Raw genomic sequence first — 57671 nt, 5'->3', positions numbered from 1 at the left:
GTTCAATCATGCCGTGTTTTTCGCTCATTTCGCGAATCCAGCGATCAGACTTAATTGCCATTGATATAATCCAAAAATCTTAAAAATAAGTAATTGCGACGTACTTTAACTGAAATTGACACTAATGAAAATAAGCGAAATTCTGACAGCTAAATTTCAGGAAATTTAGCTGCTTTTTCAGGTTTAAAGACTGAGGAGTGCTGAATAGGATAAAGGTACAGAAAAGCTCATTAAAATAATCGAAGCGGTCTTTTGTAAGTTCTTTTGATTCAGCCAGCGATTGTTTTTTCTGGCCAGTAAACTACCTAAAAAGGTCCAGAAAAATGCGATAGGAATAAGTAATGCCAAGAATGCCAGCATATAAGTCACATAATATTGACTGCTTTTCCACACAATGACCGGGAAAATGGCCGAAGCAAATAATAATGCTTTAGGATTCAACAAAGTCGCAAAAAATAGTTCCCGTGCCCGAATCGAAATACATTGAAAATTTTCACCAAGTTCTGCAGTACGCCATAATTTTAAAGCTAAAAATAGAATATAAGCAGCACTACAGAGTTTGAGAATATGAGGTAATTCCGGCAAATAGGCCGAGATTTTACCAATCAAAAAGCCCCAGCATGTAATTGCGATGAGATAGCCGAAAGCTTCTGCAGGGATGAGGCGAAAAGTTTTTCTAAATCCAACTTGAATACCTGACGATGCCAATAAAGTATTGGTTGGGCCCGGTGTTAATAGAATGGCTGCCACTAAACCAATAAATAACCATGAAATCATAGTTTGACCTCGCTCTTAGGTATTAAGCATAAAATAATCCGGTCAAATCTGCAAAAAAATAATTGTAAGAGAACATATTAAAAATTTTATATTTTATTATTTTTAATTAATTTCATATAATTACGTAAAAATATAAGAGAATTACCTTTCAGTCAATTTTGACAATTTATAAAGCTATAAACTCATAATAAAATTACTATAAAAGTAGAAGTTTCAATAGAGTATTCGGACTTAAAGTTCCTGAAATATTAGTCTCTAGAACATGAAAGAAAAATCATCCAAAACTTTGAAATCATTATTTCTGGTAACTTTTGATTGAATTTTAATTCACTAAAATCCCTGCTCTTGCCTATGAACTTTGGGCACTTCAGAAAGATTTGATGATGGGAGCAACTTTTACCTAACTCCTAATGATTAAATTTCCACTCTCCATTTAAGATGTCTATCTTGCTCAATTTGTTCAACATATTGATAAAGTAAATTTTTGAAAAAAATGCTATTAAAGGTATTCAGATAAAATAATTGCTGTTAAATTGTACAAGGACAACAATTGATAATTCACATTTTTTTAACATCCAGACGGTTTAGTATATTGTTGTTTTAATTATATTTTAAGAACTACAGAATAATATCAGGAGTCATATATGAATAAATGGATCAAACTTTCAGTCATGAGTTTAGCGCTATCAGGCGTAGTTGCTTGCTCGAATGATAATGCACAAAATAAATCAGATAATCAGGCTGCATCTGGTGAGAGCGTAGCTGCAGATAAACTGCAAACCCGATTTGTAAATATTGCGACAGGCGGTGCTTCAGGTCCTTATAATGTCATCGGAACAGGATTGGCTGAAATCTATAACAAGACCTACGGCGTGAGTTCCAAAACCCAGACCACAGGGGCTTCTGTCGAAAATCTAAATTTATTAAAACAGAACAAAGTTGAAATGGCCTTTGTCATGAGCGACAGCTTAACCGAAGCAATTAATGGTCAAGGCAGTTTTAGCACCAAGATTGACAACGTGCAGCAGATCGCTGCTCTTTATCCGAACTATGTGCAAATCGTAACCTCAAAGCGCTCTGGTATCAAAAATATTGAAGATCTCAAGGGCAAACGTATTGCGGTGGGCGCCCAGAATTCAGGTGTAGAAGTGAATGCCCGTACTCTATTGAACGGTTTTGGTATCACTTATAAGGATGTCAAAGTAGATTACTTAGGTTATGCCGAAGCAGCGGATGCCTTGAAAGGCGGAAAATTGGACGCAGCCTTCCTGACCAGTGGTCTTCCAAACTCCTCCCTAATGGAACTGCAACAGGGTTTTGACCTTCAATTGGTCAGCATCAATCCAGATAAAGTGAAAGCGATTGCCAAAGATCAGGCGTATTTCCTGCCAATGACCATTCCTAAAGGGACCTATGGCAATGCTGAGGATATTCCAACAGCAGCGATCATGAATGCATTGGTGGTTCGCTCAGATTTGTCTACCGATGATGTATATAAGCTAACCAAGACGTTCTTCTCCAGTCTGGATCAGCTGGCAAATTCGCATCAGGCTGCTAAAGAAATCACTTTAGAAGGTGCACAAAAAGGTCTGGTTGCTCCACTGCATCCGGGCGCGAAAAAATTCTATGATGAGAATAAAGCGAACTGATGAAATGGATACAAGGTGCAGCGATTGCTGCACTTTTTAGTTTGGCTACTTTTTTTATTACCTGTGTTTGGATGACATTTTCGTATATTTTTGTGGAAGTGAAAGAGCAAAATTTCCAGTGCAAAATTGACCAGAAATCTTTTCAGCTGAGCTGGATGCATTCGGTAGAAAGAACACAGTGGAAAGAACGTTATCTTCTAGACAAGGATCATTTCATTCTGACAGATACTCAGTTCGTTTCATTTGGTGCGGGTACACCTGATCAAGGTACTATTACTCGACAGGATGATGGCAATATCCATATGCAAATCAACCGGAAGATGAAAGAAATCAATTGGGTGATTTCACGCAGAATGCAGGGAAAAATTGAGAGTATTGAGAGTGCTGATCGGATCTGGAATATTTATCAGGATTTTCCTGACTATAGCACGGTACAGATCTCTATAAAAAAAGACAGCCTATGGAAAAAAAGAGGTTTAAATGATTGCCTATGAATCCACAAGAAACAAGAAATGTGACCGAAGCACTGGATGATCAACAGCAACAAGAATTATTAGAAAAATTTGACCGTGAATCTGTCACTCGCAATCCGATCAACAAATCGGTTCGCTGGTTTATTGCTGCCTTGGCAATATCCTATTCGTTATTTCATCTTTATATTACTTTTAATCCTTTGCCAGAACTGATTCAACGTGCAGCCCATGTATCCATTGGTCTGGCGCTGATTTTCTTGTTGTATCCAGCACGTCAGGCCAGTAGCCGGCAAAAGGTCGCATGGACGGACTGGATTTGGGTCAGTGCCTCTTTTGCTTCTTTCTTTTATTTGTTTAAAGAATACCAAGCCATTATGACTACCCGGGGAGGCATTCCCAATACACTGGACATTGTCTTCTCAATTATGACGGTAGTATTGGTGGTTGAGGCTGCTCGAAGGGTAATGGGCTGGATGTTGCCGATCTTGGGACTGATTTTCTTAAGCTATCCATTTGTCAGTCATTTTGACTGGATGCCGGATCGCTTGCTCACTCGCCCCTATACATTCAGTGATATTTTCGGGCAAATGTATCTGAAGACTGAAGGTTTATATTCTTCAGCCATTGGTGCTTCAGTCACCTTCATTTTCTTGTTTATCCTGTTTGGTGCATTTTTGGCGAAATCGGGAATGGGAAAATTATTCAATGATCTGGCCATGGCACTTGCCGGTCATAAGCAAGGTGGGCCAGCCAAAGTTGCGGTGATTTCCAGCGGTTTTATGGGTAGTATTAATGGTACGGCGGTTGCCAATGTGGTAGGAACCGGTTCATTTACCATTCCCTTGATGAAAAAAATTGGCTACCACAAAAACTTTGCCGGTGCAGTGGAAGCCAGTGCTTCTGTAGGCGGACAGATCTTACCTCCAGTCATGGGGGCTAGTGCATTCATCATGGCCGAAACAACTGGTGTCAGTTATGGCACGATTGCCTTAGCCGCGGTATTGCCTGCCCTACTGTATTATCTCGGTGTAATGGCACAAGTCCATTTCAGGGCAGGTCGGGATAATCTTAAAGGCGTTCCCAAAGCAGACTTGCCACGAGTCAAAGAAGTTCTGAAAGAGCGCGGACATTTATTACTTCCAATTATTGCGCTTGTGGTGTTCTTATTCCAGTCAATTCCGGTCAGCTATGCAGCGGTTTATACTATTTTATTAACCATCGTTGTTGCTGCATTTAGAAAATCTACGCGGATGGGACCGAAGGAAATCCTGGAAGCACTGGCAGATGGTGCTAAACAGTCACTCTCTGTGATGTCTGCCTGTGCAGTGGTGGGTATTATTATCGGTGTGGTCAGCTTGACCAGTTTTGGCTCGGTAATGACCTCTTCAATTATGAGTATTGGTGCAGGCAGTCTGTTTCTAACACTGTTTTTTACCATGATTGCATCGATGATTTTGGGTATGGGCCTACCATCCATTCCTGCCTATATTATTACCGCAACCATGGCAGCTCCGGCTTTAGCCAACTTTGATATTCCAATCCTAGTTGCGCATATGTTCGTGTTCTATTTTGGCCTGTTTGCCAATATTACCCCACCCGTCGCCTTGGCCGCCTTCGCCGGTGCCGGGATTGCGGGTGGTGATCCAATGCGGACTGGCTTCCTGGCACTACGCCTATCTCTGGCTGGCTTTATTGTGCCCTTCCTATTTGTCTATAACCCGGCGATGCTGATGATTGATACAACAGATATTGCCGTGAATGCCAAAGAATTTGCCTTACCGGCATGGAATGTCATTTTAAGCATTACCGTGACGTCGATTGTCGGCATTCTGGCACTGGGGGCCGCAGTAGAAGGCTACTTTAAAACCGCGATGAATTGGTTCTGGCGTATCTTCCTGGGGGTTGGTGCACTCATGATGATTGTGCCTGAGACCATGACCGATATTATCGGCACCATCATGGTGATTATTGCAATTGGCTTTAATATCATTCAGGCAAGAAAAGAAAATACAGTCACGACTAAAACCTCATAAAAAAAGAGAGTCTCGGCTCTCTTTTTTTCACTATAGAATCTTAGAAAATACGAGTTTTATCTTTTTCTGCTTTTGGCAATTTCGCTGCAATTTTCTTGGCAATGGTCATGTAACTTTCAGCAGCATCATCTCCAGCAATCACTGAAGGCTTACCGGCATCGGCATTTTCACGAATTACTGCATTCAAAGGCAGACGACCGAGCAATGGAATATTGTATTGCTCTGACAGTTTATCACCGCCGCCTTTACCAAAGATCTGTTCTTCATGACCGCAGTTCGAACAGATATGGGTCGACATATTTTCGACTACACCCATCACTGGAATCTGCACACGGTTAAACAGTTCAATACCTTTAGTTGCATCCAGCAATGCCACATTTTGCGGTGTGGTGACGATCACAGCACCTGTGACTGGAATACGCTGAGCAAGCGTTAACTGGATATCACCTGTACCTGGCGGCATGTCAATCATCAATACATCCAGATCTGGCCATAGGGTTTGATTGAATAGCTGCATCAAGGCACCTGTTGCTTTCGGACCGCGCCAAGCAACCGGCGTATTATTATCACCTGTTAAGTGACCAATCGACAGCACTGCCATACCATACGCATCAAGTGGGACAAACTGCTCGGCTTCGATCATCGGGGTTTTGCCGGCATTGCCGAGCATCGTCGGAATACTTGGACCATAAATATCCGCATCCAGTACACCCACTTTCAAACCTAATTTTTGCAAAGCCAAAGCCAGATTCACAGTTGTGGTTGATTTACCTACACCGCCCTTACCTGAAGAGACCAGAATGACATTCTGAATGCGTGGATGCTTCGGCACATCACGTTGCTGTGGAGCAGCTTTCTGGATCGGCGGATTATTTGGGTCAGCTTCTGCTTGAGCTGCATGACCTGAAGCATCAACCACAGGTGGCAGATTCGATTTTGAAGCAGCAGTTTGCGGCTGGCTGGAACAGCTCTCGCCTTCTGCATGATGATGTCCACAACCGCCTTCTTTTTTATGACTCGTCTTTTGCTGAATCACATGCAGGTTTAGTTCTTTAATACCGCATTTCTCTAGCGCATCCGCCAGTTCATCATGAATCTGCTGTAACTGCTCTTTTTCTTCCGGATAGGTATTAATGGTGATTTGCAGAATCTCACCTTGCACATTGACCTGAGTAATCCGGTCTTTCAGTGCATTGCTAGAATTTGGCAAGACATAATTTTGCAGTACGTTCTGCACAGCTTCTTCGTTCACCTCCTTGGAAGGCGAAAAAACCGATTTAAGCGAAGAAAGCCAGGACATAGGTTACTCCAAAAATATAGATAGACATCTGAATAGCTTAGTTTAACGAGGTTTTTGGCTCAGGTTAAGCAATCTGTATTCACAAGCCTGAAAGACAAATATGATTTCCAACTATTTTACTTGGTTTTAAAGGGTTACAGGGAAGAAAATTTATAAAGTCAGCATCACATCTTATTTATTGTTTTATATTATCGATATTTAAAATTTTAAATTAAATTAATTAGATAGTAGTCATTAAAAAACCACTTCATTCAAAAACTGAATGAAGTGATTTTCGATATGAAATGATTATTTATGATTTTTATCTTGATCGGTCTTGTTTTGCCCAGATTGATCAGCCTTATCCTGATCCTTTTTAGCATCATCTTTGTTATTGGTCTGAGCTGATTTTTGGTCCTTATCCTTAGCCTCTTTAGATGAAGAATCCTGATCCTGCTTTTTTAAATCATCTGACTGAGACTGGTCATCGCCTTTCATTTTGGTCATGGTTTCAGCCGCCATCTGTTTCAACTCATTTAGTTTCGTAGCAGCTTCATTTACCAAATCACTAATTTTGACCTTGGTATCTTCAAACTTGTGTAGCGCTTCATCTTTTAAATTTGCCATACGATCCTGGTCAGCCTGATTTGCTGATTTATCTCCAGAACTTTGATCTGCTTGTGCCTTTTTCGAATCATCTGAACCTTGTTCACCATTTTTTTGGCTGTCTGATTTGCCATTTTTCAGCTCATTCAGAATCTTTTCGCCTTTTTGCAATAGCTCTTCGCCAATTGCGATGGCTTTTGCTTTTAAGTCATCCATTTTGGTGCTTTCGGTCTTTTTATCTGATTGATCAACATTATCAAAATCAGATTGGTCATTTTTAGACGCATCTTTTTGCTCTGATTGCTGATTACCAGATGCTTTAGAGTCTCGCTGATTATCAGACTTTTCATCAGCACCATTTTTTTGGGCTTCTAGGACTTCTTCATGTTTCTGCTTATGCTGTTTATCAATCTCGTTCTGCTTCTGCTCTTGTTCAATTTTGTCATGCAGCTCTCGTGCATGTTGTTCTTTATCTTGATTCTGTTTTGAAGTACTTGTCTGGTTATTCTGAGTCATGAGTACCCTCCTAAGGCGTCATAATAAAAATGATCAGCTAAATTTTTAGCACAAAGCATGCAATGACGTGGATGAATTAAGCAAACTGCAACAAAGCCTGTACATGTTGTTGCTATTGATTGCAGGAAGTAGCATCAACTTATCTCAATCGAATTTTTACGGGCCAATTATCCGCCTATAGCCAGTTTTTGTATTCTGAATATTCAGCCTGATTTATTCCTGAGGCTTCTGTAAAAGCATTTCTTTGTAATCCCTTCTGCATCATGTAAAATTATGGCCCATTGCATAATGAATACGAATGAGAGAGTGAATCCGTGCGTAAAATCCTAGTCACCAATGCCCTTCCTTACGCCAATGGCCCGATTCATATGGGTCACTTACTCGGCTATATCCAGGCTGATATATGGGTACGTGCAATGCGTGCAATGGGTCATGACGTGACGTATGTCTGTGCGGATGATGCTCATGGTACAGCGATCATGCTGCGTGCTGAGGCAAATGGCATTTCACCTGAAGCACAGATCGCCAATGTGCAAAAAGAACACATTCGTGACTTTGACGGTTTCGGTGTGCATTTCGATCATTATGACTCTACCCACAGTGATACTAACCGCGCCCGCGCTTCAGAAATCTATATCAAAAACCGTGAAGCCGGCAATATTGCAGTTCGCCCTGTAACCCAGTTATTTGACCCTGAAAAAGGCATGTTCCTGTCAGACCGTTTCATTAAGGGTACATGCCCAAAATGTAAGGCGGAAGACCAATACGGCGATTCATGTGAAGTTTGCGGTACAACTTACAACGCGACTGAATTATTAAATCCAAAATCGACTTTAAGCGGTGCGACTCCTGTTGAGAAATCATCAGATCACTACTTCTTTAAACTACCAAATTTTGGTGAATACCTGCAAAAATGGACCCGTGACGAAGGTCGTCTACCCGTATCTATCGCCAACAAATTGGATGAATGGTTTGATAATGGCTTAAACGACTGGGACATCTCACGTGATGCACCTTATTTCGGTTTTGAAATTCCAGATGCACCCAACAAATATTTCTATGTTTGGGTGGATGCGCCAATCGGCTATATGTCGAGCTTCGAAAATTACATCAAAACCAAACGTCCTGACTTAAGCTTTGATGATTTCTGGCAAAAAGATTCTAAAAATGAAGTCTATCACTTCATTGGTAAAGACATCGTTTACTTCCATGCCCTGTTCTGGCCTGCAATGCTGGAAGGTGCAGACTACCGTACTCCAACCGGTTTATTCGTGAACGGTTTCCTGACTGTAAATGGTCAGAAGATGTCTAAATCTCGTGGTACCTTCATTAAAGCTGAAACTTATTTACAGCATTTGAATCCTGAATACCTGCGTTATTACTTTGCTTCTAAACTTTCTGACAAGGTTGAAGATTCTGACTTGAATCTGGATGATTTCGTCCAGAAAGTGAACTCTGACTTGGTTGGTAAAGTCGTCAACATTGCCAGCCGTTGTGCAAAATTCATCAATACCAAGTTTGATAACAAGTTAAGTGCAACTTGTGCTGAGCCTGAACTGGTTCAAAGCTTTATTGAAGCTGGTGACTCAATTGCTAAAGCTTATGAAACCCGTGAATTCTCGGCAGCGATCCGTGAAATCATGGCACTTGCAGATAAAGCCAACCAGTACATCGATGAGAAAAAACCTTGGGCTTTAGCGAAAATTGAAGGTGCAGAACAGCAAGTTCATAACGTGTGTTCTGTCGGTATTAATCTATTCCGTCAATTGGCTGTGTATTTAGCTCCAGTGTTACCAACATTGGCTGCTCAGGTTCAGGCCTTCCTGAAACTAGCTTCTTTCGACTTTGCTTCACGTACAGAAATCTTAACAGGTCATGAAATTGCATTGTTCCAGCCATTGATGCAACGTGTTGATCCGAAAGCTGTGGCTGCAATGGTCGATGCGTCTAAAGATTCCTTAACTGCACCTGTTGCTGAAGCACCAAAAGCTGAGAAGAAAAAAGAGAAAGCCAAAGAGAAGAAAGCTGAGCCTAAAGTCGGTGAAGCTGAAATCATCACCATTGATGACTTCATCAGAGTTGACCTGCGTGTAGCGGAAGTTCTGGATGCTGCAACCGTTGAAGGTTCTGACAAGCTTTTACAACTCACGTTAAATGTCGGTGAAGCTGAACCACGTAATGTCTTCAGCGGTATCCGTGAGTTTTATCAACCGGAAGACCTGAAAGGTAAACTGGTGGTGATGGTTGCGAACCTTGCTCCACGTAAGATGCGTTTTGGTATTTCAAACGGTATGGTACTTGCGGCTGGTAATGGCGAAGGCGTTTGGGTGATTTCACCTGAATCTGGTGCTAAACCGGGTGATAAAGTTTCTTAAGATTTAGGTCTTAGATAGAAGAAAAGCCTCTACTGATGTAGGGGCTTTTTATTTAATCTAATAAAATAATACTTAGCCAATAGAAGTTTTTCACCTTTAGATTTTTTATCATTTATACAATTTATTTTCTTGTTTTTAAAAAATATATCTATAGAATCTAAACGCTTTTTTTATTTTTAGAATTATTCGGGGTAAACATGAAAAAATTACTAGTTTCAGCTTTAGCAGCATCAACAATTCTATTCACAGGATGTTCAGTTCGTATGGCTGATATGACTGTAGCTTCAACGAAAAACTTCAACCTAAACTCAACTCAGTTCGTTAAAGGCGAACGTGTTAAAGGCGAAGATAAAGTTCCAGTAATTTTATTCCCTTTAGGTATTCCTAATTTCAAAACAGCAGTAGATCGTGCAATTGAAAAAGATCGTTGTGCAGTAGCACTTTCTGATGTAGTCATCACTCAACTAAATCAAGCGTTTCTGGTAGGCCAAATTGGCTATCGCGTAGAAGGCACTCAAATTATTGACCGTTCTCAGCCTGAATGCAGTAAATAATTGCTTATTAAAAAAGCCTCTATCTTTAGAGGCTTTTTTACGTCGATCTATAAATCAGATAGCACTTATTTATCAAGGAAAAATTCCCAGATGACATAGCCAATGCCGAAGCCTAGCAATGAATATAAGGTAATAATGAAAAATACAAATGCTGCATTATTTTTCTTTTTCCAAAAACTCATAGCGATACCCACGGCTGTTTGCAATACCCCATGTTAACGGGCTTTTTTATAAAAGTGAAATTTATCTAAGTATTTTATTTATAAAAATATTTTTAGATAAAAAAATCTTTTATTTCCTTACAAAATCAATATACAGATTCAAACTGAATGCCTAGTACAGATATTCAATTTCTCTTCTCTCTTTAAAAAAGGTAAATATTTTTATATTCTATTTTCATGCTTTACATGCTAATACATAGCATAAACTTCACAACCATAAGAATTGCCATGAATATTTTAAGGACATCCCTTCTCACTTCTTTACTTTCATTTTCTGTTTTGAGTGTAAGTGTGAGTCAGGCTGCTGAAACTGCAACGATTGCTTCACCAAAACAAGTCGCCGGCTACTACCATCACCAAATTGGTAATACTCAGATTACTGCCCTACTCGATGGTACAAACTACTTAAATCCATCGATGTTTAGAGGCCTAAGTGATGCAGAAAAAACTGAGATTTTGAAGAAATATCATGCCGATCAAGCCAAAGGTATACAGACTTCAGTCAATGCTTTCCTGATTAATACAGGTAATCAACTACTTATGGTGGATAGCGGAGCTGCAAGCTGCTTTGGTGCACACTTAGGGTCAATTTATAACAATCTCAAAGCATCGGGTTATCAACCTGCACAAGTGAGTGGCATTTTCCTGACTCATCTCCACCCTGACCATGTTTGTGGCATTTCAAATAATGGCGCAGCAAATTATCCAAATGCCACCTTACATATTTCTAAAACCGAATATGACTACTGGCTAAGTCCAAATACCGTTAAAAAACTACCGAAAGACCAGCAGGAGGGTTTCTTAGGCACCGTAAAGAAAATTAAAGTCGCCCTTGCACCCTATGAAAAAGCTAAAAAAGTGAAAGTCTTTTCTGATAAATCTTTAGCCTTTGGTGGGATCGAGTTTAAGCCATCCTTTGGTCATACCCCAGGGCATTACAGCTTTAAACTCAAATCAGATGGTCAAGAAATCGTATTTGTCGGTGACATCGTCCATTCACATACCTTGCAATTCGACAAACCTGAAACAGCCATAGAATTCGATGTTGATCCTAAAACTGCGGTGCAAACCCGTTTAAAGCATTTTGCTGAATATGCCAAGCAAGGCCAGACCATTGCAGCACCACATTTACCATTCCCAGGGATCGGTCATATTTACTCTAAGGATGGAGAGAGCTATCAGTGGATTCCTGTGCATTTCAAAGATTAATTGAATACTTCAGAGATTTTAGCTCCGGATCAAACCCTAATTTTTTAGGGTTTTCTTTATTGAAGATATAGCTAAGTTATAGTCTTCATGACTTCTAAAATTTAAAACCATGATGTACTTTTGCAATTCAAAAGAATCTATCACTTAATTTTTTTAAATTTTTTCTTAAAAATCCTTTTACTTTTCATGTGCACCTTTAGCACACATTTTTAACACGCCATTTTCTGTGATAAAGCTAAATATCTAAAAAACAAAATATAAATTCAAATTTTATCTTTTCTTATGATGTCTTAGTTTGGTGCATAAAATTCTATTGTGCTTCATATCGAGTCTTGTCAGTTTCAAGAAATTCTTTATCAAAATTTCCCTTGTTAGTAACTCTTTTCGAATCAGTTTGCCTCTATATACTGGATTTCTTTTGTGATTCTATGCACTAAATTGGAACGCACAATGCAAAATATAGACTTATTATTTCTCCTTCTCGGTGCAGTTCTAGTGCTTGCCATGCATGCAGGATTTGCATTTTTAGAACTAGGGACAGTTCGCCATAAAAATCAGGTCAATGCCTTAAGTAAAATTCTCACTGACTTTTCCCTATCCGCCATCGCTTACTTTCTGGTGGGCTACTATATTGCCTATGGTCAGCATTTTTTCCACGATGCCTCTACTTTAGCAGCCGATCATGGTTATAACCTGATGCGCTGTTTCTTCCTGCTGACCTTTGCCGCAGCTATTCCTGCGATTATCTCTGGAGGTATTGCTGAACGGGCTAAAATGCGTTCGCAGGCTTTAGCGACTTTATTTTTAGTTGCTCTGATTTATCCATTTTTTGAAGGGATGATCTGGAATGGCAACTTTGGTTTTCAAGACTGGTTGGCAAATACCTTCGGTGCCAACTTCCACGACTTTGCCGGCTCTGTGGTCGTGCATGGCATGGGAGGCTGGATTGCTCTGGCTGCAGTCGTTTTACTTGGTGCACGTAATGGTCGATATAAAAATGATGGCCGGATTACTGCACATCCACCATCATCTATCCCTTTCCTTGCTCTAGGCTCATGGATTCTGATTGTTGGCTGGTTTGGCTTTAATGTGATGAGTGCACAACGCCTGGATGCTATTTCCGGACTGGTTGCGATTAACTCTTTAATGGCGATGGTCGGTGGAACTATTGCAGCAAAAGTAGCGGGTAAAGATGATCCTGGTTTCTTGCACAACGGCCCATTAGCCGGACTGGTGGCCATCTGTGCAGGTTCTGATGTGGTACATCCATTGGGTGCATTATTTATCGGGATCAGCGCAGGCGTGATTTTTGTGAAACTCTTCACCTATACCCAAAATAAACTCAAAGTTGATGATGTATTAGGGGTCTGGCCTTTGCATGGTGTATGCGGTGCTTTTGGTGGAATTGCTGTCGGTGTATTCGGTCAGCAATGGCTCGGAGGCATGGGTGGTGTTTCTATCATTTCACAGCTATTCGGTACCGTACTGGCAATTGTAGTGGCTCTGGCAGGTGGATTCCTGATTTATGGTCTGCTGAAAATGTTGATCGGTATTCGTCTGAGTCAGGAAGAGGAATTTACTGGTGCAGACTTATCTATTCACCGGATCTCGGCTAATTCGGAAGAAAATATTTTTTAAGCACCAAATAAAAAAAGCTCCGAATCATCGGGGCTTTTTATAGTCTGCGATAATTGGAAAATTACTTCATCCCAAAAATCAGCTTTAAGCCAAGCACGGTCATGACCGCCCCTGCTGCACGGTCAAAACCGGCTTTAAATTTTAAATACACACGACGTGGTTTTTCAGCAGAAAGTGCAACAGCCACCAGCGAGCACCAGCCTGCATCAATAAAGAAACATAAAACCGGCAATACAAAGTAAAAGTAAGTTGGAATTTCTTTTGGCAAAAGCGCAGTAAAAATACTGGCCAATACAATGGCAATTTTTGGGTTAGATAATTGGGTAATCAAACCTGTCATATAGGCACGACGCAAGGACATCTGAGTTTGACTGTCATCGCCTGCCTCGATCGGTTCTTTGGCATGCTTGATAATTTTAAAAGCCAACCAGAGTAGATATAAACCACCACAAATTTTTAGAGCCAGATAGGCAGATGGCACAGCCAGCAAAAATGCCTGCAAACCTAAAACTGCAAGCAGACCAAAAATAGCCGCCCCAGTACCCGTACCTAAAGCTGTAAATAGGCCATGCTTACGTGAGATCGCAATTGAATTTTTCGCTACATAAATAGAAGTCGGTCCTGGGCTCATTGCACCTAACATGAGGGCAAAGGCAATTGAACCTAAAATCCAAAATGATTCCACGTGACCATCCAAACTTAAAATGAATGGCTTATTTTAAGTAAAAATAATTTATTTTGCTTTAATATTTCTACACAAATGATGCAATATTTGTGCAAAATCCGGCTATTTCTTCAATTGGTCTTGAGCGGTGAGGGATGAATCAAGCATCTTATAATCATGGTCATGCACCGGCACTCCGCCAATAATCATGCTTCGTGTATCAGTTTTAGGTTTATTCAGCGGATCATCACAGCCAGATAAGCCTAAGAGCAATACGCTTAAAATCGTACAGGATAGTATTTTCATTATTCTATCCTCCTCTAAGTTCCCTATAAGATTCAGATTAGCAAATTTGTTTAAATTTTCAGCATATGAATTGTGACAATCTACAAAAATTTATTCTTAGTTTAAGGAGCTCATGATTCTGCCATCCTGCTGATTCTATTTCGCTATAATTTGCTCATTCTTAGCTTATGAAAATACCATGTTTGAAAAAATCGCCCAGCATATTCCAGACCAGCGCATCTGGCTGAAAGATAGGCTTGTAACCATACGCCGTCTGGATCTGGTGCATCCGCAAATATCCGGCAACAAGTTTTTTAAACTAAAATACAATTTTCTGGAAGCACAGCAACTTGGCTTTAAAAAGCTGCTAACTTTTGGTGGTGCTTATTCCAATCATATTGCCGCAACGGCGTTTGCATCCCAGCAGTTTGGCTTTGAGAGTGCCGGTATTATTCGGGGTGAAGAACTGGCTCATCAGCCTTTAAACCCCACTTTAGCGTTGGCACAACAATTCGGCATGCAGTTACATTTTGTGAGTCGTGAAGAATATCAATGTAAACAGGACACTGATTATCTAGAAAGGTTAGCACAAAATTTTCCCGCACATTACATCATTCCTGAAGGCGGTACTAATGCATTGGCGATTCGGGGATGTCAGGAGATTCTAAAGGACGGCGATGCACAATTTGACGTGATCTGCTGTGCTGTAGGCACGGGTGGCACGATCACAGGTTTGATTGAAGCCAGCCAGCCTCAGCAACAGGTATTAGGATTTTCTGCCTTAAAAGGCGATTTCCTGAATGAGGATGTGGCTAAGCTGACCACGAAAAGAAACTGGTCCATTCTCGATGATTATTGTTGCGGTGGCTATGCCAAAATCACTCCTGAACTGATCCAGTTTATACAGCACTTTGAAGCTGAATATGATATTCCCTTAGAGCATATTTATACGGGAAAAATGCTGTTGGGAATTTCCGACCTAATTGAAACAGGCTATTTTCCAGCAGAAGCAAAGCTACTAATCCTGCATACTGGTGGACTACAAGGTCGAAATATTTAACTCGCTTAAAGTGCTGATCGAAACTTAAGTTCCTATCGGATTATTTTCGTTTAATGCAATTAACCCTTTTACCAATCGATAGACGTGCCAAACAAAGACCAGAAAAATAATCACAAAACCGATCAGAATTACGGTGAGCAGCCCACCCAGAATATAACCCAGCAAGCTGAACCAGAAGGTTTTAATCTGCCAGTCCACATGACTTTCCAGCCAGGTGCCCCGCATTTCATCACGTTTAATATAATTCATGATAATAGCGATTAATGGGGTTATTCCCAGGAAAAAACCCAGTAGATGAAAAATATAGCTGATCAGATTATATTGTTTGTATGCTGCCGTATCCGTCATAAATTATTCCTTTTCATTGTGATTATTTTTTAGGCATGACAAAACTATGCATGAATCCGCCAGCTGCTTCAAATTATTTATGATAAATATTCGCTAACACGCTGTAATTCGGGTAGCCCCTTCCAAGAATAGAGAAAGCTGAAATAAAATTGTCTATAATGCTCCCCTTTCTTCTCCCTTGAGTGTGTCATGTCTGTTCAGCAATACGATGTTTTGGTCATAGGTGCAGGTGCATCCGGTTTAATGACAGCCTATATGGCAGCACAACGTGGTCGAAAAGTCGTAGTCGTTGAAAAAGCCAATAAGGTGGGTAAAAAAATTCTGATGTCTGGTGGCGGCAAATGTAATTTCACCAACCTCTATGTCGAACCTGAAAATTTCATCTCGCATAATCCGCATTTCGTGATTTCAGCACTGACCCGCTATACCAATTGGGATTTTATTGGTATGGTCTGCGAATATGGCATCGAGTATGAAGAACGTAAACATGGACAGTTATTTACCTTAAATGGTGCTAAAGAAATTCTGGCGATGCTGCTGTCTGAATGTGACAAGACTGGTCTGGTCGAGATCAAAACCAACTGCGAAGTGAAAGTCGTCAACACTGTAGACGATCAAGGATTTCAGGTAGTCACTTCTTTAGGATATTTTGGAGTGGAATCGGTTGTGGTTGCTTCAGGTGGCTTGTCGATTCCAACTCTAGGCGGTTCAGGCATCGGCTATGAGATTGCCAAGCAGTTTGGACATCATGTCTATCCAACCCGTGCCGGTCTGGTACCGTTTACTTTCTCGGATAATTTCAAGGAAGTCACCACTCGTCTGAGCGGTAATGCAGTCGAAGCCACGCTGTCTAATAATTTAAATAGTTTTACTGAAGCTTTACTGTTTACCCATCGTGGTCTGAGCGGCCCTAGCTCCCTACAACTGTCAAATTACTGGGATGTTGGCCAAAGTTTTAAGGTCGACTTTCTGCCAAGTATCGACCTGTTTGATTTCTTTAAATCTAAAAAACAGAGTCAGCCTAAAGTTCTGCTACGTACACTATTGACCGAACATTTACCGAAGAGCGTAGTACTAGAATTACAGAATCTGATCTGGCCTGAAGTCGCTGAAACATCTATTGGCAATATTAGTGATGACAAGTTGGAACAGATTGCCAAACGTTTAAGTGGCTTTGAATTGAAGCCTTCTGGAACTGAGGGTTACCGGACAGCCGAGGTGACTTTGGGCGGTGTGGATACAACCGAAGTTTCATCTAAAACCATGGAAAGCAAAAAGCAGAAAGGCTTGTATTTTGTGGGTGAGATACTGGATGTGACTGGTCATTTGGGAGGTTTTAACTTCCAATGGGCATGGTCATCAGCGCATGCCGCATCGGAATATGTTTAATACAGAGATGATCTAGGAAAAAGAAAATACTTCGCTTATTCCAGATAATCCGTTTTAAACAGGTTGAGATTGTCTATATTTTCTAAACGGTCAATCGTCAGTTGCATTTTCTGAGCCGCTTCCTGCAGATGTAATGGTACTTGGTCTGCCATCGATGCCATAAATTTATGCTGCAATGTTTTCCACATATTATTGATCTCCTTTTTCTTTATATTTTTAATGCAAGAAAAATACCAAAATTATTTTAGTATTCACTTGAATATTCTATATTTTTAAAAAAAGAAATTCTATGTGTAGTGACTGAGCAGTATTCTGGCTTAGTTAAATTCGTCTGGATCAGGTATTTTCTTATCCAGCTCTCGTTCAGCCTGCTCATCCTGTTTACTTTTCACAAAGACAAATCGATAAGCAGCCGTGAAAAAGCCAATGGTAATGCCTGCTATCACTAAGGGTGCTAATAGATTATTCGGTTTCTTGGCATTCATTCAGATTTCCTCATCATTAAAAAAATCGACCACTCAAGCGTGGCCGATTTTGTTTGGATAGAACAGGTTAATTCGGGTCATCTTTTTTTGGATGACTATCGACATTCGGTTCTTCTTCACCTGTAGAACCAAATGGATTATTTGCTGGTGGATGAATTGGATCAACTTGAAGCGAATCCGGTACAGCCTGATCTACATCTGGTGTCACCTGATCTATACCTGAAGCTTCATCATCCTGTGGTGCAGTGGTCAAGGTCGCTGGTGTACTATTGGATAAATTGGTACGCATTGGCGTATTGTCATCTTGTGATTGATCTTGCTTCGGCACAATATTTTCTCCTGTAGTTGAACTGCCTGCACCTGTAGTACCACTGACATCAGCACCTAAGCCTGAAGTCATGATATTGGTTTCATTTTTCAAAGGATTCGGATCTTTAGCTTCTCGTTTAGCTTTATCGATCAAATCAGTCAGTACACGTTCTGCTGGTTGACGGCCACCGAGACCAAAGGCCAAGGCAAAGGCCACTGCAACAGCACCCAGAGTTAAACCGAAGGCCAGATTCACGATCGAGTCAGCAATGCCCATGGCACGTAGACCCATTGCAATGACCAGACCCATGATCAGTACACGAACCAAGTTTGCTAACCAGCGTGAACTGTTGTATTCACCGCGTTGCACAATGTTGGCAACTACGTTGGCCAGCCAGAAGCCGATCACCAGAATTACAGCACCTAGTAGGATGTTTGCACCGAAGTAGATGAACATCGCAATCAGGCCACTTACCTGTTCAAAGCCTAAACGGTCCGCTGCTTCAGAAACCGCAAATAGCATAGTGAACAGTACAATCAGATAACCCACCAAGCTTGATAGTTTGGTTTTGCCTAGGAAGCGTTGTAGATCCAGTTTAGCTGGAACCTCATCTACGCCTGTTCCGGCAACGACTTCAGTTACTAGACGTGCTACCAGTCTAGAAACTACATAAGCCAGAATTAGAATCAGTGCAGCTGCAATGATATTTGGAATGGCATTCATGATCTCATACAGCATTGCAGTTGCTGGTTGAGAAATTGCTTCGATACCCAGTGCTTCAAATGCAATGATTAATGACGTAATAATTACGACTGCAAAGATGAATGAACCAATCAGTTGAGCGACATTCGAGTTTTTGAAAATGCCGACTTTTTCAGCTTGATGTTGAATATTCAAGCTGTTGAGCAAACCTTCGACAATACCGCGAACGATTTTTGCCAGAATGTATCCGACAAATACAATAACTGCAGCAATGAAGATATTAGGCAGATAACTTACGACATCCGTCAGCATGTTCTGCACAGGCAGTAATAAACCGTGTAGACCTAGAATCGACAAGACAATTGGTAAGAACAGCAGTAAAATCAGCCAGTAAACAATTTCACTGATATTTTGGCTAATTGGACTGACACCGACTTCGGCACTCAGCTTTTCATCCAGCTGAGTGCGATCAAGCATTTTTTGCAAGCCGACTTTGACCAGATTCGCCACAATCCATCCAACAAAGGCCACAGCAATAGCCGCCAGCAATTGTGGAATAAAGAGCAGGAACTGCTGGATCATATTACTGAATGGTCCGCTCACTGCTGTCAGATTCAGTACGTTAAGCGCACCGATGACCGCAATAATCAGAATAATCCAGAACACAACACGAGCGATAATACTCTCGACATTAGAGCGATGTCCTGTCGCTGCATTTAAGTGTGTATTGGTCCCTAGTTTTTGCAAGATTTTTTTAACACCTGCCGAGACGAGTAATGCAATAATCCAACCTAGGACTAATATGGCAATTGCACTAAGAATTGGATGAAACTGATCCCAATAGTACATGGCATCATAGCCACCACGTGGGCCTCTCATATAATCATTCATGTTTTCTGCCCTCTTTGTTATTACGCTATTTATCTGAATTCACGAGCTTATTTTTGATAATCTTCAGCTCTTTCCGATTGCTTATAAAGCTTGAACTTCCTGTGCTTAGCTTGCCTGAAGATACAGAACTTTGAAAAACATCACCACCTATTGCAAAAAAGCCCTGTCATTAACCAGAGCTTTTTTAACAATTCCAATTATTGGGTGGCCTGTTGAGCATCAGTTGCAGTGGCTTCTGCTGTATCTTGTGACATTTCGCCTACAGTCGCTGTTGCTTCTGTCATCGCATCATCTGCGGTAGCCATTGCTTCATTGCTTTCGCCGCCTGGAGTAGTCGCCGGACTACCATTATTGGCAGGGGCTTCAGTTGCTGGCACTGGTGTATTGGGCTGGGTCGCAGGCGCATCTGGTTTCACATCTGCAAACATATAGAACAGGACTGCCAGTAAAAAGATACCGACCAAAATCAGGATATAGACAGGAATGCGCTTCTTCTGCGTAATTGCTGCCTGATCATGCAAAGGTGGTTTTTTATTAAAATCATCAACCATGACCATTCTCACTCTTTCTTATTCATAAGTAGATTTTTATCATAACAAGCAGTTATCACAGCTTCTGTGACAAAAGATGGTGAGATAGTGAATGGATGTAAGTTATATGTATGAGTCTGATGAACTTGGTATTAGTTTCAAAAAGAGGCATTTTCTAGCCTGAACATATTATGGTCTTATAGTTAGAAATTCTCTTCCCAGACAGTTGATGCTGGCGGTTTTTAGCTGATTTATCAGGAATTGAATTATCTATAAAATAGACAATATACTATTATGATTTTATTAAATTTTAAGTGGGCTAAAACATGCTGTAAAAATACCGTTTTTCAATATACCTGCTACTTTGCGCAAAATGCGTTATAATTATCCACCTTATTTTTCATGCACCCGAGTTTTATGGCGTATCGTCAACAGAGTGTATCGCTTGATCTTGACACTGACGTCACACATCAATGTGCTTTGCACTACACTCGTGATCAGCATCTGATTGGAATCATTGAATTTAGCAAACCGAGCTTTATGCTACGCTGGCAAGATCTGGAATATTTCCGCCGCCGTACTGAAGAAATGTCGGTGATGCCTTTTCCGGACTGCATTAATGCCATGGTCATTGATGTACGAAATGTCGCGGCTTGGCTAGATAATGACGTTCCGATTATTCCATGGCGCCTGCTGGAAGAAGATTGTCCGGTACGTTTAGTTGTGCCCGCGGATCGAATCGAACATTATGCCGGTTTCTTTGAGCCGACCTGGTTAACCACCGATACAGATACTGCCATCCAGGAAATCCGTGACTTTATGGATATGTTTGTACATTAATTCCTGAATAGCAAAAAACCTCCGTATGGAGGTTTTTTTTGTGCCTAAAGAAAATAAAAGTCCCCCCTTTAACAAATGGGGATTTAGGGGGGGATTCTTTTTTAACTTGAAAATATTTTTTCAATTTTAATCCATTTCTAACTTTTAGAAGGCTGTAACTCCCTTTCCTTTTAGGCGATGAGCAGCACTGCTACGCAAGAGAGAGGTAAAAGCCCCTTCTTTGCAAAGGAGGGGTTGGGGAGGATTCAAGAACTGGAAATAATCTAACTTTAATCCCTCCTAACCTCCCTTTTAGAAAGGGAGGAACCCTGAAGGAATTACCAATAATTCTCGACTGCAATATTTCCTTCACCACGACGGTTCATGGTCAAGCCACGTGCTTTTAATGCTTCTTTGGTATCTTCAACCATATCCGGATTACCGCAGAGCATGACATGGCTGGTTTCAGGATTAAGCTGCATAGCTGCGGCTTTTTCCAGTTCACCATTTGCAATCAGAACCGGTAAACGGTCATGCAATGCTGCTTCAGGATCACGGGTAATAATTGGAATAAATTTAAAACCGCTATGTCCTTCACCAAAGCTTTCTGCAATTTCCTGAATACGCTCTACATAAGCCAGTTCAGCTTGCGTACGCACGCTATAGACCAGATTAATTTGCTTATAGTTATTCCAGGTTTCAAAGTCTTGCAGCATGGATAAAAATGGCGCCAAACCTGTACCTGTTCCCAGTAACCATAAATCTTGTGGTAATGGCAGCTGGTAACGTGCCAGGATCAGATAGCCATAAGGAATCTTTTCCAGGTAAAGTTCATCACCCACTTTAAGATGTTGTAAATTTGAAGTAAATTTACCTTCAGGCACCACGATTGAGAAAAATTCCAGGGTTTCATCGAAAGGTGAAGACACCACTGAATATGCCCGGACAACGAGTTCATCTCCTATCTTCAAGCCAATACGCGCAAACTGCCCTGCAGTAAACTTGAAATGTGCAGGTCTGGTCATGGTGAAACTAAACAGCGTATCGGTCCAACGGTGTACAGATAAAACCTTTTCTAAGCTAAATTTTTCAATAGACATGATTCAAACGTGGCATCAAAGACTATGCTCATGGTAGCATGACAGCATAATTTATTAATATTTTTTAAATGTTAAGGCTCTATTCATGCGCATGACTCTACGCCAGTTGGCTGTTTTTGTAGCAGTTGCTCAAGAAGGTACCGTCACCAAAGCCAGTGATGCAGTCAAACTCACCCAAAGTGCGGCGAGTATGGCTTTAGCAGATTTAGAAGATGGTCTTGGCGCACCTTTATTCGACCGTCTAGGCAAGCGTTTACAGCTGAATGATTTAGGTCGTTTTCTTCTCCCGCAAGCACTTGAAATTCTTGGTCGCTGTGAAGCTTTTGAACAAGCTGCTAAAGGTGAACTGCAAAGCATTGACCTGCGTCTCGGTGCGACCCTGACCATTTCCGACTATCTGATGCCAGACCTAATGGCGGATTTTTTAAAAATCCAGCCACAGGCACACTTGCAACTTCAGGTGGGTAATACTCGCCAGATGATTGAAGCCGTCAACCAGTTCCAGCTGGATCTTGCGCTGATTGAAGGTTCCTGTCACTTGCCACAGCTGCAATGCATCCATTGGCGTGATGATGAACTCGCAGTGTGCTGTGCTCCGGATCATCCACTTGCTCAGTTAAACCGTCCACTGACTGCTGAAGACTTTAAATCTGTAGAATGGATTTTGCGTGAAGAAGGTTCAGGTACGCGCGAAGTCTTTGACAATGCCATTCTGCAAGATGTTCCAGATGCTAATATCCGTTTGACACTCGGTCATAACGAGGCAATTCTGAAGATAGTTGCAGGTGGCATAGGTATGTCCTGTATTTCTAAACTGGCAATTGAACCATTGCGTGAAAAAGGTCAGTTGGTGATTCTTGATACACCCTTCTGGTCTCTGACCCGTCCATTATTTATGCTGGTACACCGCCAGAAATATCAAGGTCCAGGCCTCAAAGCCTTTATGAAATTCTGTGAAGCATAAATTTCACTTTAAATAAAAAAAGCGCCTTTTGGCGCTTTTTTTATTTAGCGATGTCTAAATTGGCTTTCACATGGAATACCATCGCCGTCACCATCCATTTTGGTATTCGGACAATTTTTTAAAAAGTATAAAGCTTCTTCATATGAACCCATTTGACTACAATGCTGTCGTCCATCACAGCTAAAATTCTGTTGTACTTGTGGTTCTTCAACTATACGTTGCACTTCTACTGGCTGTATTTTGCTGCTTTGCCAATCCTGATATTTATTATAGACCGCATAGGCTAAGCCAATCATAATCAAAAGCCCAATATAAGTGCTAAAGCTACTTTTCTTCTCTTGAGATTGTTTTCGTTGAGTAGTACGAGGCTTATTTTCTAATGCTCGTGACTGAGGCGTATGTCGAGGGGTTTCCGTTTTGAGATCCAAACGCACAATATTATCTGCTTTAAACTTGCCTGCATCCTGTACTTTACGGAATTTTAAGCTTTCTCCAACCTTAGGTGGTACGTTCTTATTTGGGAAATCTTTTATGTGAAAGAATAAGTCTTTCACTTCCCCTTCAATTTCGATAAAACCAAAACCACGTTCCTCGTTATAAGTTTTGATTTTCCCCTCTTGAAACATAGCTCGCTCTTGTCTTTAATATTTTTAGTAATTGTATTCAAAAATAGATAAAAATTCTAAAAATAAAAAAGCACCGTAAGATGCTTTTTTATTTGAATGATGAGACAAATATCTTAGTAAATGAGAACCTAACTTAAATTTCTCCAAAAATCATAAATCCAATTGCTGTTACCAGAATCAACCAAAGTGTAGGACTAAAGAAAATGGTATTGCGTGCCGGATTAACTATCGTAGTAGAAGCTAGAGATGGCAATGCGACTACTTCAGAAACGAACTCTTCCTGACGCTTGATATCCAAACGTACCATATTGTCCAGTTGAATCGCATTTTGCTCTTCAATTATTCTAAATTTAAGTCGTTCTCCGACTTGAGGTACTATTTCAGGTGAAGGTAATTGATCTAACTGAAAATTAAGTTCCTGCGCATTATTTGCCGGTTCAATACTTCCCATCCCTCGTACAGCATCATAGGTTTTAATTCTTCCATCTGTAAACATGATATGTGTCTCTAGACCATTCAACTGATGCGTAGTTTATATGGAAGGGATTAAAGGATATTGTTAAGCTTTGGTGGGTATTTTATTGTTTTCGCAACATTCTATAAGCTTTAGATTACACAAGATTCCTACAACTTACATAAACTTATAATTCGAATAAAAAGGAGGCTTTAAAGCCTCCTTTTGAATGTATTTTCCAAGCAAAAATTAACGCTTTAAATTCGACAATAGTGCTGACGTAATCGAAGTATTGACTGCTACCGCTTTGGCTTTTTTGGCTTTCTTCGATCTATCTTCTACACGCTCAATCTTGATGGCTTTATAGCGATCACCATTTTGAATTACATTGAATTTTACCCGGTCATTACGCTTCGGTTCACCTGAATCGGCGGGGAAATCCGAGATATGAAAAAATACCTCACCCTCAGGTGAAGAAATAAAACCAAATCCTTTTTCTGGATTGTACTGTTTAACTTTTCCTTGGTATTGCTCGGAAGTCATAAACGTCCCCTGCTCTGTATCTGTCAGTATTCAGTATATAAAAAAGAGGCTGTAAAAGCCCCTTTTCTGTTCATTTTCAAAAATATTAGTCTTTTTGAACTGAACCAAAAATCTTGTCACCCGCATCGCCCAGACCTGGAACGATGTAACCATTTTCATTCAAGCCATGATCAATCGCCGCAGTGAAAATCACCACATCTGGATGAGCTTCTTCAACACGTTTAATGCCTTCAGGTGCAGCGACCAATACCATCACACGAATATCTTTACAGCCGCTGGCTTTCAATACGTCAATCGCAGCTACCAGAGAAGAACCAGTCGCCAGCATTGGATCAATGATCATCGCAAGACGGTTTTGTACGTCTGGAACCAGTTTTTTATAGTAAGTACGTGCCTGTAGGGTTTCTTCATCACGTTCCAGACCCAGTACAGAGACTTTGGCACTTGGAATCAGATTCAGGAAACCGTCCAGCATACCAATACCTGCACGTAGAATTGGCACAACAGTAATTTTCTTACCTGCAATACGGTCTACAGTCACCGGTCCGTTCCAGCCATCAATCTCATGTTCAACGACAGGAAGATCCTTGGTCGCTTCATAAGTCAAAAGCATAGTCACTTCCTGAGCAAGCTCACGGAAGTTCTTGGTACTAATGTCAGCACGACGCAGTAAACCGAGTTTATGTCGAATTAAAGGATGACGGATTTCATGGATTGCCACGGGAGAACACCTAGAAGGTTAAAGATAAATTTCCGCTATTATAAAGACTTTTCCGGATTTGTTTAACTAAAAAAGCCCCCAATCGTGGAGGCTTTTTTGTAATAACTTCAAACTTGCGCTGAATTAGTTAAAACCACTTTGAACCAAAGTAAAAATAAACTGTTGTAATTCAGGCGACATTGCGAAGAACGCATAGCGAGACAGCGCAATGATTGGATCCGGATAAACACCGATCACCAGTACCAGTAATGCAACGAGCAATACCATGATACCGCCGACTTTTTGACCCCAGTGATTTACAGCGTCAAGACGTGGTGTTTCTGGTGGAGTCATGTACATGACAACCATCACACGCAGGTAATAGTACAGACCAATACCTGAACCCAGGATGACCATCGCAGCAAGGAACCAAGACTCGCCTGCTACTGCAGTTTTCACCACCAGGAACTTACCGATGAAGCCCGCTGTTAATGGAATACCTGCTAGAGACAGCATCATCACAGTTAATACAGCAGTCAATACTGGACGGCGCCAGAATAGACCGCGGTACTCTGCCAGACTACCTGCTTCATCTGTATTGTTATACGGACTAGACATCAGCGTTACCACGCCGAAAGCACCAATCGTAGTCAATACATACGTGATGATATAGACGTTTACACTTTCGAAAGTCGCGAAACCTTGAACTTGTAAAAAATCTGTATTACGTGCAGATACGATCGCAACCAGTACATAACCGAAGTGAGCAATTGAAGAGTATGCCAAGATACGTTTCAGGTTCACCTGTTTCACTGCAAGCAAGTTACCTACAATGATGGAAAGTACTGCAATCACGCTGATGATAGTTACGAAGCTATCTGACAGGATTAAGCCAGAAGACAATACATAACGTACGAACAGACCTAACATTGCCACTTTAGACACAGTTGCAAGGAAAGTTGCAACTGGCGCTGGAGCACCTGCATATACGTCTGGTGTCCATTTGTGGAATGGAGCCAGTGACAATTTAAAGCCAACAGCGAATACAATCAGCGCCAGACCGATCACCACAGCAGGTTGACTAAACGCAGTCAACAGTTTGCCTGGTTCAGCGACAAAGCTTAGAGAACCTGTATATGCATAAACATATGCCATACCCATCAACAACATTGCAGATGCCGTTGCTGAAAGCACCAGATATTTCACACCTGCTTCTAGCGATTGAGAGCGTTGATGTGTATACGCCAATAAGCCGTATACAGGGATCGACATGAGCTCAAGGCTAATGAAGAAAGATGCATAGTGAGAACTTGCCACCATCAGCATCGCACCCGCAACGGAGGTTAGCATCAGGATGTATAGTTCTTCACGGTTATCTTTATAGGTTTCAATATAAGCATGTGACAAAGTACTGCACGCCAGTGCAGCCACAATAATCACAAACTGATACAGCATCGTAAACGGATCTACGAGGAACAGGTTCATTACATTAGCAGGTGCAAATTGACCCGCTAACAGAACGAACAGAATGTACAACGCCGCCAGGTTTAAACCAATGACTGTCGTAGTCGCAACTAAGTTATGGTTACGCTTAATTGCAGTAAGCAACATCACGACGATCGCAGTCAATGACACGATCATCACAGGTGCTAGAGGCATAAGCTCAGAAAAAGACATTGTGAAGTTCATGGCTTATTGGATCTCCACATTTTCAGCTGAAACGGCAGCTTGCTGCACAGCATCAGCTGCTTCAGACACAGGAATGTAGCTATTCGCTAACCACGCCATGCTTGAGTTAGAAACGTCAAGGAAGCTTTGTGGGTATAGACCAAGCCATGCTAGACCAAATGCACAGATCAGCAAAATTACCACTTCACGTGCATTTAAATCTTTTAACGGATTTGTGTAGTGCTGTTTTTGCTCTTCGTTTGGAACACCAAACAACGCTTTATGGATCAGAATCAAACCGTACAGACCCGCAAATACCAAGCTGATTGCAGCGAGGATTGTGAATGCAGGGAATTTACCGAATGAACCCATCAGGATCAGGAACTCACCAATGAAGTTACCTAGACCTGGAATACCGACAAGCGCCGCGATGAAGAACATCAGGAAGAATGCAAGGTATGGGAACTGACCACGAATACCACCCATCAAACGCATATCACGTGTATGAACACGTTCGTACACCTGACCACACATAATGAACAGCGCCGCAGATGACAGACCGTGAGCCAGCATCATGATCATCAGACCTTGGAAGGTCAGGATGTTACCTGCATAAATTGCAAGTAAAACGAAGCCCATGTGTGAAATAGACGTATACGCCAATAAACGTTTCATATCGGTTTGCTGGAAAGCACACCAAGCACCGTAGAAAATACCGATTAAACCGAAAATGATCGCGATGTCTGCAAACTGTGCAGAAGCCGCCGGGAAGAATGGAATCACGAAACGGATCAGACCGTAGGCAGCTGTCTTAATCAAGATACCTGCAAGGTCAACAGAACCCGCTGTCGGTGCTTGCGCATGCGCATCTGGTAACCAGCCGTGTAATGGGAAAACTGGAAGTTTTACCGCAAAACCGATGAATAGACAGATCATGAATGCATAAGCAACTGCTGGCGCTTGTGTATCCAGCATGTTCGCTACACCCATCAGGTAGTTATAGTCGAAACGGATTTGACCAGTCATGGTGTAGCCTACAGTCACCAGACCGAGGATACCAATCAGCATGACTAAACCTGCCACCTGTGTGTAGATGAAGAACTTGGTTGCAGCATATACACGTGACTTGCCTTCTGCCCCTTTATGACCCCAAAGTGCGATCAGGAAGTAGATCGGCACCAGCATCATCTCCCAGAAGAAGAAGAACAGGAACAGGTCAATCGCCAGGAATACACCGATTACACCACCCAGAGACCATAAAAGGTTCAGGTGGAAGAAACCCACGTTTTTCTGAATCTCACCCCATGAACAGCCTACTGCCAGCACACCAAGGAGTGCAGTCAAGCCAACCATCAGTAAAGACAAACCATCCACTGCAAGGTGAATGTTAATACCCAGGGTTTGAATCCAAGGCAATTTGAACTCGGCTGCCCACGTAGGAGCCGCACCGCCAAGTTCATAGTTATAAGTGCCCGACTGCCAAAGGACGATGGTCAAAACCAGCGTCACTAACATACCAATCAGCGCGATATAACGCGGAAGGTGTTGGTCGAGTTTATCGACCAACCAGCAAATAAAACCTGCAATGAACGGAATGAGGATCAGAGCCGGCAAAATAATATTGTTTGGAGCTTCCATTTTATTTCCCCACTACCTGAATCACGAGCAAGATCATCAGTAGGACAACGACACCGAGCCCCATACTAGATGCATATTCACGCAGTGAACCTGTTTGACGTGAACTGGTAAAGCTATGACCACCTTTAACCAGTGCAGGCAGCACTAGCCAGAAGCCATCAATCGGATCACGGCCGAACAGTTTCGCGAAGAACAAATAAGGCTTCACAAAAACGATGTCATACAGCTTGTCGAAACCAAGTGCATTACGGCAGATGTTGGTAAGACCCGCACCCAGAGAAGTTTTCGCAAAAGATTTCACAGCGTTGTAAGCAAAAGCAAACAGCACTACGCCAATTGCAAGACCTACCAGTGCAATACCTACTGCTGTGTACTCTGCAGTATGCATGCCATGTTCAAGTGCTTCCGGAATTTCAAATGCAGGAAGTTTAGCCGCATTCAAAATGCTTTCCACAGGCGCTTTTAATGCCGCACCCACGAAAGTTGAAAGTACTGCAAGAATTGCCAATGGCCCCCAGTAAGTTACACCCTTGATTACATGGTAAGGTGTGTTTTCTTTACCGAAGAATACAACCCAGATTAGACGGAATGTATAGATCGAAGTCAGGAACGCACCGATTACACCCACCCAGTAAAGTGTGCTGTAAACTGCAATTGATTGGCCTTGTACCCATACCGCACCCAGGATTGCATCTTTTGAGAAGAAGCCCACAGTGATGAATGGAATTGCAGCCAATGCACCGCCACCAATGGCGAAACATGCAAACAGGAACTTGTTCTTGTAGAACAGACCGCCCATTTTGAAGATGTTTTGTTCGTGGTGGTAAGCCAGAATCACTGCACCAGAAGACAAGAATAATAATGCTTTGAAGAATGCGTGAGTCAGCATGTGGAACAGACCCGCTTGGTATGCTTCAGCACCTACAGCCATAAACATGTAGCCCAACTGACTCATAGTTGAGTAAGCCAGAATACGTTTGATGTCTGTTTGTACTAATGCAGCAAAACCAGCTACCAGTAATGTCACTGCACCAGTAATCGAGATGAACATCATCACTTCAGGCGCAAGCTCAAATACTGTGAATAGACGACAGCACAGGTAAACACCTGCTGTTACCATTGTCGCAGCGTGGATCAATGCAGAAACAGGAGTCGGACCTGCCATCGCATCTGCCAACCATGTTTGTAACGGGATCTGCGCAGATTTACCAGCAGCACCTAGGAACAACATTAGTGCAGTCCAGATGGTCAATGATGAGCTTTGAGTCATCACAGTCGCAGCATTTTCTACGATGTACTGAGTATTCAATGTACCGAATTGCTGGAACAGCAAGAACATGGCGATCAACAGGAATACGTCACCAATACGGGTAACGGTAAATGCCTTGATCGCTGCCACACCGTTTGCAGGGTTTTGGTAGTAATAACCAATCAGCAGATAAGAACACAGACCTACACCTTCCCAACCCAGGAATAACAACGCCAGGTTGTCACCCAGTACCAGCAATAACATGCTTGCAACGAACAGGTTGAAGTAAGAGAAGAAACGTGCGAAGTCTTGTTCACCACGCATGTACCATGATGCAAAGATATGGATCAGGAAACCAACGCCTGTCACCATGCCCAGCATCAACAGAGACAAACCGTCCAGGTGCAGGCTAATGCCCGGTGCAAAACCACCGACATTGAACCAGGTCCAAAGAGGTTGTACTACTGCGGTAGAACCATTGTTGACAAAGTCCATACCCGCAATGAGTGCGAACAATGCCGATAACCCCACAGCCCCTACACCAATAATGGCTGCAACTGTTTCAGGAAGCTTATGACGCCCTGCCGCTAAAAGGACGAAGCCAATGAGCGGGAATAAAATTGTTAGATATAAATAACTCATCCGCGCATCTCACTAGCAGCATCCACATCCAGATGATGGAAGCGATGATAGAACTGAAGGACGATCGCAAGACCGATACATGCCTCTGCCGCAGCAAGGGTCAGAATCAGGATAAACATGATTTGACCATCAGGCTGTGCCCATGCACTGCCCGCCAGGACGAATGCCAAAGCAGCAGCATTCATCATGATTTCAAGGCTCATTAAAATGAATAGCAGGTTGCGTCGCACCATTACACCGTAAAAACCCAGTGCAAAAAGAATGGATGCAACGATCAAACCATGCTCTAAAGGGATGTTGCCCATTATTGTTGTTCCTCTTCTGCACCTGGTTCACGTTTACCCAAATGGAATGCTGCAACAAGTGATGCAAGCAATAACATCGCGGCAACTTCTACCAACAATAAGTATTGCGTAAAGAGTGATTGACCTACCGCTTTAGGACCGACCATTTCAGTGCCCATCACCATTGAAGGCTGTACGTAGTCTGATTTAAGTACCCAAACCAGGATCAGACCAATCAGGAAGCTCATCAATGCCGGATAAGCCCAAGCCGATGAAGTCAACCATTTGCGTTCCTGAGCAACAGTCTGTTCGCCCAGGTTCAGCATCATTACCACGAACACGAATAACACCATGATCGCGCCAGCATAAACGATGACTTCAAGTGCGCCCGCAAACGGTGCACCCACGATCAGGAACAGTCCTGCTACAGCAAGGAGTGAAACGATCAGGCTTAATAAAGCATGTACCGGATTCGTGTTAGTTACCACACGAACCGTAGAGACGATGGCCACAAGGGCCATTAAATAAAATGGCCACATCATGGTAATAGACTCCGTACATCAACAGGTGCACTTTCACGCTGTGCCTGACCTTTGTCCTTACCAGCAACTGCCATACCGGTTACACGGTAGAAGTTATAGTCAGGATATTTACCAGGACCAGAAATCAGCAAGTGTTCTTTTTCGTAGACTAGGTCTTGACGAACATATTCACCTAATTCGAAATCTGGTGTCATTTGAATCGCAGTCGTAGGACATGCTTCTTCACACATACCGCAGAAAATACAACGAGAGAAGTTGATACGGAAAAACTCCGGATACCAACGACCATCTTCACGTTCTGCTTTTTGGAGTGAAATACAGCCTACCGGACATGCAACCGCACACAGGTTACATGCCACACAACGCTCTTCGCCATCTGGGTCACGCGTTAATACGATACGACCACGGAAACGTGGTGGCACGATTTCTTCGGCTGGCACTTCCGGATATAAAATGGTGTCACGTTTGCGCGTTGCATGGGTAAATACCATAAACAACGTACGAACGATTGACCCGAATCCAGCTAGAAATTTAAACATTTTGTTCTCCCTGCTGTCTTAGGCCTGATTCAACAGAATCACAGCACCAGTCACCAAAAGGTTAACCAACGCCAATGGCAAGCAAATTTTCCAACCAAAGTTCATCACCTGGTCATAACGTGGACGCATTAAAGAACCACGCGCCAATACAAACATCATTACGAAGAATGCTGTTTTAATAATGAACCAGAATGCTGGTGGAAGGAAATCAAGACCAAATGGTGCTAACCAGCCACCGAAGAACAGGGTTACGATCAATGCAGAGATCAGTACTACGTTCACGTATTCCGCAACGAAGAACATACCCCATTTCATACCGCCATATTCTACGTGGTAACCTTCCGCCAGTTCCTGTTCTGCTTCTGGTTGGTCAAATGGGTGACGGTGAGTTACCGCAACACCTGCAACCACGAAGATCAGGAAGCCTAAGAACTGAGGAATGATAAACCATACATCTTTCTGTGCTTCTACGATTTCACGCATGTTGAATGAACCGGCAATTGCCACTACACCCATCAGGGAAATACCCAAGAACACTTCATAAGAAATAGTTTGTGCTGCTGAACGTAGACCACCAAGCAATGCGTATTTGTTGTTAGAAGACCAACCACCAAACAGTACTGCATATACCGCAATACCTGCCATTGCCATGAAGAACAACAAACCGATACTCATGTCTGCAACACCTAGATAAGGTGACACAGGAATAACCATGAAGGACAGCACCGCAGTTGCCATCGCAACTGCTGGAGCCATACGGAAAGTCAATTTATCAGCAAACTTTGGTGTCCAGTCTTCCTTGAACATGATTTTTAGCATGTCGGCAACAATCTGGAACATACCGCCCGGACCGACACGGTTCGGACCGTAACGGTCTTGCCACAAGCCGAGTAAACGACGTTCAATAAAAGACATCAACGCAGCGATCAGTACTACAACCAGTAAGATCACGATCGCTTGAAGTACTGAATAGGCGATTGGCCAGTTTTCAGCCCACAGCGGCGTTTGACGGATTAATTCTTGTTCCATGAATTACGCTCCTACCGCGACTGAAACAGGCTCTGCAAGAGATACCGTTGGTGCAAGACCAATTGGGTAGCCAATATAACCTGTTGGTAAGTATTCAATCACTTGTACAGGAAGAACGATTGAAGCCTCGCCTGCTTTCACAGTGATCTTCTGACCGTCTTGCAGGTTCAAGCGTGTAGCATCCTGTTCGCCCACTGCAAATACTGCATCAGGAATACGTGATTCCATTGCCGGAGTTTTAATGGTGAACTCGCCAGATGCAAAGATGTGATGCATTGGCACCAGACGGAAGCTTTCAGCATTTACAAGCACAGGTGCTGGTGCAACGAAGCTACGCGCTGGACGTTTTGGTAAACGGTCGAATAAACGAACGCCTGAATCACCGCCTTTTAAGTGACCGCCCACTTCATCCTGGTATTTGTTCCAGGCTTGTGGTGAGTTCCAGCCTGCAGCCCAAGCAAATGGTACCAGTGAAGATGGAGTCTCATCACCGACATAACCTTCCATAGAGAATGTTAATGCAGTGTCTTTATCAGTAGGCTGTTTCGGCTCATGTACAGACAATGGCGCACGCATCGAAGTACGACCTGAATAACGACGTGGTTCACGTGCCACTTTCAGACCATGGACACGGAAGCCTGCATCTGGTGCTACATCCAGAATACCTTCAAGTGCAGGAACGTTGCTTGCTACTGACTCGATCACATCATCCAGCACAGTCCAAGAAATCGCTTTGCCTTGTACGCCTGTTTCCAGTGCGTGTAACCAGCGCCAAGATTCTTTGATTGCCAGTTCCGGGTTGTAGTAGTTAGGGTCATACACTTGGTAGAAACGTTGTGCACGGCCTTCTTGAGAAACGACAGTACCATCACCTTCAGCAAATGAAGCAGCAGACAATACGATGTTGGCTTTCTTCACAGTCGCAGTTTCAGAGTGATCCAATACGATCACCTGTTTGCCTGCAAGCGCAGCATCAACCTGAGCTACTGGTAAACGACGGTATAGATCGTTTTCTACAATTACGACAGTGTCATAGTCTTGTGCAAATGCTTGTTCAAGGCTTTGACCACCGAAGATTGCCAGCCCCATTGAGTTCACTTCAGGAACAGTCAAGGTCAAGCCCGCATTACCTAGGTTTTGTGCTACTTGTGCAGCAGCTTCCATGATAGTTGCGTCTTGTAGACTTGTGCCAGAGATGATCAGTGGTTTCTTGGCAGCTTTTAGCGTATCTGCTATGGTTTGTGCAAATGCTTTCGCATCGTCATCAAGACCAGTGATGACTTCACCTTTCACGCCCGCAGCAATCGCGAAGCCTAAACGTGCGATATCGTTTGGAGAAGCAACCACTTCACCTTCCGCAACGTCAGACAAACGTGTTTGTGTTGCAGCCAGAATGTAAATCGGAGATTTCGCATCTTGGGCAATACGTTGTACAGGTTCAGCCAGCCATTCTTGGGTACGGCGCTCTGCAGCCATTTCCTTGCCTTTATTTTTCGCAGCTTGGCGAACAGATAAAGCCATACGTGGCGCAGTTTGAGTCAGGTCTTCACCTAGAATCAGTACCGCATCATAGCTTTCGATTTCACGCATGTTCGGGTTATAGACACCCTCGGTTTGCATGATCGATGCAGCCAGTTCAACCAGATTTTGCTCTTTTTGAGCCATACCGGTTGAATAGTTATCTTGACCAACTAATTCACGTAGCGCGAAGTTAGCTTCAAGTGATGCACGTGGTGAACCGATCCCCAGAACTTTTTTGCCCTGGATTTTCGCAATCACAGTATCCAATGCTGTATCAACAGAAACTGTTTCTACATTCGTGCCAGTACGGAACTGTGGCTGACGTGGACGGTCTTTACGGTTTACATAACCGGTACCGAAACGGCCTTTATCGCACAGGAAGTATTGGTTAACTTCACCATTGAAACGGTTTTCAACACGGCGAAGCTCGCCATAACGCTCACCTGGAGAGATGTTACAACCTGAAGAACAGCCATGACATACGCTTGGTGCGTACTGCATGTCCCATTTACGGTTATAGCGTTCCGAGTGAGTCTTATCGGTGAATACACCAGTCGGACACACTTCAGTTAGGTTACCTGAGAATTCAGATTCCAAAGTACCTGATTCAGGACGACCGAAATAAACGCGAGAAGCGTTCGCATATACACCGAAATCCGTACCGCCCGCATAGTCTTTGTAGTAACGAACACAACGGTAACATGCGATACAACGGTTCATCTCGTGCGCAATGAACGAACCAAGTTCTTGGTTGTAATGCGTACGCTTGGTGAAACGGTAACGACGACGGTCGTGTTGAGTCATTACTGTCATATCTTGCAGGTGACAGTGACCACCCTCTTCACAGACTGGACAGTCGTGCGGGTGGTTGGTCATCAAGAATTCAACAATCGAAGCACGAAAATCTTTCGCTTCTTTGTCTTCAATCGAGATGTAGGTATTGTCAGACGCAGGCGTCATACATGACATGACCAAACGGCCACGCGTATCTTCTGGATTCGCGTATTGAGTCACAGCACATTGACGGCAAGAGCCGACAGAACCTAAGGATGGATGCCAACAAAAGTATGGGATGTCGATGCCCAGACTCAAACATGCTTGTAGCAAGTTCTCTGAGCCGTTGACTTCATACGATTTTCCATCGACATGAATTGTAGCCATAGTCGAATTCCTTAAGCTTGTTCTACGTTGCTAGTTTGAGCTGCGGCATTCACCACTTTCGCTTCAAACTCGCCACGGAAATGTTTGAGTGCGCCCATTAACGGTTCCATCGCACCTGGTGCGTGAGCACAGAAAGTTTTACCAATCCAAAGCTTACGGGTAAGCTCTTGTAAGTGATCGATATCTTCTTTCTTACCTGTACCATCTTCAAGTGCTTTCAGCGCTTTCACCGCCCAAGGCAGACCATCACGGCAAGGTGTACAGAAACCACAAGATTCACGCGCAAAGAATTCTTCTAGGTTACGTGTTGCTGAAACCATACATTGAGTTTCATCAACTACCATCAATAGACAGGTACCTAAACGTGAACCTGCTTTCATGATGCTTTCCGCATCCATCGGAAGATCGATATGCTCAGCAGCCAGGAAGTCAGTTGATGCACCACCGGGTAACCATGCTTTCAGCTTCAGGCCGTCACGCATACCACCAGCATGTTCTTCAATCACTTCACGTGCGGTTGTACCGAATGGCAGCTCCCAAAGACCTGGGAATTTCACCTTACCTGAAGCACCATAAATTTTTGTGCCAGGATCTTTCGATTTGCCTGCAGACAGACCGATGTACCATTCTGGGCCACGCAACATGATGGCTGGCAAGTTGTTGTAGGTCTCTACGTTGTTGACAATCGTAGGACGACCCCAAGCACCTGCAACCTGCGGGAATGGCGGTTTGGTACGCGGGTTTGCACGGCGACCTTCAAGCGAGTTAATCAATGCAGTTTCTTCACCACAGATATAACGACCCGCACCGGTATGCACGTGTAACTCGAAGCTCCAGCCAGAATCCAGGATATTGTCACCCAGATAACCTTTGGCACGAACCTGCTCAAGTGCTTCGTTCAGGTATTTCGCCGCTTCGATGTATTCACCACGGATGAAGATATAACCTTGAGTTGCTTCAAGGGTATAAGCTGCAATCAGCATACCTTCGATCAGCTGGTGAGGAAGATCTTCCATCAACAGACGGTCTTTGAAGGTACCTGGTTCCATCTCATCGGCATTACAAATCAGGTAACGTGGACCTGAATTGTCATTTGGCGCCATCAGCGACCATTTGATCCCTGCCGGGAAGCCTGCACCACCACGACCTTTTACGGTTGCTGCTTTTACAACTTCCAGCACTTCTTTCGGTGTCATAGACAGGGCTTTTTTAAAGCCTGCATAGCCTTCAAGCGCTTCGTAGTCATCAACGTGACGGACATTTGCTTGTTTGCTTAGACGCCAAGTCAGTGGATGCGTTTCCGGGTTACCGTCGCCATAAATTGGTTTTGGTTCGGTATTCATACATACTTCTCCAATAACTGTTTAATTGATGTCACTTCCACGAGACCGTGAGTGTCTTCATCAATCATGAGGGTTGGACCTTTGTCACAGTTACCTAGGCAGCAAATTGGAAGCAAGGTAAAACGACCATCCGCTGTGGTTTGGCCGAACTGGATACCCAATTCACGCTGGAATGCTTCTGCTAAAGTCTCCGCACCCATCAAGAAACACGCAATTGAGTCACACAGTAAAATTACGTGACGACCCACTGGCTGACGGTAAATACGGTTATAGAACGTTGCAACCCCTTCCAAATCGGCAAGGCTCATGCTGAGCATTTGCGCAATGGCATTCATTTGAGCATCGTCTACCCAGCCATTACGGCGTTGTACACACTTCAGCGCATCAAGACACGCTGCACGTGGGTACGGGTAATGCTCAATGTGATGTTCAATTTCATGGATTTCTTCCGAAGTTAAAATCCCTTCAACATTCACACGTGGCTTTTTATCAGTCAAAATCATCATAATGCGTTTACCCCTTAGCGATCCACGTCAGCCATTACGACGTCGATTGTCGCTAAATAAATGATTAAGTCAGATACAAGACTGCCGTTAATCACAGAAGGCATTTGCTGTAAATGCGTGAAAGTTGGTGTACGAATACGGGTACGGTAACTCATGGTTGACTTGTCTGAAGTCAGATAATAAGTTGACGCCCCTTTCACCACTTCTGCCATCACAGATGATTCACCTGCAGGCATTACAGGACCCCAAGAAACGCTCAAGAAGTGCGTAATCAAGGTTTCAATATCTTGTAATGTTTTGTCTTTTGGTGGTGGAACAGCCAGTGGATGGTCTGCTTTGTACGCACCAGATGGCATATTCTCTAGACACTGCTTAATGATTTTCAGTGACTGTTCGATTTCACGGAAGTGAACAATCACACGAGCATATGCATCGCCTTCGTACTCAACTGGCACTTCGAAGTCATAGTTTTCATAACCACTGTATGGACGGTATTTACGAACATCAAAGTCGATACCTGTCGCACGCAGACCAGTACCTGTTACACCCCATGCCAATGCAGATTTCGCATCGTACTGAGCCACATTACGGGTACGACCCACAAATACAGAGTTTTTCAGTGCTGCAGTATAGTATTCGTTCAAACGCTTAGGCATCCAGTCGAGTAAGTCTCGAACCAGTTTTTCCCAACCATTTGGCAAGTCATGTGCAGTACCACCGATACGGAACCATGCTGGATGCATACGGTAACCGGTGATCGCTTCCACGATGTCATACACTTTCTGACGGTCAGCGAACATATAGAATACTGGGGTCATACCGCCGGCATCCTGAATCGCAGTACCGATGTACAGCAAGTGGTTATTGATACGGAACAATTCCGACATCATGACACGGATACATTGTGCGCGGTCTGGCACAGTAATGCCTGCCAATTGTTCCACACCCATCACATACGGCATGTTTTGAGCACAACCACCCAAATAGTCCACACGGTCAGTATACGGAATGAATGAATGCCAAGTTTGACGTTCAGCCATCTTTTCCACACCACGGTGGTGATAACCAATATCTGGCACACAGTCTTTCACTTCTTCACCATCCAACTGCAAAATTACACGGAACGCACCGTGCGCAGACGGGTGGTTAGGACCCAAATTCAGGAACATGAAGTCTTCGTCTTTATTACCACGCTTTAAGCCCCAATCTTCAGGCACAAAGCGAAGGTGTTCTTGCTCGAAGTCTTGTTTGGCTTGGTTCTGCATATACGGTGTATATTCCGTTGCACGTGCAGAATATTCTTTACGTAGCGGGTGACCTTCCCAGTAGGTTGGCAACAAGATACGACGGAGCATTGGATGCCCTTCGAAATTGATGCCGAACATGTCATAAGCTTCACGCTCATACCAGTTCGCATTTGGCCAGATATTCGTTGCGGTCGGAATATTCAGATCGCTGTCGCTTAATGCAACTTTAATACGAATGTCACAGTTACGCTCTAAAGATAATAAATGATAGAACACTGTGAATTCTGACGCAGGCAAACCGTCACGGTGCGTACGTAAACGCTCATCTACTGCAGACAAGTCGAATAGCATCACGTATGGACGTGGCACGGTACGCAAGAACATCAATACTTCTTGTACACGTGCGCGCTCAACCCAAACTGTCGGGAAATCCTCGAAAGTTGTTTGCACAAAGAAGTTCTCACCAAACTTGGTTTTGAGCTCTTCAATGATGGCAAATGCTGGGCGTGAATCAACTGCTGTTGATTCTGGCATAGCAATGTCAGTTTCAGCCATTGGCTTGGCTTCCTATTTAATACAAATTCAGTCAACCTAAACGACAACTACACCCATAGCGGGTGCACAACAAAAAACCGGTCGTTTAAATTATTTAATTTCATCCATAGAGCGTAAGTTCTTCACAGCCACACGCTGGTCTTTCTTACGGTCACGTTCCGGCATCATCTTTGGCTTATACACTGGCTTAAGATCATCACCGATTACCGCAGACAGCGGACGACGCTCTAATTGAATTTGGTCTTGTAACAGCATTAATGCCTGGATCAATGCTTCAGGACGTGGTGGGCAGCCCGGAACGTATACATCTACCGGAATAATCTTGTCCACACCTTGTACGACTGAATAAATATCGTACATACCACCTGAGTTCGCACACGCACCCATTGAAATAACCCATTTCGGTTCAAGCATCTGTTCATACAGACGTTGAATTACCGGAGCCATTTTCACGAAGCATGTACCTGCTACGATCATCAAGTCTGCCTGACGCGGTGAAGCACGGATAACTTCGGCACCAAAACGTGACAAGTCATGTACACCGGTCAAAGTCGTTGCATATTCAACGTAGCAGCAAGATGTACCAAAGTTAAATGGCCAAACTGAGTTCTTACGACCCCAGTTCACTGCTGTGTGCATTACATCCTCTAGGCGAGTCATGAACACATTTTTATTCACTTCTTCTTCTAGAAGCGGATCTTCTACAACGATACGCTCTTGAAGTGGATATTCATCAGCATTCGGATTCGCACGGGTTAATGTATATTTCATCCCGAGTTACTCCTTATCAGAGGGTTGAACTTGTGATTTTTTCACAAGACCAGATGATTGAGCTGGGATTTGACCAGTTGGATCCATAACCAATTCTTCAACTGAGTTGAAGCGCGTAATTTCTGCAAGATCCATATTTGGCGAACCAATTTTAGCTTTATATCCTGCTGCTTTACGTCTGTCTGAAGGTGCCCAGTTCAGTGCGCCTGTCGATAATTCGTAAACCAAACCAACAAGTAAAACCAAAATAAAGATAGCTGCAGTTGCAAAACCAATCCAACCTACTTCACGAACAGAAGATGCCCATGCATACAGGTAAAGTGCTTCGAGGTCGAAGACTACAAAGAAAATTGCAACTAAATAGAATTTCGCAGACAAGCGGATACGAGCTCCACCTGCGCTGACTACGCCTGACTCAAACTGCTCCTGCTTGGCACGGCCCCATGATTTACCCCCGAGGAGTAATGGGACAGTGAGCATAAAGACGCATAAAAATGTAACGCCGATCACGAAGGCAATAATTGCCCATTCGTATGGAGTAATGGCACTCATGCGGGGATAACTCCTGGCAGGCCGATTTATTAACAAAGAATGTATGTATTGGCCTTCAAATACACCAAACACAAAATTAATCCCGCCAATTGTACCTGATTTTGGATTTCACTTGCTAGTTTATAAGCCTTAGTCTTTTGGATGATTTTTTAGACATTCTTTATTTTATTCTGGCTTTAAGCTCAGAGAATCTCAACCGATCGTTTTTTTAAATTAAAGTTTAAATTTCCATTATTTTTTTCTAAACCCAGATAGACTTTTTAAAGCTTTGCTTAATTAAGCCTCACTCCGTTTACAGTGCCTAGCTATCCACCCAATTAAAAGAAACTTATAAAGAATCAATCAAAAACATTTCACCTTTGCATCATGCTCCGGAAAAATCAGTGTGTTTTTAAAAGATGTTTAACATGAATGTTGTCATTCAATTAGAAGCCTCCCTTTTCTACCCGCTCTCGGTAAGCCTTAAAAGAGCAATTGTGTATTTTTGCAACACGTCCAACAGTTTGATTCAGATTATGATATTTCTATTTTTAAACACACTATGACATTTATAAAGTAACAATAAGGAGTCCATGCATGTCTCTACGATTTACCCATAAACCTGATTATTTTTTCTTTGCTCAATTATTGATGCGACATGTAGAAAGCTATATCCAAAAACATCAGGATGCCAGCAATGCAATCTTTGACTTAGGGGATATTCATAAACTTTTCCAGACAGACTATGCCTCTTCCAGCATTAACCTAGACGGTATTATGAATATTGCCGATGAGTACAAGCTTGAAACCTTATCTGGTGACCAAAAGCTAATCCAAAGCTATCAGGTAGATGTTAAAAATAACAAGCTACTGATCAACTTCAATTCTGATGCCTTAAACAGCCTGAAAGAAGGCAAGCCACTGATTGAACCGGATGCTACCATCCATGAATAATCCCCTTTAAATAGCCATAAAAAAACGATACCTATGTATCGTTTTTTCTCACCTAAACTCTTATTCTGATTGATCTGACACTTCAGCTTTTTCCAGTTTTTCGATCGGTTTTTGCTTGATTTTTTTACCGTAACGGCTGGCTGGCCAAATCATGATAAAGCGTGCACCACCCAGTGTCGGACTTTGATCGACCTGAATCTCTCCACCAAACCAGTAGGCAATCCGGCTGACAATAGACAAGCCCAAACCATACCCCCCTGAAGCACGGGTACGACTATCATCCAGTCGGGCAAAAGCTTCAAAGATACGAGCACGGTCAGCTTCCGGAATCCCCGGCCCATCATCTTCTACACAGATATACGCCATGCCCTTAGCGTCTAGTCCGCCGCTGATCAGGATTTTTTGCTCACAGTAGCGTACTGCATTCCCCACCAGATTTTGTACCACACGATGCAGGTAACGTCGTTCAGCTTCTACGGTCACAGGTACTGGCATCGGCAGTACTTCGACTTCTTTGCCAGTTTTTAAAGCATCTGTTTCGACTGCCACCTGATCCAACACTTCAAACAGATCAATATCTTCAAATTCAATTGAAGGCATGCCCTGTTCCAGTTTGGCATAGGTCATGATTTCATCGATCAAGGTATTTAAGGCTTCAATATCTTTATCGATCTGCTCAACCTGCTGCAAGCGATAATCATAGTCATCTTCATCTGCCATCATTTCCACAGCAAAACGAATACGAGCAACAGGTGTACGCAGCTCATGCGATACGGCACGCATCAATTCACGCTGCGCTTCAATCAGACGCTGAATATGATCCGACATATTGTTATAGCTGGAAGCCAGCGTCGCCATCTCATCACTACCCTCTACCGGAAGACGTAATGACATATTGCCAGTTTTCATCTTGTTCAGGGCATAGCTCACTTCACGCAGTTTACGCTGCATTGGCACCAGCAGACCATAAATCCCCAGACTCAAGACAAACAGACTGAGCAAGGTAATCCCGGCAGCTAACTGGAATGGCATCCAGTTAAATAATGGCACTGGCCCCATTACCAGCACTTCAGACGTCGAGCTAGGAATAGGAGAAATGATCGAAATTGTAGTACCGCGAATTGAGGCACTATCACGATATAGAATAATGCTGTGATCTAGACGCAAACGTCCAATCTGCTCGGAATCTAGTGGCAGGCTCTGGACATTTTCGATCGAGATTGGATAAGAGAAATAGTCCTGAATTCGCTTCAGGTATTCTTTTTCCTGACCTGGGTAGTACACCAGATAATCCAGAATAAAGACCGGTAAAGCCTTCATCTGACGTTCAGTAATATTATCCGCCTTAATATAAAGATAATGACTTGGATCATCACGTAGCCCGATGACAATATAAGCTACCCCGGTTTTGGCATCCCAACGCACGACTGCCTTACGGTCAGCCAGACGTCGACCTTCCGCCCGGGTAATATCCACTTTACTAGCTTCGACATAGTAGATCGGCAATTCCAACAGATCAGACGCATCTGAAACCCAATCCATCTTTTGCTGCAGATTAGGCTGTCTCGCAACCCCCTCACTGATGATATATGCCATACCATCAGTTAGGGATTCACGATACTCCTGCGCACGCTGGTAGTTGATGATCTGTACCAGCAGATAGCTAAATACTGCCACCAGGACCACAAGCATGACCAGGCCTGCGTATATCCGCAAAAATATACTGTGTTTAAACACCTATTAATTATCCTGTTTATTCAGGCGGCTAAAGGCACCGATTAGATACCGTTAGTTTCTTTGACGAATAGATAACCTTTACTACGTACTGTTTTAATACGCTTTGGATTTTCAGGATCGTCACCAATCTTTGGACGAATGCGTGAGATACGCACATCAATTGAACGGTCTTGGCCGTCATATTCGATGCCGCGTAAACGCTCAAAGATATCTTCACGTGACAAGATGCGACCCGCATTTGAAGCCAGCAGCCACAACAGGTCATATTCTGCACTGGTAAAGTCAACCAGCTCACCATTTAAGGTCACTGAACGACCACCATTGTCGATGACCAGGTCATCAAATTCGATTCGCTGAGCCACTTCATCCTCAGGTACTTTGTCGGTACGGCGTAATAAAGCACGAATACGAGCCAGCAGGACACGCGGCTGAACCGGTTTAGCGACATAGTCGTCTGCACCCATTTCCAGACCTAAGACCTGATCCATATCTTCAGTACGTGCAGTCAGCATTAAAATCGGTTGATGATAATGTGGACGAACTTCACGACAGATGGTCAAACCATCAGCACCTGGCAACATGACATCTAGAACCACCATGTCTGGTTGCTCAGCAATAATACGACGAATAGCACGGTTGCCATCCGGCTCTACCCCAACCTCAAGACCATTACGGATGAGGTATTCTTGTGTTAAACGAGCAAGACGCTCATCATCTTCAACAATTAGAATTTTAGGTAACTTTTCTTCTTGGCTCATGTGTTGCCCCTTTATTTGATGGACGTATGCTACGGACGTATCCTTTTGAAATCCAATAGATACGTTTTTAATATGCTTGCAATATACACACGTTTACATTGTAAACAAGATAGCGTTCACCAAACCAATACATCAAAGTAGCATTTTGTAATATTTTATCGTGCACATTTCACTCGAATGTGCATTTAACTACCGTTTGTCGGCTTATTTGCATTGATCAAAGCTTAATCTGGACAAAATGTGACTAGTTGATTCAGCCCTTTTTAGTTATCCACAATGTTATCTATAAGCACTTTTTGCCAGCTTTGATATGCTATGCCTTGCCGGATAAGGCTTATGCAAGAATCAATAAAAATTGGGATCTTTTTGCAAAAGATTAAGATAAAACTTCAGAAAAATATTTAGCAAAATGTCAATATTGATCTACCCTAAATTTTCCCGTATCTTGTGTTCAATTAATTTTATAACCACTAGGTCTTGTGTTTATTCCTCGAACACTGTGGCACGATTTTTGCCCAGTTCAAACGGTCCATAAACATAAAAATAGATGACAATGGAGCTATGCTAACATGAGCGTAATCACGTCCACTCCGGGTCAACTTCAGGTGATTAAACGCACCGGTGATGTTGCCGCTTTTGATGCAGAAAAAATTTCTGTTGCAATTGGAAAAGCATTTTTGGCAGTAGAAGGCCAGCAAAGTGCAGATTCGAGCCGTATACACGACCGTATCGAACAATTAACGGAAATGGTTCTGAATACATTCAAACGCCGTTTACCATCGGGTGGCACGATCCATATCGAAGAAATTCAGGATCAGGTTGAACTTGCGCTGATGCGTACTGGCGAACAGAAAGTTGCACGTGCCTATGTCATCTACCGTGAACAACGTTCTGAAGCGCGCAAACAGTTAGGTGCCAACCATCACCCTACACTGCAAGTGACTGATGCAGAAGGCAAGTTAAAACCGCTTGACTTAAGCGAATTAACTGCGACTGTAACTCGCGCTGCTGAAGGCCTTGAAGGAATCGACGTACAGGCGATTGTCGATGAGACCGTAAAAAACCTTTATAACGGCGTAAAAGAGTCTGACATCTCTACCACAATGATGATGGCAACTCGTACCCGTATCGAACAGGAACCTAACTATACATACGTGACTGCACGTCTGTTGCGTGATGACCTAGTGGCAACCGGTTTAGAGTTCTTGGGTCTATCCACTGATACTAATGAAGGTGATGCACTTGAAACTTTCCTGAAAAAAGGGATTGAGTTAGAGCTTCTTTCACCTGAATTGTTAAACTTTGACCTGGCTAAACTGGCTGCAGCGATTCAACCAGAACGTTCAAACCAGTTCACTTACCTAGGTCTGCAAACATTATTTGACCGTTACTTCATCCACTCAGATGGCGTGCGTTTCGAATTGCCGCAATTATTCTTCATGCGTGTGTCTATGGGCCTTGCCCTGAACGAAGACAATCGCGAAGATCGTGCAATCGAGTTCTATAACTTATTGTCTAGCTTCGACTACATGGCGTCTACACCTACCCTGTTCAACTCCGGTACGTTACGTCCACAGTTGTCTAGCTGCTATTTAACTACGATTGATGATGACCTGTTTGACATCTATGGCGCGATGCGTGATAACGCAATGCTGTCTAAATGGGCAGGCGGTTTAGGTAATGACTGGACTCCAGTTCGTGCCCTGAACTCTTACATTAAAGGTACGAACGGTAAGTCTCAAGGTGTGGTGCCGTTCCTTAAAGTTGCCAACGATACTGCTGTTGCAGTAAACCAAGGTGGTAAACGTAAAGGTGCAGTATGTGCATACCTGGAAACCTGGCACCTGGATATCGAAGAATTCCTTGAGCTTCGTAAGAACACTGGTGATGACCGTCGTCGTACTCACGACATGAACACTGCCAACTGGGTTCCTGACTTGTTCATGCAACGTGTATTCGAAGATGCAGAATGGACACTGTTCACCCCTTCTGAAACACCTGATCTTCATGATCTGACTGGTGCAGAATTCGCTGAGCGTTATGCTTACTACGAAAGCATTGCCAAAGAAACAAACATGTTGCACAAGAAAATCCGTGCAAAAGATTTGTGGCGCAAAATGCTGTCTATGCTGTTCGAAACAGGTCACCCTTGGATCACATTCAAAGACGTATGTAACCTACGTTCACCACAACAACACGTGGGTGTGGTTCACTCTTCTAACCTGTGTACAGAAATTACCCTGAACACCAGCAAAGAAGAAATCGCAGTATGTAATTTAGGTTCGATCAACCTGGTACAACACGTTCAAGGCGGCAAGCTAGATCGTGAAAAACTGGCTCGTACAGTAAAAACTGCAGTACGTATGCTCGATAACGTGATCGACATCAACTATTACGCGGTTCCACAAGCACGTAACTCGAACCTGAAACACCGCCCTGTCGGTATGGGTATCATGGGCTTCCAGGATGCGCTTTACGAAATGGGTATGGCTTACGGCTCTGACGCTGCGGTTGAGTTTGCTGATGAATCAATGGAAGTGATTTCTTACTACGCAATTTCAACTTCAAGTGACCTTGCTGTTGAACGCGGTACGTATGAAACATTCAAAGGTTCACTGTGGGATCAAGGTATTTTACCAATCGACTCACTTGACCTGGTTGCGAAAACTCGTCCAGAGCGTATGTTTGAAGTTGACCGTACACAACGTCTGGACTGGGACACTTTACGTGCCAAAGTTCAAAAAGACGGTATGCGCAACTCGAACGTGATGGCGATTGCCCCGACTGCAACCATTTCGAACATCTGTGGTGTATCTCAGTCAATTGAGCCTACATTCCAGAACCTGTATGTGAAATCTAACCTGTCTGGTGAATTCACAGTGATCAACCCGTACCTGGTACGTGCGTTGAAAGAACGTGGTCTTTGGGATGCGGTGATGGTCAACGACCTGAAACACTTCGAAGGTTCAGTACAAAAGATTTCTCGTATTCCTGAAGAGTTGAAAGCGATCTTTGCGACTGCGTTTGAAGTTGAGCCACGCTGGATTGTAGATGCTGCTTCTCGCCGTCAAAAATGGATCGACCAAGCTCAATCTCTGAACCTGTACATCGCGGGTGCCAACGGTAAAAAACTGGACATCACTTACAAGATGGCTTGGTTACGTGGTCTGAAAACGACTTATTACCTACGTGCATTGGGTGCGACTTCTGCTGAGAAATCAACTATTAATACTGGTGCATTGAACGCAGTTAAACCTGCAACCGTTGCGGCTCCTGTAGTTGCAACGCCAGTGGTTGAAGAGAAAAAACCTGAAGCTCCTGTAGAGGAAGAAGGTTTCACTCAAGCAGCGCCAGTGCCACAAGCATGTTCAATTGATAATCCTGATTGTGAGGCTTGTCAGTAATCTGACAGGTTTTAAATCCTCCCCGGCCCTCCTTTAATAAAGGAGGGAGAAAGTCCCCCTTTTATAAAGGGGGATTTAGGGGGATTACGAAATTTAGGCAATAAAAAAGCCCTCTAGCGTCGACCAAAACTAACTAGAAGGCTTTCAATCTCGAAGTGATACCAAGATGGTCACAACGAGGCTGGCATATGAGAATGCGTGAACGATTCTATCATTGAATTAGTTTATGAGCCAGTAAGAGTCATCTTGATTTTGTATCAAGGAGTACTGAGCATGGCTAATAATCAAAAAGCAGCTCGAAGTGCTATCACTGGTCAATACGTTACTTTGGAATATGCTAAAAAGCACCCAAAGACCACGATTGTTGAAACAGTGAAGCCAGCAAAATCATCTAAAAAATGATTTAAACGTGAATCCTAGTTTCGGCTAGGATTCACAAACTAAAAGTAAAAGGAAACCTCAATGCCCCATATGACTCACAATTACATGTTAGGACTTGTGGCATTGATCCTTTCCTTTGCCGTTACCTTTTACGCACCGATTGCTTATTTCTGGTTTAAAGTTCGCCAGCAACAGCGTAAACAAAATAAGTAGTGGGGATTTATCTCTGAACAAATTCAGAGCATTCATCGACAAAACTTAATTTTGTTTACACAAATTGAGCGTATAGTAAGACATCTCAGCACTGCTGGATGTCTAATAAAAGATATAAAGCAACTAGAGAGAATTGATATGTCTATCCTAAGTTGGGACGATTTCGAAGATGATTCGCAAAAACCGGCTGCACCTGAACAGCAGCCTACGCCCGTCGAGCCGAAAAAAACGGCTAATCCGCAGATGGTATCTGATGCAAGCAACACATCGTCGAATGTGGCAGCTGCACAACCCGCTGCAGCCCCTCGAAGCGCAGGATCAAATTCAACCGATTCACTGGCAAGAGCATCTGCTTCCCTAGACCAGCTAGACGTTGCGCCAGGTCTTGAAGAGCTTGAGATGGGTGCACAGCGTGTACAGGTTGATGATAAACGTATGATCAACTGCCGTGCTGACTTGAACCAGTTAGTACCATTCAAATACGAATGGGCTTGGCAAAAATATCTGGATGGTTGTGCCAACCACTGGATGCCTCAAGAAATCAACATGAACCACGACATCGCGTTGTGGAAGTCTGAAAATGGCTTGACTGAAGATGAACGTACCATCGTGATGCGTTCACTGGGCTTCTTCTCTACTGCGGATTCACTGGTTGCAAACAACCTGGTATTGGCGATCTACCGTCACATCACCAACCCTGAATGCCGTCAGTACATTCTGCGTCAGTCATTTGAAGAAGCGATCCATACGCATGCTTACCAGTATTGTATCGAATCTTTAGGTATGGACGAAGGCGAAGTCTTCAACATGTACCGTGAAGTTCCATCAGTAGCACGTAAAGCAGCTTGGGGCCTGAAATATACCCAGTCTCTAAGTGATCCTACTTTCAAAACCGGTACACCAGAAAACGACCAGATCCTGCTTCGCAACCTGATCGCGTTCTACTGTGTCCTTGAAGGTATCTTCTTCTACTGCGGTTTCACCCAAATTCTGTCTATGGGTCGTCGTAACAAGATGAATGGTGTTGCTGAGCAATTCCAGTACATCCTGCGTGATGAATCTATGCACCTGAACTTCGGTATTGATATGATCAACCAGATCAAGATCGAGAACCCACATCTGTGGACTGCTGAATTCCAGCAAGAAGTGATTCAGATGATCCTTGAAGGCACCATGCTTGAAATCGAATATGCACGTGACACGATGCCACGCGGTGTATTGGGCATGAATGCCGGTATGATGGAAGAATACCTGAAATTTATCTGTAACCGTCGCTTGAGCCAGTTAGGCTTACCTGAACAGTTTACTGGTGTGAACAATCCATTCCAGTGGATGTCAGAAATGATGGACCTGCGTAAAGAGAAGAACTTCTTCGAAACTCGCGTAACAGACTACCAAACTGGTGGTGCGTTAAGCTGGTAAGAAATATCACATGATATATAAAGTATTATGATCAAAAAAACCGCCTAAAATGGCGGTTTTTTTATTGGATGAATGCTTAACTTATTTCATCTTTTCAACGATTTGTTCAGCTTTTTTCAGATGTGTCGCTACCGCAGTACGGGTTTGCGTCAACATGCTTTTTAATTCCGCATTTTTCGCATTTGGAATTAATTGTGTGTCCAAAGTGTTCAGGGCTTTACGATGTACTTCAACTTGGCTCATCATATAGTCTTTATCAGCTGCAGATGGCTTGCTCAGGTCAGTAACAATCTTGTCACTATCACTTTGCAATGCCGTACTGAGACTGCTTGCTTGCGGAGTTAATTTTAAACGGTCTGCCAGAGCCTGACCTTTTTTCTCATTCGCTGTATGTTCGCTAATCATCATTTGCGCATACTTACGTGCGTCATCTGTTTTAAGTTTTGGCAAGGCTATTTTTGCCTGTTTGATTTCACCGTTATTGACCGTACTTACAACCTTAATCACTTGACTCTCGGTTAAATGCATTCGACTGTCATTTGATGCTTTAGAATTTGCTTGAGCAGCAGTTGAAGATTGCTGATTCATTGCCATTGTTTGCCCAGCAGTGAATAGCAATACACCACTCATCGCAACACAGTTAATCATCCTCTTCATTGGAATAGCTTTCATCATGGCACCCTTTAATGTTTTATTAATTAAAAATGCCCTTATAAAATAGGTGAATTAGCTTAAAAACAGTGTAATGTCTAAGTTGTTTTATGAGATCAATATATAAGCATTTATTAACTTAAGCAAAGTCTGTTGAGGATTAGTTTCTTATTCAAACTCTACGTAAAAATTCGCAATATATTCATATTGAGTAAAATACTAAAATTAATTAAGTTATTGATTTAAATTATTTCTATAAATCTTAGTATATTCTTAATTATTTTTATAAATCTTAGTATATTCTTAGCTTTATTAAATTTACTTCAGTTTTTCTTCCCTTGAATTATTGCTTATTATTAAAAAAATTAAGAAAATCTAAATTTAATTAAACTATTCATTATCAGCTAAATCAACTTCTTACTAATCAGAATTTCTAACTTTAGATAGTGAAAATTTATTACCTAAATATTTTTATAAAAGCTTGATCTCAAACTAAATTTCCTATGCTACTATCAACCATATATGAATAATATTTATACAAATCCATAATAGCCAGAAGATAAATAGAGAGGGCTTATGAAAGGTTCCATCCTGGATTTTTCTATTCAAGATAATACGGGTTTTATCACAGGGGATGATCACAACCGCTACAGTTTTAGCGGTGCAGACTGGCGTGGACAACGCCCTCCATCACGCGGTGACCGGGTTGATTTTATTGTTAACTCAACCGGTCAGGCAGCAGATATTTATCTGGCTTTGGGCAGCTCGATTCATCTGGGAGAAAGCATTAGCAATCAGATTAACAAATATTCCAATCTGGATCAGGCTGAAGAGAATTATAGCAGTATCGACTGGTTTGTAAAATGTCTAACCAATTATGCAAATTTTTCTGGTCGTGCACGCCGTAAAGAATTTTGGTTCTTTATGCTGTTTTGTGTAATTTTAGGCATTATTAGTGAAGTCATTGATGCAGTTTTAGGGACCAAACCTTTGGTGAATGGCCTGCTAAATTTAGCTCTTTTACTCCCAAGTCTGGCTGTAGGGGCGCGTCGTTTACATGACATTGGACGCTCTGGATGGTGGCAATTGCTTGTGCTTACAGGGATAGGAATAATTTTACTCATCATCTGGTGGGCAAGTGATACCAAAAAAGAAAATAATGAATATGGCGCTCCTGCCAAGTAATGGAACATTACATATCCCGTCTTGATACGGGATGTGTTTATAGATTATTTAATTTAATATCAAAGCAATACGTGGGCAATTCATGCTGCAAGATCAGTTATCCAAACTTCCCAATGCAATATGGGTGCAAATTTATAAAGATAAAATGCAACTGATGGACAATGAGGGCACGATTGTGCAAACAATGGTCCCTCCCGTTCCCTATGCGCATGAACGCAGCATTATTGCTGACTTTAAGGCTGCCTCAGAAACCCTAAAACAGCTGGTATCTACTTCAATTGTTCAAAAACTTTGGGGCTCTACAACGCTGCTGCAAGTTATGGATATGCCTGAAGAGGGTCTGACAGCTCTTGAACAGCGTGCCCTGCTAGAGTTAGGTTATGAAAATAGTGCACAAAAGGTGATTCTGTATGATCCTGAAGGCCAGGAAATTACGAAAGCAAGCTTGAGCACCACATATCCTAAAACCAATCTAAAAATCTTTCTGGTTATCTTAATTGTCGTCATTGCTGCTTCTATCTGGTTTTTAACACTTTAAATGCCCATGTAAAATTAAAAAATCCCGCATCAAGCGGGATTTTTTAATTGAAGTTCAATGACATCACAAATTTTTATGAATAATCCATTTTAAAAACTTCTGGTTAGATTGGATTATATTTAATGATGTCATTCAGCTGTAAAGTTGCACTGTCTACATTCTGCAATATCAGCAAATCAGCGCGCGCAAAGGTGGTATCGGTATCGGAACCATCACGATCGATCGTCACGACTGTATCATCTCCACGTTATTCGAGCGTGATATAGTTCCCCAGATTTGATGCATCTACTGCCTGATCACTTAATAATGCAGAGACATCGATGGTATCACCTTCAACTGCATTGAAGTCAGTCCAGGTATCTGTACCATTGCCGCCTGTTGCATCAGCATTATTCAGTAAATAATAGATCGCTGTGTCTGCTCCTGCACCACCCGTCAGGATGTCATCACCTGCGCCACCCTGTAACAGGTTATCTGCTGGATCATCAGCATAGTTAAGAATCTGGTTTACGCGATCAATATTAATCACCAGATTTGCTGAAGCACTTTCCTGATCGGCCTGTCCCGCATTACGCGTTACTGTATATTCAAATACCTCACTGAGTAATGGGCTCTGTCCTACTGAACTATTGTATTCATAACTGAAATTACCATTTTCATAGAGTTTGAGCTCACCATACGTCCCTTCGATAATGGTAAAGTTATCTCCCTCATCACTTAAATCGAAAGTTACTGGCTGCCCATTAATCTAAGTTAATACGCCACCCGCCCAATTATCCGCTTGTGTGCCGTCGGCTGAAGTTTCCTGAATATTGCCTGTTGCACGGTAGATTTCTCTATTAACTTCGTAGACTTCAGCAGTGGTTCCACCAAATAGCGTTAATGGATTACTTAAGGCTTCTTGAGCGATCAGGTCTATCAAGCCATCAACAGTAGGCAAAACATCACCCAGCCCTAAAGTACTCAGCAATGTATTTAATGATCCTAGTAAGGTATTTAAACCAGTCGTCAGGCCAGTATCTTCAAGCACGGTATCTAGCAAAATATCGCTAACTAATGGTTCTACCAGGTTATCGAATAATGCCTGACCTGCACCGTCTACCCCTTCTAAAATTCCATTTAGAAGCGCATCTAATGCTGTACCCAATCCTAAGGTAGTTAATAGGAATCCTAATGCCCCGCCTCCATTCCCTGCAAGTAAACTCCCTACGGAGGTATTGTATACATCAGTTAATATTGGGCGAACTAGTATGTTATCCAGAGCCAGTGACAAAACTGAATCAACTGCTGTGGTTAAAGTATTTATAATTGGTACAGAAGAACCTGTAGTTAAATCCAATAACTCACGAAGTGTCAATTGCTCCAGAATTCCACGAGGATCAGCATTTTGGCCAGTCAAGGTAGCTTCCAGTAGACCTAATACGGTATCTGACACCAGATTGTTAACCGTGTTATCCCCTAAACTTGCTAGATCTATAGTGGTCAGGATATCTGCTAATTGTGAAGAATCACCATATACAGAGACTTCATAGATTCCAGCAGACAAGTCATTAATATCTAGCTTCAATCCTTGAGCATCTGCCACTCCACCCAGTAGCTCCAGTCCCAATGCACCAGCAATCAAGCCGCCTTGACTGGTATTTGCTGAAGCGACCTCAAATTCTTCGACAGTGGTTGTATTACGTACTACGAAAGTAAAGGCATTAGCCAAGCCAACCAGATTTTCTTGCTGTACAGCGATCACTACACTAGAAGTATTTTCCTCAATCGTAAAACCGACTACGGCAACTTCCGAAGTGCCATTGAGCACGTCGATACCACTACTATCACTATATGTTGCCACTACAGTCGCATCTTGTGATCCTTCCAAAATTGCGGACACATTATCATCGGTAAGATTCAGTAAACGTTCTGAATTATTTACAACTCCATTGGGTAGATCCGCTGTAGTAAAGCTTGCGGCATCATTCCCTGCCAAGTCCTGAATTGCATTGTCATCATTTCCAGGGGTTGGATCAGTATATTCAACACTAACGCTCTGCCCAGCTGTAATCACTGGATTGGTAATCATCGTGAGGATATTTCCATCGGCAGCAATATTGATCACATCGACTGTAGTCTGATCTGGAGCTGTACCGATTGTAACGACTAGACTATCTAAAGGTGGTAAATTGTCTGCATCTAGAGTTTCGTTAAAACTAAGTTCGATATTGCCATTGGCATTAACTTCGGCAGCTAAAAGTACGGGCCCACTAATATCCGGATTCTGCACTCCCTTACATCATCTGAATCCAGATCTTCTAATACATTCCCTTCTGAATCCTTAATTCCCTGATTATCATCAGGTGTACTATCCTGATATTCAACCGTAACTTCTTGTCCGTCCCGGATCTCTGGTTCCGTAATCAGGATAATCTTATCATCTTGTACAATAATATCGGTGACGGGAATTTCTTCTCCATCCACAACTACTGTGAAATCTTCAGCGCGTGGATTTGAACCATTTATATTTTCATCGAAACTCAGTTCAAGCTGGCCTTCTTCATTCACAATGACGCCGGTTAACTTCGGCGGACTCATATCCCGATTATCCGAACTACTTCCTGAGGATGAGCCTCCACCTGCCGCTGCCGCAATAGCTCCTAGAGCCAGTGCTCCACCCAGCCAAGGTAAAACACCCGCAGCTACGGTTCCACTCTCAGCCAGATCTCCTGTAAGCGAGTGATATTGAATCGTATCGAGCATTACCCCATTTTCATCAGTAAATTCCGCCGAGTACAATTGGCCTTCATGCTCAAAAACGATTCGATTATCATTCACTGCATAATCAAAATAATTTTCGATCGTAATAGTTTCACCATTTTTAAAATGGATAACAGCCGAATTACCTTGACGCTTAATTTTTGCCACTTCATCAATCGTGGCATTTACCTTAATCACTGATTTTTCGGTTAAATTCACAATATTAGTATTAATATACTGAATTAATTCTCCATTCTCTGCAGACAATATCTGTATATTCGCCATATTATTCCCATCCTTTTTTATAATCTATTTATTGCTTAAATTAAACGTGAAATACATATCATCAAAATCAAGGGATGAGAATCTGAAAAATGTTATCTTTAATTTGTTACCAAATATTGAAAACATAGTGAAATGAATAAATTAAAAACTTATTATAAAATTAAGCTGTTGAATTTTAATATTTTATATAGATTTAAATAAATAGATATTAAAATATGTAAAATATGTTTTTGTGAATTATAATTAAACTATGACATTCACCACATAAAATACATTATTATATTTATGTAAGCCTAAAAAATATTAGAACAAAAGTATACAAATAATTAATCAAGTTAACGCAATAAAATAGATTTCTATTCAAAAGATAAAGTTAAAAATTATTGTTAATAATGAATATAAAAAATGCTCCTAAACATAGAAGCATTTTATTTTAATGAAAATAAAAAATTATTTTAAATAGTTTAATAAATGACTAAAGTTCTCAATCATATACTTAGGCTGTGCCTGCTGTAATTCAATTTCTGAACCATAGCCGTATTTGACTGCAATCGACTCAATCCCGTTATGGCGGGCACCAAAAATATCATGCTCACGGTCCCCCACCATAATGCATTGATCAGCCTGCATGCCTTGTTGTTCCAGAATATACTGAATCAGTTCCCCTTTATTGGTCCGATCACCATTCAGCTCACTGCCATAAATCTCAGTAAAATACTGGACCAGATTAAAATGTTCCAGAATCTGTTTGGCATAAACGGTTGGTTTTGCTGTTGCGAGAAACAGACGATAACTACGGCGTTTAAGTTCCGCCAGAGTTTCAGCTACGTCTTCAAAGACGTGATTTTCATATAGACCAGTCACTGCGAAACGCTCACGATATGCCATTAGTGCCTGTTCAGCCAGAGTATCATCCGCATCTACATTCAGAATTTTGGCTAACGAAGCTTTTAGAGGAGGCCCGATAATCCAGTCAATATTCGTGTCTTCACTGATCGGATGACCCACCTTTTCCAGACCATAGCGGGCAGAAGTCGTAATCCCCACTTTTGGGTCAGTTAATGTACCATCCAAGTCAATTAAAATATTCTGAATCACACCTTGTCCCCTATATTTGCAACCGACATCATTTCATATCGTGAGTATAGCCAGATTTCTCTACGCTAAAGCAATTATTAGGCCATAAAAACAAGCCAATAACGCCCATTTACAGGGCAATCATTCCTGTATTTTAATCAGAGAAAACATTCGAAATTTTACCTGACAGACAGTTCTTGCAAGTGATAGAAATTAATATCGAGAGTTTGAATAAATTTGCCTATACTAAGGCAATTTTAGTGAATGAAGGACATCATTTTGCGACCTACCGTACTTTGCTTTTCAGGTTTAGATCCTTCAGGTGGAGCAGGCATTCAAGCAGATATTGAAGCCATCGGTCAAAGTGGTGCTCATGCTGCAATTGCCTGTACAGCCCTGACCATCCAGAACTCGCAACAAGTCTTTGGTTTTGAAGCAACTTCAAAGGAATTACTGCTGGCTCAGGCCAATGCCGTGGTAAAGGATCTACCGATCCGCTGTGTTAAATCAGGCATGCTGGGTACTACTGAAAATATTGAGGCGCTGGCAGAATTTCTAACAGCGCATGCAGATTATCAGTATGTACTGGATCCGGTGCTGGTAGCCAACAGTGGTGGCTCACTCGGCAATCAGGCCACACTGGTCAAAGCGTTTAAACAACTGATTCCACTAGCCACGATTTTAACTCCGAATACAGTTGAGTTGCGTGCCCTAACAGGTGAACAGGATTTAGATCAAGCCACGCAGAAACTGTTTGAAATGGGTGCTCACGCGATTCTGGTTAAAGGCGGCCATGAAGATACTCCCGACTATATCCAGAACCGTCTATATATTCAGGGTGAATTGATCAACGAAACCCGTTGCCCGCGTCTGGAGGGTGAATATCACGGCTCAGGCTGTTCATTAGCAAGTTTTATTGCCGGACGTCTAGCCTTGGGTGACCAGTTAAAAACAGCCGTACAACATGCAGAAACCTGGTTATTTGGTGTATTAAAGAATGCGGAAATTCCGGTACCGGATGGTCAGCGGATTCCAAAACGTTTCTAATCTTCCCTAAATAAAAAAGCCTGAACGATTCAGGCTTTTTATGGTGATTTTTTTCAAGAATGGACAAATAGACATGATGATCTTGTTACAATGAAATTTAAAACTTGCGCCTTAACCTGCCAGTTTCACAGGACGCAGTTTTTCAGTTTTCTCCTGAACAGGAACAGAAATATGTTGATAATGCAATTGCCAATGATCTTGCTGTTTGCTCAAGACCATGCTGAAGCGGCACCATTGTAAAGGAAAATATCGTTCCATCGCCGCATAGGCAATCCGGACATACCCATATACGAAAGCCATGTCATTATTGACCTGAATGGTGACCTCCTGCCGTTCAACGCGCATACCATTGTTGCGCATATATGGGCGGTACTGTTGCCATGCAGCCTGATAAGCCTCAATCCCTTTCAGCTCGGAGCTAATATCAATCAGACAGACATCTGGTCGGCAAAGTTGACGAATTTCGCTGAATTCAAGTGAACAAATAGCTTGATCCCATTTTTGTAAAAATGTCCTGACTTCCTGAGCCAGACATTCTTCCCCTATTATTTTCATTGAATACCTCTCTATAAGGTTTTATTCAGACTTGAAAACCGAGATTTCAAGCATCTCATCATTTTTCAGTCTTTCTTGTTTTTCATTATTTTTAATTATGTGGATGGGTTCTGGTTTTACCCATCCCCCATAGATCAGGTCAAAAATGTGACCTAATACCTAAAATTACACCATTTTTTAATCATAGGCAAAATTTTCTGATCAACTACAATCATCAGGTGAATTTTGACTGATTATTTAAATTTTTATGCTCTAGGGCGTGTCATCATTTGAAGAATTGGTTTTAAATACTTAAA

General features: G+C 42.5%; 58 protein-coding genes (1 of these 58 running past the window's edge). 19 read left to right on the top strand and 39 right to left on the bottom strand.

The window, feature by feature from the left end:
* Together dcd and RJ01_RS03795 are read right to left on the bottom strand one after the other, a co-directional pair.
* Positions 1–61, bottom strand: partial view of a dCTP deaminase gene (dcd, locus tag RJ01_RS03800; RefSeq protein ID WP_004785008.1) — the 5' portion only. The gene continues 509 nt to the left of window position 1, outside the view; 61 of the gene's 570 nt are visible here — the first part of the coding sequence; its start codon is at positions 59–61; the stop codon falls past the left edge of the window.
* A 122-nt stretch (positions 62–183) separates the two neighbouring features.
* The gene (locus tag RJ01_RS03795) at positions 184–777 is read right to left on the bottom strand and encodes a LysE family translocator (RefSeq protein WP_034170107.1); all 594 of its coding nucleotides are present in this window, start codon (positions 775–777) and stop codon (positions 184–186) included.
* Between the two features lie 644 nt (positions 778–1421).
* Between RJ01_RS03795 and RJ01_RS03790 the strand changes: the two genes are divergently transcribed.
* The 3 genes from RJ01_RS03790 to RJ01_RS03780 are packed head-to-tail and all read left to right on the top strand — an operon-like array spanning position 1422 to position 4932.
* Entirely contained in the window at positions 1422–2426 is a 1005-nt protein-coding gene (locus RJ01_RS03790; protein ID WP_034170106.1) for a TAXI family TRAP transporter solute-binding subunit, read from the top strand.
* Entirely contained in the window at positions 2426–2920 is a 495-nt protein-coding gene (locus RJ01_RS03785; RefSeq protein ID WP_034170105.1) for a DUF1850 domain-containing protein, read from the top strand. The genes RJ01_RS03790 and RJ01_RS03785 overlap by 1 nt, the downstream gene beginning before the upstream one ends.
* Positions 2917–4932, top strand: a complete 2016-nt coding sequence (locus RJ01_RS03780) for a TRAP transporter permease (RefSeq protein ID WP_034170104.1) — start codon at positions 2917–2919, stop codon at positions 4930–4932. Before RJ01_RS03785 ends, RJ01_RS03780 begins: the two co-directional genes overlap by 4 nt.
* A gap of 40 nt (positions 4933–4972) precedes the next feature.
* On the opposite strand, the gene apbC is transcribed toward RJ01_RS03780, so the two are convergent.
* Positions 4973–6232: an iron-sulfur cluster carrier protein ApbC gene (apbC, locus tag RJ01_RS03775; protein WP_034170103.1), complete on the bottom strand. Its 1260-nt coding sequence runs from the start codon at positions 6230–6232 to the stop codon at positions 4973–4975.
* 288 nt (positions 6233–6520) lie between these two features.
* Positions 6521–7333: a hypothetical protein gene (locus RJ01_RS03770; RefSeq protein WP_034170102.1), complete on the bottom strand. Its 813-nt coding sequence runs from the start codon at positions 7331–7333 to the stop codon at positions 6521–6523.
* A 314-nt stretch (positions 7334–7647) separates the two neighbouring features.
* On the opposite strand from RJ01_RS03770, the gene metG reads away from it, so the two are divergent.
* Positions 7648–9708 carry a methionine--tRNA ligase gene (gene metG / locus RJ01_RS03765; protein ID WP_034170101.1) on the top strand — a complete coding sequence of 687 codons (2061 nt, stop codon included), beginning with the start codon at positions 7648–7650 and terminating at the stop codon, positions 9706–9708.
* Between the two features lie 197 nt (positions 9709–9905).
* Positions 9906–10262 (top strand): hypothetical protein, encoded by a 357-nt coding sequence (locus RJ01_RS03760; protein ID WP_034170100.1) that lies wholly within the window; start codon positions 9906–9908, stop codon positions 10260–10262.
* A 65-nt stretch (positions 10263–10327) separates the two neighbouring features.
* Here the strand turns inward: RJ01_RS03760 and RJ01_RS16840 are convergent, their stop codons facing one another.
* Positions 10328–10444, bottom strand: a complete 117-nt coding sequence (locus RJ01_RS16840; RefSeq protein ID WP_373683639.1) for a hypothetical protein — start codon at positions 10442–10444, stop codon at positions 10328–10330.
* Positions 10445–10711: 267 nt separating this feature from the next.
* On the opposite strand from RJ01_RS16840, the gene RJ01_RS03755 reads away from it, so the two are divergent.
* Together RJ01_RS03755 and RJ01_RS03750 are read left to right on the top strand one after the other, a co-directional pair.
* On the top strand, positions 10712–11692 hold the full coding sequence (locus RJ01_RS03755) for an MBL fold metallo-hydrolase (RefSeq protein WP_034170099.1): 981 nt from the start codon (positions 10712–10714) through the stop codon (positions 11690–11692).
* A 450-nt stretch (positions 11693–12142) separates the two neighbouring features.
* Positions 12143–13330 (top strand): ammonium transporter, encoded by a 1188-nt coding sequence (locus tag RJ01_RS03750; RefSeq protein WP_034170098.1) that lies wholly within the window; start codon positions 12143–12145, stop codon positions 13328–13330.
* Between the two features lie 61 nt (positions 13331–13391).
* Here the strand turns inward: RJ01_RS03750 and RJ01_RS03745 are convergent, their stop codons facing one another.
* Positions 13392–14015, bottom strand: a complete 624-nt coding sequence (locus RJ01_RS03745; RefSeq protein WP_005237028.1) for a LysE family translocator — start codon at positions 14013–14015, stop codon at positions 13392–13394.
* A 102-nt stretch (positions 14016–14117) separates the two neighbouring features.
* Positions 14118–14300 (bottom strand): NF038215 family lipoprotein, encoded by a 183-nt coding sequence (locus tag RJ01_RS03740; protein WP_005237029.1) that lies wholly within the window; start codon positions 14298–14300, stop codon positions 14118–14120.
* Between the two features lie 178 nt (positions 14301–14478).
* Here RJ01_RS03740 and RJ01_RS03735 point away from each other — a divergent pair, with 178 nt between their 5' ends.
* Positions 14479–15339, top strand: coding sequence for a 1-aminocyclopropane-1-carboxylate deaminase/D-cysteine desulfhydrase (locus tag RJ01_RS03735; protein ID WP_034170097.1), 861 nt, complete (start codon positions 14479–14481; stop codon positions 15337–15339).
* A gap of 24 nt (positions 15340–15363) precedes the next feature.
* Here RJ01_RS03735 and RJ01_RS03730 read toward each other — a convergent pair whose 3' ends face one another.
* Positions 15364–15687, bottom strand: a complete 324-nt coding sequence (locus RJ01_RS03730) for a membrane protein (protein WP_034170096.1) — start codon at positions 15685–15687, stop codon at positions 15364–15366.
* Positions 15688–15876: 189 nt separating this feature from the next.
* On the opposite strand from RJ01_RS03730, the gene RJ01_RS03725 reads away from it, so the two are divergent.
* On the top strand, positions 15877–17076 hold the full coding sequence (locus RJ01_RS03725) for an NAD(P)/FAD-dependent oxidoreductase (RefSeq protein ID WP_034170095.1): 1200 nt from the start codon (positions 15877–15879) through the stop codon (positions 17074–17076).
* 35 nt (positions 17077–17111) lie between these two features.
* Here RJ01_RS03725 and RJ01_RS16345 read toward each other — a convergent pair whose 3' ends face one another.
* The 4 genes from RJ01_RS16345 to RJ01_RS03715 all read right to left on the bottom strand — a co-directional run bounded on the left by RJ01_RS16345 (position 17112) and on the right by RJ01_RS03715 (position 20015).
* The gene (locus tag RJ01_RS16345) at positions 17112–17264 is read right to left on the bottom strand and encodes a hypothetical protein (RefSeq protein ID WP_162835328.1); all 153 of its coding nucleotides are present in this window, start codon (positions 17262–17264) and stop codon (positions 17112–17114) included.
* A 129-nt stretch (positions 17265–17393) separates the two neighbouring features.
* Entirely contained in the window at positions 17394–17561 is a 168-nt protein-coding gene (locus RJ01_RS16340; protein ID WP_004785046.1) for a hypothetical protein, read from the bottom strand.
* 67 nt (positions 17562–17628) lie between these two features.
* On the bottom strand, positions 17629–19464 hold the full coding sequence (locus RJ01_RS03720) for a mechanosensitive ion channel (protein WP_034170094.1): 1836 nt from the start codon (positions 19462–19464) through the stop codon (positions 17629–17631).
* Positions 19465–19661: 197 nt separating this feature from the next.
* Positions 19662–20015 (bottom strand): hypothetical protein, encoded by a 354-nt coding sequence (locus RJ01_RS03715; protein ID WP_034170198.1) that lies wholly within the window; start codon positions 20013–20015, stop codon positions 19662–19664.
* A 396-nt stretch (positions 20016–20411) separates the two neighbouring features.
* Here RJ01_RS03715 and RJ01_RS03710 point away from each other — a divergent pair, with 396 nt between their 5' ends.
* Positions 20412–20834: a hypothetical protein gene (locus RJ01_RS03710; protein WP_005237048.1), complete on the top strand. Its 423-nt coding sequence runs from the start codon at positions 20412–20414 to the stop codon at positions 20832–20834.
* Positions 20835–21151: 317 nt separating this feature from the next.
* Here RJ01_RS03710 and RJ01_RS03705 read toward each other — a convergent pair whose 3' ends face one another.
* Complete coding sequence (locus tag RJ01_RS03705) at positions 21152–21913, bottom strand: ferredoxin--NADP reductase (protein ID WP_034170093.1); 762 nt, start codon at positions 21911–21913, stop codon at positions 21152–21154.
* An 85-nt stretch (positions 21914–21998) separates the two neighbouring features.
* On the opposite strand from RJ01_RS03705, the gene gigC reads away from it, so the two are divergent.
* The gene (gene gigC, locus RJ01_RS03700) at positions 21999–22877 is read left to right on the top strand and encodes a LysR family transcriptional regulator GigC (protein ID WP_004814707.1); all 879 of its coding nucleotides are present in this window, start codon (positions 21999–22001) and stop codon (positions 22875–22877) included.
* 44 nt (positions 22878–22921) lie between these two features.
* Here gigC and RJ01_RS03695 read toward each other — a convergent pair whose 3' ends face one another.
* The 17 genes from RJ01_RS03695 to ndhC form a co-directional block, all read right to left on the bottom strand.
* Positions 22922–23503 (bottom strand): cold shock domain-containing protein, encoded by a 582-nt coding sequence (locus tag RJ01_RS03695; RefSeq protein WP_034170092.1) that lies wholly within the window; start codon positions 23501–23503, stop codon positions 22922–22924.
* Between the two features lie 133 nt (positions 23504–23636).
* Positions 23637–23999, bottom strand: a complete 363-nt coding sequence (locus RJ01_RS03690; RefSeq protein WP_034170091.1) for a hypothetical protein — start codon at positions 23997–23999, stop codon at positions 23637–23639.
* A gap of 207 nt (positions 24000–24206) precedes the next feature.
* Complete coding sequence (locus RJ01_RS03685) at positions 24207–24500, bottom strand: cold shock domain-containing protein (RefSeq protein ID WP_034170090.1); 294 nt, start codon at positions 24498–24500, stop codon at positions 24207–24209.
* An 85-nt stretch (positions 24501–24585) separates the two neighbouring features.
* Entirely contained in the window at positions 24586–25221 is a 636-nt protein-coding gene (upp, locus tag RJ01_RS03680; RefSeq protein WP_004785068.1) for a uracil phosphoribosyltransferase, read from the bottom strand.
* Positions 25222–25344: 123 nt separating this feature from the next.
* Positions 25345–26889, bottom strand: a complete 1545-nt coding sequence (gene nuoN, locus RJ01_RS03675; protein WP_004785070.1) for an NADH-quinone oxidoreductase subunit NuoN — start codon at positions 26887–26889, stop codon at positions 25345–25347.
* Between the two features lie 3 nt (positions 26890–26892).
* Positions 26893–28506 (bottom strand): NADH-quinone oxidoreductase subunit M, encoded by a 1614-nt coding sequence (gene nuoM, locus RJ01_RS03670; protein ID WP_004785072.1) that lies wholly within the window; start codon positions 28504–28506, stop codon positions 26893–26895.
* Position 28507: 1 nt separating this feature from the next.
* Positions 28508–30397 (bottom strand): NADH-quinone oxidoreductase subunit L, encoded by a 1890-nt coding sequence (gene nuoL, locus RJ01_RS03665; RefSeq protein WP_034170089.1) that lies wholly within the window; start codon positions 30395–30397, stop codon positions 28508–28510.
* Positions 30394–30702 carry an NADH-quinone oxidoreductase subunit NuoK gene (gene nuoK / locus RJ01_RS03660; protein WP_004280769.1) on the bottom strand — a complete coding sequence of 103 codons (309 nt, stop codon included), beginning with the start codon at positions 30700–30702 and terminating at the stop codon, positions 30394–30396. The genes nuoL and nuoK overlap by 4 nt, the downstream gene beginning before the upstream one ends.
* Positions 30702–31220, bottom strand: a complete 519-nt coding sequence (gene nuoJ, locus RJ01_RS03655) for an NADH-quinone oxidoreductase subunit J (protein WP_171056685.1) — start codon at positions 31218–31220, stop codon at positions 30702–30704. Before nuoJ ends, nuoK begins: the two co-directional genes overlap by 1 nt.
* Entirely contained in the window at positions 31220–31762 is a 543-nt protein-coding gene (nuoI, locus tag RJ01_RS03650) for an NADH-quinone oxidoreductase subunit NuoI (RefSeq protein ID WP_004785079.1), read from the bottom strand. Before nuoI ends, nuoJ begins: the two co-directional genes overlap by 1 nt.
* 18 nt (positions 31763–31780) lie before the next feature.
* Positions 31781–32791, bottom strand: coding sequence for an NADH-quinone oxidoreductase subunit NuoH (gene nuoH / locus RJ01_RS03645; RefSeq protein WP_004785081.1), 1011 nt, complete (start codon positions 32789–32791; stop codon positions 31781–31783).
* Between the two features lie 3 nt (positions 32792–32794).
* Positions 32795–35473: an NADH-quinone oxidoreductase subunit NuoG gene (gene nuoG / locus RJ01_RS03640; RefSeq protein WP_034170088.1), complete on the bottom strand. Its 2679-nt coding sequence runs from the start codon at positions 35471–35473 to the stop codon at positions 32795–32797.
* An 11-nt stretch (positions 35474–35484) separates the two neighbouring features.
* The gene (gene nuoF / locus RJ01_RS03635) at positions 35485–36816 is read right to left on the bottom strand and encodes an NADH-quinone oxidoreductase subunit NuoF (RefSeq protein WP_005237063.1); all 1332 of its coding nucleotides are present in this window, start codon (positions 36814–36816) and stop codon (positions 35485–35487) included.
* Positions 36813–37322 (bottom strand): NADH-quinone oxidoreductase subunit NuoE, encoded by a 510-nt coding sequence (gene nuoE, locus RJ01_RS03630; RefSeq protein WP_034170087.1) that lies wholly within the window; start codon positions 37320–37322, stop codon positions 36813–36815. Before nuoE ends, nuoF begins: the two co-directional genes overlap by 4 nt.
* Positions 37323–37336: 14 nt before the next feature.
* Positions 37337–39124, bottom strand: a complete 1788-nt coding sequence (gene nuoC / locus RJ01_RS03625; protein ID WP_004785088.1) for an NADH-quinone oxidoreductase subunit C/D — start codon at positions 39122–39124, stop codon at positions 37337–37339.
* A 90-nt stretch (positions 39125–39214) separates the two neighbouring features.
* Positions 39215–39895 carry an NADH-quinone oxidoreductase subunit B family protein gene (locus RJ01_RS03620; RefSeq protein ID WP_004785090.1) on the bottom strand — a complete coding sequence of 227 codons (681 nt, stop codon included), beginning with the start codon at positions 39893–39895 and terminating at the stop codon, positions 39215–39217.
* A 6-nt stretch (positions 39896–39901) separates the two neighbouring features.
* Complete coding sequence (ndhC, locus tag RJ01_RS03615; RefSeq protein WP_004785092.1) at positions 39902–40447, bottom strand: NADH-quinone oxidoreductase subunit A; 546 nt, start codon at positions 40445–40447, stop codon at positions 39902–39904.
* A 576-nt stretch (positions 40448–41023) separates the two neighbouring features.
* Between ndhC and RJ01_RS03610 the strand changes: the two genes are divergently transcribed.
* Positions 41024–41380, top strand: a complete 357-nt coding sequence (locus tag RJ01_RS03610; protein WP_004785094.1) for a hypothetical protein — start codon at positions 41024–41026, stop codon at positions 41378–41380.
* Positions 41381–41440: 60 nt separating this feature from the next.
* Here the strand turns inward: RJ01_RS03610 and bfmS are convergent, their stop codons facing one another.
* Complete coding sequence (gene bfmS / locus RJ01_RS03605; RefSeq protein WP_034170086.1) at positions 41441–43117, bottom strand: sensor histidine kinase BfmS; 1677 nt, start codon at positions 43115–43117, stop codon at positions 41441–41443.
* A 41-nt stretch (positions 43118–43158) separates the two neighbouring features.
* On the bottom strand, positions 43159–43875 hold the full coding sequence (gene bfmR / locus RJ01_RS03600; RefSeq protein ID WP_004785097.1) for a response regulator transcription factor BfmR: 717 nt from the start codon (positions 43873–43875) through the stop codon (positions 43159–43161).
* 569 nt (positions 43876–44444) lie between these two features.
* Between bfmR and RJ01_RS03595 the strand changes: the two genes are divergently transcribed.
* From RJ01_RS03595 to RJ01_RS03590, 4 genes are all read left to right on the top strand, one after another.
* Positions 44445–47279, top strand: a complete 2835-nt coding sequence (locus RJ01_RS03595) for a ribonucleoside-diphosphate reductase subunit alpha (protein WP_034170085.1) — start codon at positions 44445–44447, stop codon at positions 47277–47279.
* Between the two features lie 273 nt (positions 47280–47552).
* Positions 47553–47681 carry a hypothetical protein gene (locus tag RJ01_RS16705; protein ID WP_255209521.1) on the top strand — a complete coding sequence of 43 codons (129 nt, stop codon included), beginning with the start codon at positions 47553–47555 and terminating at the stop codon, positions 47679–47681.
* A 60-nt stretch (positions 47682–47741) separates the two neighbouring features.
* Positions 47742–47873 (top strand): hypothetical protein, encoded by a 132-nt coding sequence (locus RJ01_RS16700; RefSeq protein ID WP_005237071.1) that lies wholly within the window; start codon positions 47742–47744, stop codon positions 47871–47873.
* Between the two features lie 138 nt (positions 47874–48011).
* Positions 48012–49295 (top strand): ribonucleotide-diphosphate reductase subunit beta, encoded by a 1284-nt coding sequence (locus RJ01_RS03590; protein ID WP_004785102.1) that lies wholly within the window; start codon positions 48012–48014, stop codon positions 49293–49295.
* An 81-nt stretch (positions 49296–49376) separates the two neighbouring features.
* On the opposite strand, the gene RJ01_RS03585 is transcribed toward RJ01_RS03590, so the two are convergent.
* Positions 49377–49967 carry a DUF4142 domain-containing protein gene (locus RJ01_RS03585; RefSeq protein ID WP_171248449.1) on the bottom strand — a complete coding sequence of 197 codons (591 nt, stop codon included), beginning with the start codon at positions 49965–49967 and terminating at the stop codon, positions 49377–49379.
* A gap of 555 nt (positions 49968–50522) precedes the next feature.
* Between RJ01_RS03585 and RJ01_RS03580 the strand changes: the two genes are divergently transcribed.
* Both RJ01_RS03580 and RJ01_RS03575 read left to right on the top strand, forming a co-directional pair.
* Positions 50523–51131, top strand: a complete 609-nt coding sequence (locus RJ01_RS03580) for a DUF805 domain-containing protein (protein WP_034170083.1) — start codon at positions 50523–50525, stop codon at positions 51129–51131.
* Between the two features lie 82 nt (positions 51132–51213).
* Positions 51214–51669, top strand: a complete 456-nt coding sequence (locus RJ01_RS03575; protein WP_034170082.1) for a hypothetical protein — start codon at positions 51214–51216, stop codon at positions 51667–51669.
* A 103-nt stretch (positions 51670–51772) separates the two neighbouring features.
* Here RJ01_RS03575 and RJ01_RS16695 read toward each other — a convergent pair whose 3' ends face one another.
* From RJ01_RS16695 to RJ01_RS03555, 5 genes are all read right to left on the bottom strand, one after another.
* Entirely contained in the window at positions 51773–51898 is a 126-nt protein-coding gene (locus RJ01_RS16695; protein WP_261635342.1) for a hypothetical protein, read from the bottom strand.
* An 18-nt stretch (positions 51899–51916) separates the two neighbouring features.
* Positions 51917–52198, bottom strand: coding sequence for a type I secretion C-terminal target domain-containing protein (locus RJ01_RS16275; protein ID WP_034170081.1), 282 nt, complete (start codon positions 52196–52198; stop codon positions 51917–51919).
* A 219-nt stretch (positions 52199–52417) separates the two neighbouring features.
* The gene (locus RJ01_RS03565; RefSeq protein WP_034170080.1) at positions 52418–53941 is read right to left on the bottom strand and encodes a SwmB domain-containing protein; all 1524 of its coding nucleotides are present in this window, start codon (positions 53939–53941) and stop codon (positions 52418–52420) included.
* Positions 53905–54696 (bottom strand): BapA prefix-like domain-containing protein, encoded by a 792-nt coding sequence (locus RJ01_RS15595; RefSeq protein WP_052209068.1) that lies wholly within the window; start codon positions 54694–54696, stop codon positions 53905–53907. The genes RJ01_RS03565 and RJ01_RS15595 overlap by 37 nt, the downstream gene beginning before the upstream one ends.
* Positions 54697–55146: 450 nt before the next feature.
* Complete coding sequence (locus tag RJ01_RS03555) at positions 55147–55794, bottom strand: HAD-IA family hydrolase (RefSeq protein ID WP_034170079.1); 648 nt, start codon at positions 55792–55794, stop codon at positions 55147–55149.
* Between the two features lie 258 nt (positions 55795–56052).
* On the opposite strand from RJ01_RS03555, the gene RJ01_RS03550 reads away from it, so the two are divergent.
* Entirely contained in the window at positions 56053–56820 is a 768-nt protein-coding gene (locus RJ01_RS03550) for a hydroxymethylpyrimidine/phosphomethylpyrimidine kinase (RefSeq protein ID WP_034170196.1), read from the top strand.
* Positions 56821–56931: 111 nt separating this feature from the next.
* Here the strand turns inward: RJ01_RS03550 and RJ01_RS03545 are convergent, their stop codons facing one another.
* On the bottom strand, positions 56932–57375 hold the full coding sequence (locus tag RJ01_RS03545) for a nuclear transport factor 2 family protein (RefSeq protein ID WP_034170078.1): 444 nt from the start codon (positions 57373–57375) through the stop codon (positions 56932–56934).
* Positions 57376–57671: the final 296 nt, after the last annotated feature.

Origin of the sequence: Acinetobacter sp. YZS-X1-1 (assembly GCF_000804305.1) — a bacterium.
In the GTDB taxonomy this organism is placed as follows: Bacteria; Pseudomonadota; Gammaproteobacteria; order Pseudomonadales; family Moraxellaceae; genus Acinetobacter; species Acinetobacter variabilis.
The sequence above is the reverse complement of the archived record's forward strand: the minus strand, read 5'-3'. Positions and strand labels throughout refer to the sequence as shown.

Coding starts and splice junctions, on each gene's coding strand:
- RJ01_RS03795 (WP_034170107.1), bottom strand. CDS start 777: ATGATTTCATGGTTATTTATTGGTTTAGTGGCAGCCATTCTATTAACA.
- RJ01_RS03790 (WP_034170106.1), top strand. CDS start 1,422: ATGAATAAATGGATCAAACTTTCAGTCATGAGTTTAGCGCTATCAGGC.
- RJ01_RS03785 (WP_034170105.1), top strand. CDS start 2,426: ATGAAATGGATACAAGGTGCAGCGATTGCTGCACTTTTTAGTTTGGCT.
- RJ01_RS03780 (WP_034170104.1), top strand. CDS start 2,917: ATGAATCCACAAGAAACAAGAAATGTGACCGAAGCACTGGATGATCAA.
- apbC (WP_034170103.1), bottom strand. CDS start 6,232: ATGTCCTGGCTTTCTTCGCTTAAATCGGTTTTTTCGCCTTCCAAGGAG.
- RJ01_RS03770 (WP_034170102.1), bottom strand. CDS start 7,333: ATGACTCAGAATAACCAGACAAGTACTTCAAAACAGAATCAAGATAAA.
- RJ01_RS03760 (WP_034170100.1), top strand. CDS start 9,906: ATGAAAAAATTACTAGTTTCAGCTTTAGCAGCATCAACAATTCTATTC.
- RJ01_RS16840 (WP_373683639.1), bottom strand. CDS start 10,444: ATGAGTTTTTGGAAAAAGAAAAATAATGCAGCATTTGTATTTTTCATT.
- RJ01_RS03755 (WP_034170099.1), top strand. CDS start 10,712: ATGAATATTTTAAGGACATCCCTTCTCACTTCTTTACTTTCATTTTCT.
- RJ01_RS03750 (WP_034170098.1), top strand. CDS start 12,143: ATGCAAAATATAGACTTATTATTTCTCCTTCTCGGTGCAGTTCTAGTG.
- RJ01_RS03740 (WP_005237029.1), bottom strand. CDS start 14,300: ATGAAAATACTATCCTGTACGATTTTAAGCGTATTGCTCTTAGGCTTA.
- RJ01_RS03735 (WP_034170097.1), top strand. CDS start 14,479: ATGTTTGAAAAAATCGCCCAGCATATTCCAGACCAGCGCATCTGGCTG.
- RJ01_RS03730 (WP_034170096.1), bottom strand. CDS start 15,687: ATGACGGATACGGCAGCATACAAACAATATAATCTGATCAGCTATATT.
- RJ01_RS03725 (WP_034170095.1), top strand. CDS start 15,877: ATGTCTGTTCAGCAATACGATGTTTTGGTCATAGGTGCAGGTGCATCC.
- RJ01_RS16345 (WP_162835328.1), bottom strand. CDS start 17,264: ATGTGGAAAACATTGCAGCATAAATTTATGGCATCGATGGCAGACCAA.
- RJ01_RS16340 (WP_004785046.1), bottom strand. CDS start 17,561: ATGAATGCCAAGAAACCGAATAATCTATTAGCACCCTTAGTGATAGCA.
- RJ01_RS03720 (WP_034170094.1), bottom strand. CDS start 19,464: ATGAATGATTATATGAGAGGCCCACGTGGTGGCTATGATGCCATGTAC.
- RJ01_RS03715 (WP_034170198.1), bottom strand. CDS start 20,015: ATGGTTGATGATTTTAATAAAAAACCACCTTTGCATGATCAGGCAGCA.
- RJ01_RS03710 (WP_005237048.1), top strand. CDS start 20,412: ATGGCGTATCGTCAACAGAGTGTATCGCTTGATCTTGACACTGACGTC.
- RJ01_RS03705 (WP_034170093.1), bottom strand. CDS start 21,913: ATGTCTATTGAAAAATTTAGCTTAGAAAAGGTTTTATCTGTACACCGT.
- gigC (WP_004814707.1), top strand. CDS start 21,999: ATGCGCATGACTCTACGCCAGTTGGCTGTTTTTGTAGCAGTTGCTCAA.
- RJ01_RS03695 (WP_034170092.1), bottom strand. CDS start 23,503: ATGTTTCAAGAGGGGAAAATCAAAACTTATAACGAGGAACGTGGTTTT.
- RJ01_RS03690 (WP_034170091.1), bottom strand. CDS start 23,999: ATGTTTACAGATGGAAGAATTAAAACCTATGATGCTGTACGAGGGATG.
- RJ01_RS03685 (WP_034170090.1), bottom strand. CDS start 24,500: ATGACTTCCGAGCAATACCAAGGAAAAGTTAAACAGTACAATCCAGAA.
- nuoN (WP_004785070.1), bottom strand. CDS start 26,889: ATGAACTTCACAATGTCTTTTTCTGAGCTTATGCCTCTAGCACCTGTG.
- nuoM (WP_004785072.1), bottom strand. CDS start 28,506: ATGGAAGCTCCAAACAATATTATTTTGCCGGCTCTGATCCTCATTCCG.
- nuoL (WP_034170089.1), bottom strand. CDS start 30,397: ATGAGTTATTTATATCTAACAATTTTATTCCCGCTCATTGGCTTCGTC.
- nuoK (WP_004280769.1), bottom strand. CDS start 30,702: ATGGGCAACATCCCTTTAGAGCATGGTTTGATCGTTGCATCCATTCTT.
- nuoJ (WP_171056685.1), bottom strand. CDS start 31,220: ATGTGGCCATTTTATTTAATGGCCCTTGTGGCCATCGTCTCTACGGTT.
- nuoI (WP_004785079.1), bottom strand. CDS start 31,762: ATGTTTAAATTTCTAGCTGGATTCGGGTCAATCGTTCGTACGTTGTTT.
- nuoH (WP_004785081.1), bottom strand. CDS start 32,791: ATGGAACAAGAATTAATCCGTCAAACGCCGCTGTGGGCTGAAAACTGG.
- nuoG (WP_034170088.1), bottom strand. CDS start 35,473: ATGGCTACAATTCATGTCGATGGAAAATCGTATGAAGTCAACGGCTCA.
- nuoF (WP_005237063.1), bottom strand. CDS start 36,816: ATGAATACCGAACCAAAACCAATTTATGGCGACGGTAACCCGGAAACG.
- nuoE (WP_034170087.1), bottom strand. CDS start 37,322: ATGATGATTTTGACTGATAAAAAGCCACGTGTGAATGTTGAAGGGATT.
- nuoC (WP_004785088.1), bottom strand. CDS start 39,124: ATGGCTGAAACTGACATTGCTATGCCAGAATCAACAGCAGTTGATTCA.
- RJ01_RS03620 (WP_004785090.1), bottom strand. CDS start 39,895: ATGAAATATACATTAACCCGTGCGAATCCGAATGCTGATGAATATCCA.
- ndhC (WP_004785092.1), bottom strand. CDS start 40,447: ATGAGTGCCATTACTCCATACGAATGGGCAATTATTGCCTTCGTGATC.
- RJ01_RS03610 (WP_004785094.1), top strand. CDS start 41,024: ATGTCTCTACGATTTACCCATAAACCTGATTATTTTTTCTTTGCTCAA.
- bfmR (WP_004785097.1), bottom strand. CDS start 43,875: ATGAGCCAAGAAGAAAAGTTACCTAAAATTCTAATTGTTGAAGATGAT.
- RJ01_RS03595 (WP_034170085.1), top strand. CDS start 44,445: ATGAGCGTAATCACGTCCACTCCGGGTCAACTTCAGGTGATTAAACGC.
- RJ01_RS16705 (WP_255209521.1), top strand. CDS start 47,553: ATGGCTAATAATCAAAAAGCAGCTCGAAGTGCTATCACTGGTCAATAC.
- RJ01_RS16700 (WP_005237071.1), top strand. CDS start 47,742: ATGCCCCATATGACTCACAATTACATGTTAGGACTTGTGGCATTGATC.
- RJ01_RS03590 (WP_004785102.1), top strand. CDS start 48,012: ATGTCTATCCTAAGTTGGGACGATTTCGAAGATGATTCGCAAAAACCG.
- RJ01_RS03585 (WP_171248449.1), bottom strand. CDS start 49,967: ATGAAAGCTATTCCAATGAAGAGGATGATTAACTGTGTTGCGATGAGT.
- RJ01_RS03580 (WP_034170083.1), top strand. CDS start 50,523: ATGAAAGGTTCCATCCTGGATTTTTCTATTCAAGATAATACGGGTTTT.
- RJ01_RS03575 (WP_034170082.1), top strand. CDS start 51,214: ATGCTGCAAGATCAGTTATCCAAACTTCCCAATGCAATATGGGTGCAA.
- RJ01_RS15595 (WP_052209068.1), bottom strand. CDS start 54,696: ATGGCGAATATACAGATATTGTCTGCAGAGAATGGAGAATTAATTCAG.
- RJ01_RS03545 (WP_034170078.1), bottom strand. CDS start 57,375: ATGAAAATAATAGGGGAAGAATGTCTGGCTCAGGAAGTCAGGACATTT.